41 protein-coding genes and 2 pseudogenes are annotated in these 49,837 nt (G+C 58.2%); 20 read left to right on the top strand and 23 right to left on the bottom strand.

Annotated features, from left to right (window positions below):
• Positions 1-444: 444 nt before the first annotated feature.
• The 6 genes from msrQ to PMI01S_RS26645 form a co-directional block, all read right to left on the bottom strand.
• The gene (gene msrQ, locus PMI01S_RS26670) at positions 445-1,065 is read right to left on the bottom strand and encodes a protein-methionine-sulfoxide reductase heme-binding subunit MsrQ (protein ID WP_084323073.1); all 621 of its coding nucleotides are present in this window, start codon (positions 1,063-1,065) and stop codon (positions 445-447) included.
• Entirely contained in the window at positions 1,065-2,078 is a 1,014-nt protein-coding gene (gene msrP / locus PMI01S_RS26665; RefSeq protein WP_084323072.1) for a protein-methionine-sulfoxide reductase catalytic subunit MsrP, read from the bottom strand. The genes msrQ and msrP overlap by 1 nt, the downstream gene beginning before the upstream one ends.
• Before the next feature lie 58 nt (positions 2,079-2,136).
• Positions 2,137-2,991: a CDP-diacylglycerol--serine O-phosphatidyltransferase gene (gene pssA / locus PMI01S_RS26660; protein WP_084323071.1), complete on the bottom strand. Its 855-nt coding sequence runs from the start codon at positions 2,989-2,991 to the stop codon at positions 2,137-2,139.
• Positions 2,992-3,135: 144 nt separating this feature from the next.
• Positions 3,136-4,152 (bottom strand): ketol-acid reductoisomerase, encoded by a 1,017-nt coding sequence (gene ilvC, locus PMI01S_RS26655; protein WP_084323070.1) that lies wholly within the window; start codon positions 4,150-4,152, stop codon positions 3,136-3,138.
• A 48-nt stretch (positions 4,153-4,200) separates the two neighbouring features.
• The gene (gene ilvN, locus PMI01S_RS26650) at positions 4,201-4,692 is read right to left on the bottom strand and encodes an acetolactate synthase small subunit (RefSeq protein WP_003205610.1); all 492 of its coding nucleotides are present in this window, start codon (positions 4,690-4,692) and stop codon (positions 4,201-4,203) included.
• A 2-nt stretch (positions 4,693-4,694) separates the two neighbouring features.
• On the bottom strand, positions 4,695-6,419 hold the full coding sequence (locus PMI01S_RS26645; protein WP_084323076.1) for an acetolactate synthase 3 large subunit: 1,725 nt from the start codon (positions 6,417-6,419) through the stop codon (positions 4,695-4,697).
• A 401-nt stretch (positions 6,420-6,820) separates the two neighbouring features.
• Here PMI01S_RS26645 and PMI01S_RS26640 point away from each other — a divergent pair, with 401 nt between their 5' ends.
• On the top strand, positions 6,821-7,243 hold the full coding sequence (locus tag PMI01S_RS26640) for a DUF4124 domain-containing protein (protein ID WP_084323069.1): 423 nt from the start codon (positions 6,821-6,823) through the stop codon (positions 7,241-7,243).
• A gap of 45 nt (positions 7,244-7,288) precedes the next feature.
• Here the strand turns inward: PMI01S_RS26640 and PMI01S_RS26635 are convergent, their stop codons facing one another.
• From PMI01S_RS26635 to mrcB, 3 genes are read right to left on the bottom strand one after another with little or no spacing between them, the layout of a single operon-like run.
• Positions 7,289-7,624: a YqcC family protein gene (locus PMI01S_RS26635; protein ID WP_084323068.1), complete on the bottom strand. Its 336-nt coding sequence runs from the start codon at positions 7,622-7,624 to the stop codon at positions 7,289-7,291.
• The gene (locus tag PMI01S_RS26630) at positions 7,624-8,358 is read right to left on the bottom strand and encodes a tetratricopeptide repeat protein (protein ID WP_084323067.1); all 735 of its coding nucleotides are present in this window, start codon (positions 8,356-8,358) and stop codon (positions 7,624-7,626) included. The genes PMI01S_RS26635 and PMI01S_RS26630 overlap by 1 nt, the downstream gene beginning before the upstream one ends.
• Positions 8,359-8,374: 16 nt before the next feature.
• Positions 8,375-10,699 (bottom strand): penicillin-binding protein 1B, encoded by a 2,325-nt coding sequence (gene mrcB, locus PMI01S_RS26625; RefSeq protein WP_084323066.1) that lies wholly within the window; start codon positions 10,697-10,699, stop codon positions 8,375-8,377.
• 117 nt (positions 10,700-10,816) lie between these two features.
• Between mrcB and PMI01S_RS26620 the strand changes: the two genes are divergently transcribed.
• The 3 genes from PMI01S_RS26620 to PMI01S_RS26610 all read left to right on the top strand — a co-directional run bounded on the left by PMI01S_RS26620 (position 10,817) and on the right by PMI01S_RS26610 (position 13,326).
• A complete protein-coding gene (locus PMI01S_RS26620) occupies positions 10,817-12,373 on the top strand; it encodes a bifunctional aminoglycoside phosphotransferase/ATP-binding protein (RefSeq protein WP_084323065.1) in 1,557 nt (518 codons plus the stop codon).
• A 91-nt stretch (positions 12,374-12,464) separates the two neighbouring features.
• Positions 12,465-12,809 (top strand): pentapeptide repeat-containing protein, encoded by a 345-nt coding sequence (locus PMI01S_RS26615; protein WP_084323064.1) that lies wholly within the window; start codon positions 12,465-12,467, stop codon positions 12,807-12,809.
• Positions 12,810-13,053: 244 nt separating this feature from the next.
• On the top strand, positions 13,054-13,326 hold the full coding sequence (locus PMI01S_RS26610) for a TfoX/Sxy family protein (RefSeq protein ID WP_007971093.1): 273 nt from the start codon (positions 13,054-13,056) through the stop codon (positions 13,324-13,326).
• 406 nt (positions 13,327-13,732) lie between these two features.
• Here PMI01S_RS26610 and PMI01S_RS26605 read toward each other — a convergent pair whose 3' ends face one another.
• The 12 genes and pseudogenes from PMI01S_RS26605 to PMI01S_RS26545 all read right to left on the bottom strand — a co-directional run.
• Positions 13,733-14,593, bottom strand: a complete 861-nt coding sequence (locus tag PMI01S_RS26605; RefSeq protein WP_084323063.1) for a ChaN family lipoprotein — start codon at positions 14,591-14,593, stop codon at positions 13,733-13,735.
• Positions 14,594-14,614: 21 nt separating this feature from the next.
• Complete coding sequence (locus PMI01S_RS26600; protein WP_084323062.1) at positions 14,615-15,382, bottom strand: heme ABC transporter ATP-binding protein; 768 nt, start codon at positions 15,380-15,382, stop codon at positions 14,615-14,617.
• Positions 15,382-16,419 (bottom strand): FecCD family ABC transporter permease, encoded by a 1,038-nt coding sequence (locus PMI01S_RS26595; protein ID WP_084323061.1) that lies wholly within the window; start codon positions 16,417-16,419, stop codon positions 15,382-15,384. The genes PMI01S_RS26600 and PMI01S_RS26595 overlap by 1 nt, the downstream gene beginning before the upstream one ends.
• A pseudogene (locus PMI01S_RS26590) lies at positions 16,416-16,574 on the bottom strand (hemin ABC transporter substrate-binding protein); the annotation flags it as partial. The pseudogene PMI01S_RS26590 and the gene PMI01S_RS26595, both read right to left, overlap by 4 nt.
• Positions 16,575-16,814: 240 nt before the next feature.
• Entirely contained in the window at positions 16,815-17,348 is a 534-nt protein-coding gene (locus PMI01S_RS26585; protein WP_077750520.1) for an NUDIX domain-containing protein, read from the bottom strand.
• A gap of 92 nt (positions 17,349-17,440) precedes the next feature.
• A complete protein-coding gene (locus tag PMI01S_RS26580; RefSeq protein ID WP_077750519.1) occupies positions 17,441-18,292 on the bottom strand; it encodes a universal stress protein in 852 nt (283 codons plus the stop codon).
• An 11-nt stretch (positions 18,293-18,303) separates the two neighbouring features.
• Positions 18,304-19,791, bottom strand: coding sequence for a SulP family inorganic anion transporter (locus PMI01S_RS26575; RefSeq protein ID WP_077750518.1), 1,488 nt, complete (start codon positions 19,789-19,791; stop codon positions 18,304-18,306).
• Between the two features lie 437 nt (positions 19,792-20,228).
• Positions 20,229-20,684: a hypothetical protein gene (locus PMI01S_RS26565; RefSeq protein WP_077750517.1), complete on the bottom strand. Its 456-nt coding sequence runs from the start codon at positions 20,682-20,684 to the stop codon at positions 20,229-20,231.
• A gap of 1 nt (position 20,685) precedes the next feature.
• Positions 20,686-22,767 (bottom strand): site-specific integrase, encoded by a 2,082-nt coding sequence (locus PMI01S_RS26560; RefSeq protein ID WP_138739113.1) that lies wholly within the window; start codon positions 22,765-22,767, stop codon positions 20,686-20,688.
• Positions 22,764-24,455 carry a hypothetical protein gene (locus tag PMI01S_RS26555; RefSeq protein ID WP_077750515.1) on the bottom strand — a complete coding sequence of 564 codons (1,692 nt, stop codon included), beginning with the start codon at positions 24,453-24,455 and terminating at the stop codon, positions 22,764-22,766. The genes PMI01S_RS26560 and PMI01S_RS26555 overlap by 4 nt, the downstream gene beginning before the upstream one ends.
• A complete protein-coding gene (locus tag PMI01S_RS26550) occupies positions 24,448-25,641 on the bottom strand; it encodes a tyrosine-type recombinase/integrase (RefSeq protein WP_077750514.1) in 1,194 nt (397 codons plus the stop codon). The genes PMI01S_RS26555 and PMI01S_RS26550 overlap by 8 nt, the downstream gene beginning before the upstream one ends.
• Before the next feature lie 60 nt (positions 25,642-25,701).
• Positions 25,702-26,454: pseudogene (locus PMI01S_RS26545) on the bottom strand (heme/hemin ABC transporter substrate-binding protein); the annotation flags it as partial.
• 166 nt (positions 26,455-26,620) lie between these two features.
• On the opposite strand from PMI01S_RS26545, the gene PMI01S_RS26540 reads away from it, so the two are divergent.
• The gene (locus PMI01S_RS26540; protein WP_084323060.1) at positions 26,621-26,938 is read left to right on the top strand and encodes a Rieske (2Fe-2S) protein; all 318 of its coding nucleotides are present in this window, start codon (positions 26,621-26,623) and stop codon (positions 26,936-26,938) included.
• Here PMI01S_RS26540 and sfsA read toward each other — a convergent pair.
• Together sfsA and PMI01S_RS26530 are read right to left on the bottom strand one after the other, a co-directional pair.
• On the bottom strand, positions 26,935-27,648 hold the full coding sequence (sfsA, locus tag PMI01S_RS26535) for a DNA/RNA nuclease SfsA (RefSeq protein ID WP_084323059.1): 714 nt from the start codon (positions 27,646-27,648) through the stop codon (positions 26,935-26,937). The genes PMI01S_RS26540 and sfsA overlap by 4 nt on opposite strands.
• Positions 27,648-28,820 carry a pyridoxal phosphate-dependent aminotransferase gene (locus PMI01S_RS26530; RefSeq protein ID WP_084323058.1) on the bottom strand — a complete coding sequence of 391 codons (1,173 nt, stop codon included), beginning with the start codon at positions 28,818-28,820 and terminating at the stop codon, positions 27,648-27,650. Before PMI01S_RS26530 ends, sfsA begins: the two co-directional genes overlap by 1 nt.
• 334 nt (positions 28,821-29,154) lie before the next feature.
• On the opposite strand from PMI01S_RS26530, the gene dksA reads away from it, so the two are divergent.
• The 15 genes from dksA to PMI01S_RS26460 all read left to right on the top strand — a co-directional run.
• Positions 29,155-29,595, top strand: a complete 441-nt coding sequence (dksA, locus tag PMI01S_RS26525) for an RNA polymerase-binding protein DksA (RefSeq protein ID WP_007902025.1) — start codon at positions 29,155-29,157, stop codon at positions 29,593-29,595.
• A gap of 193 nt (positions 29,596-29,788) precedes the next feature.
• Positions 29,789-30,676: a tRNA glutamyl-Q(34) synthetase GluQRS gene (gene gluQRS, locus PMI01S_RS26520; RefSeq protein ID WP_084323057.1), complete on the top strand. Its 888-nt coding sequence runs from the start codon at positions 29,789-29,791 to the stop codon at positions 30,674-30,676.
• A gap of 77 nt (positions 30,677-30,753) precedes the next feature.
• A complete protein-coding gene (locus PMI01S_RS31475) occupies positions 30,754-30,930 on the top strand; it encodes a hypothetical protein (protein ID WP_003176118.1) in 177 nt (58 codons plus the stop codon).
• Complete coding sequence (locus tag PMI01S_RS26515; RefSeq protein ID WP_167362942.1) at positions 30,914-33,868, top strand: sensor histidine kinase; 2,955 nt, start codon at positions 30,914-30,916, stop codon at positions 33,866-33,868. Before PMI01S_RS31475 ends, PMI01S_RS26515 begins: the two co-directional genes overlap by 17 nt.
• A gap of 22 nt (positions 33,869-33,890) precedes the next feature.
• Positions 33,891-35,327 (top strand): sigma-54-dependent transcriptional regulator, encoded by a 1,437-nt coding sequence (locus tag PMI01S_RS26510; RefSeq protein WP_084323055.1) that lies wholly within the window; start codon positions 33,891-33,893, stop codon positions 35,325-35,327.
• 804 nt (positions 35,328-36,131) lie between these two features.
• Positions 36,132-37,532: a polynucleotide adenylyltransferase PcnB gene (locus PMI01S_RS26505; RefSeq protein WP_084323054.1), complete on the top strand. Its 1,401-nt coding sequence runs from the start codon at positions 36,132-36,134 to the stop codon at positions 37,530-37,532.
• Between the two features lie 2 nt (positions 37,533-37,534).
• The gene (gene folK / locus PMI01S_RS26500) at positions 37,535-38,020 is read left to right on the top strand and encodes a 2-amino-4-hydroxy-6-hydroxymethyldihydropteridine diphosphokinase (protein WP_084323053.1); all 486 of its coding nucleotides are present in this window, start codon (positions 37,535-37,537) and stop codon (positions 38,018-38,020) included.
• Positions 38,021-38,387: 367 nt separating this feature from the next.
• Positions 38,388-39,188 (top strand): 3-methyl-2-oxobutanoate hydroxymethyltransferase, encoded by an 801-nt coding sequence (gene panB / locus PMI01S_RS26495; RefSeq protein ID WP_084323052.1) that lies wholly within the window; start codon positions 38,388-38,390, stop codon positions 39,186-39,188.
• Positions 39,185-40,045, top strand: a complete 861-nt coding sequence (panC, locus tag PMI01S_RS26490; protein ID WP_084323051.1) for a pantoate--beta-alanine ligase — start codon at positions 39,185-39,187, stop codon at positions 40,043-40,045. Before panB ends, panC begins: the two co-directional genes overlap by 4 nt.
• Positions 40,046-40,233: 188 nt before the next feature.
• Positions 40,234-40,614 carry an aspartate 1-decarboxylase gene (gene panD / locus PMI01S_RS26485; protein WP_084323050.1) on the top strand — a complete coding sequence of 127 codons (381 nt, stop codon included), beginning with the start codon at positions 40,234-40,236 and terminating at the stop codon, positions 40,612-40,614.
• 221 nt (positions 40,615-40,835) lie between these two features.
• Positions 40,836-42,500 carry a glucose-6-phosphate isomerase gene (gene pgi / locus PMI01S_RS26480; protein ID WP_084323049.1) on the top strand — a complete coding sequence of 555 codons (1,665 nt, stop codon included), beginning with the start codon at positions 40,836-40,838 and terminating at the stop codon, positions 42,498-42,500.
• A gap of 168 nt (positions 42,501-42,668) precedes the next feature.
• Positions 42,669-44,606, top strand: a complete 1,938-nt coding sequence (gene acs, locus PMI01S_RS26475; protein ID WP_084323048.1) for an acetate--CoA ligase — start codon at positions 42,669-42,671, stop codon at positions 44,604-44,606.
• 163 nt (positions 44,607-44,769) lie between these two features.
• Positions 44,770-45,642 carry an oxygenase MpaB family protein gene (locus PMI01S_RS26470; RefSeq protein ID WP_084323075.1) on the top strand — a complete coding sequence of 291 codons (873 nt, stop codon included), beginning with the start codon at positions 44,770-44,772 and terminating at the stop codon, positions 45,640-45,642.
• Between the two features lie 158 nt (positions 45,643-45,800).
• Positions 45,801-46,817: a class I SAM-dependent rRNA methyltransferase gene (locus PMI01S_RS26465; protein ID WP_084323047.1), complete on the top strand. Its 1,017-nt coding sequence runs from the start codon at positions 45,801-45,803 to the stop codon at positions 46,815-46,817.
• Positions 46,818-46,910: 93 nt separating this feature from the next.
• A partial coding sequence (locus PMI01S_RS26460) for a DUF748 domain-containing protein (protein WP_084323074.1) occupies positions 46,911-49,837 on the top strand: 2,927 nt, incomplete at its 3' end.

The following is a 49,837-nucleotide window of genomic DNA, read 5'->3' as shown; positions in this document are numbered from 1 at the left end:
CTGACTATCAGTCTGACTCCACAAGCACCCACACGAATTGCTTGATTCAGTTGTTAAAGAGCGGTTGGTTGAGCCTTTCGTCTCAACCGAGGCGCGCATTCTACAGCGCCCTCTGTATCTGTCAAGCGGTTATTTTCAGAAGTTTTCAAAGTTTCCTTTGCAACTTCAACCACTTGCGCTTCCGATCTCTCGTTAGCGGGAGGCGAATTCTACAGCGTTGTTCGCTGCTGTCAACACCTCTTTTTCTCCGCTTTCGACCGAGAAGATCGAACCGTCAATCAAGCGAAAACACACTGCCTGACCAACTCCTTCTGGGCTTCGATGAACTGAAGCAACTCGCTGCCGAAAACTGCGTAACTCTTTGTTTACCAAGGAGTTTTCCGTTTAGACTGCGCCGGAAGTGGGGCGAATTATAGACTTCCAGAATCTGCCGTCAACCCTTAATTACGCTTTTCTTGCAGAAGATGACTTTTTAGCGGTTAACCGTGGAATACGGCGGTTAACCGGGGGTAAGCGCAGCACTGATAGCAACACCCCTATAGAGGCATAAACCGCCCACTCCTTCAGATCGGCACGCACAATCCACAACATATGCAGCAGTCCGAGCCCGAGAACTACAAAGACCAGTCGATGCAACTTCTTCCAGCGAGATCCCAAACGCCGCTGACTGTAACGATTGGAGGTCAACGCCAACGCCAGCAAACAAAGGAAGCCAAGCATCCCGACAATAATGTACGGCCGTTTGCGTAACTCGACACCCAGCTGGGACCAATCGAAACCAAGAATGAACGCCGTGTAACCACTCAAATGCAGAACCACGTACGCGAAGCACCACAAACCCAGTTGCCGACGGACAGCAATCCACCCCGCCCAGCCGGTGAGCTTCTGCAAAGGCGTCATACTCAGCGTAACCAGCAGCAGTACAAGCGTCCCCAACCCCAACCGATCAACCAGCACCTTCCCCGGATCTGGCCCAAGCACATCCGCCCAAGCCTGATAGAGCCAAAGCAGCGGCCATAGCGCCGCCGCGATAAAGACGGTCACTCGCCACAGCGGATATCGCATCAGTAATTCTTCCGCAGATCGAGCCCTGCATATAAAGAAGCGACTTCATCCGAGTAGCCGTTGAACATTTGCGTGTCGCGCACATTTGGCTTGAACAGACCGCTAGGTAAACGCCGCTCCCGGGCCTGGGTCCAGCGTGGATGATCGACAGTCGGGTTCACGTTGGCATAAAAACCGTACTCGTCCGCAGCGATGCTTTGCCAGGTGGTTTTCGGCTGCTCGCTGACCAGGCTGATCCGCACGATGGATTTGATGCTCTTGAAGCCATACTTCCACGGCACCACCAAACGCAGAGGCGCGCCATTCTGGTTAGGTAATTCGCGCCCATACATGCCCACCGCAAGAATCGCCAACGGGTTCATCGCCTCATCCAGTCTTAGTCCCTCCACATAAGGCCAGTCGATCAAGGCAAAACCAGAGCGTTGACCCGGCATGCTCTTCGGATCCTGCAGGGTTTCGAAGCGAATGAACCTGGCCTTGGAAGTCGGCTCGACTTCCTTGAGCAAGGCCGAAATGGGAAAACCGATCCACGGGATGACCATCGACCAGGCCTCCACGCAGCGAAGACGATAAATGCGCTCCTCCAACTGGTATGGCTTCATGAAGTCTTCCAGCGCATATCGACCCGGCTTGCCCACCTCCCCATCCACCACCACGCTCCAGGGTTCAGTTTTCAGCGCGCCAGCGTTGGCCGCCGGATCACCTTTATCGGTGCCGAACTCATAGAAGTTGTTGTAGTGGGTCGCATCCTTGAATGGCGTGATCGCCTCATCCTTGACGTTGACCGCTCCCCACTTGGTAGAAGGCAGTTTCTCGGCGAACCAGGAAGGCGCCTTACCAGGCTCGACCTCCGGATAGCGCACGGCATCATCCGCGCGAGCCCAGCTCGGCAAGCTGCTCACCGCCAAACCGGCAACGGCAGCACCCAGCACATTTCGACGAGACAGATAGAGGGATTCGGGCGTGACATCCGACTCATGGCAGTCGGATGTCTTGGGGACTTTGATCAGCATGGCAACTCCGCAGCATTGGAGAACAGATGCACCAATAGACTGCAGAGTATGAGGGAAATTACGTGTTTTTGTGCCGACGAAGACGTAACAGATATTGAATCGGACCCGATGCTGCGTAGGCGAGGAAAACCAGCAGCAGGATGCGCGGCGGATCACTGAATACGACAGCGAACACCAGCACGACAGCAAGGATTGCCACAAAAGGTACGCGCCCTTTCAGGTCCAGCTCCTTGAAGCTGTTGTACTTGATGTTACTGACCATCAGCATGCCCGCGGCCGCGACCATCAGCGCTACCAGGAAAGACATCTTGGAACCCTGGATGCCGTAATCACTGAACGCCCAGACAATGCCTGCAACCACACCCGCTGCAGCCGGACTGGCCAAGCCGATGAAGTAACGCTTGTCAGCGGTGCCCACTTGGGTGTTGAAACGGGCCAGACGCAATGCAGCCCCAGCGACATAAATGAAGGCGACCATCCAGCCAACCTTGCCCATATCGCCCAAGGCCCAGCCAAATGCCAGCAGTGCCGGCGCGACACCGAAGGCGACCATATCGGACAGCGAGTCGTACTCGGCACCGAAGGCACTCTGGGTGTTGGTCATGCGGGCAACGCGACCGTCGAGGCCGTCGAGCACCATGGCGACAAAAATGGCAATCGCGGCAAACGCAAAATACTTGCTCGCACCAATCGCGTCACCGGCACTCAACGCGCTCTGGGCGCTCATCGAGTTGATGATGGAATAGAACCCTGCGAACAGGTTCGCAGTGGTAAACAGATTCGGCAGAAGATAGATACCACGATGCCGGACTTTACGACCTTCAGCGTCATGCCCTTCTTCGATGTGTTCATCGATGGGCAGCAGGCTTTCGGCGTCAGAAGCCTGGTTTGGCTCTTCGGGACGTTCGCTCATGGACAATACCTTGCAACGGGGTGGAAAGTTTCGACAGGTGTCTGGGACGAGGGTTCGGCCGCAAACGATGCAGCTTTATACCAGAACCGGACTCCCAAACGAAAAAACGCGGCTCAGGCCGCGTTTTCCGTACAAGTGCGCGACTTAGTTTTTGGCTTTGTCGACGATCTGGTTGGCACCGATCCACGGCATCATGGAGCGCAGTTGCTCGCCGATGATTTCGATACCGTGAGCGGCGTTGTTACGACGCTTGGCGGTCATGGAAGGATAGCCGGTGGCGCCTTCGCTGATGAACATCTTGGCGTATTCGCCGTCCTGAATACGTTTCAGAGCGTTGCGCATAGCCTGACGGGATTCGGCGTTGATCACTTCCGGACCGGTCACGTACTCGCCGTATTCAGCGTTGTTGGAGATCGAGTAGTTCATGTTGGCGATGCCGCCTTCGTACATGAGGTCAACGATCAGTTTCAGTTCGTGCAGGCATTCAAAGTAGGCCATTTCCGGCGCGTAGCCAGCTTCAACCAGGGTTTCGAAACCGGCTTTCACCAGCTCAACGGTACCGCCGCACAGAACGGCTTGTTCGCCGAACAGGTCGGTTTCGGTCTCGTCCTTGAAAGTGGTTTCGATGATGCCGGTGCGACCGCCACCCACGCCAGCAGCGTAGGACAGTGCAACGTTTTTGGCGTTGCCGGAAGCGTCCTGGTAGATAGCGATCAGGTCAGGGATACCGCCGCCCTTGACGAACTCGGAACGTACGGTGTGGCCCGGTGCTTTCGGCGCGATCATGATCACGTCGAGGTCAGCGCGCGGAACAACCTGGTTGTAGTGGATCGCGAAGCCGTGGGAGAAGGCCAGGGTGGCGCCTTTCTTGATGTTCGGCTCGATTTCGTTCTTGTACAGGGCAGACTGGAACTCGTCCGGGGTCAGGATCATGACCAGGTCGGCAGCTGCTACAGCGGAAGCAACGTCGGTCACTTTCAGGCCGTGAGCTTCTGCCTTGGCAACAGTTGCCGAACCTTTACGCAGGCCGACAGTGACATCAACGCCGGAATCTTTCAGGTTGCACGCTTGAGCGTGGCCTTGGGAACCGTAACCGATGATGGCAACTTTCTTGCCCTGGATGATCGACAGGTCGCAGTCTTTATCGTAGAAAACTTTCATGAATTTCCCCTATATATCCAGGCCGTTCAGGCCATTCGCTAATTTGGTTTAGATGCTGAGTACTTTGTCGCCGCGAGCGATACCGGTTACGCCGCTACGGACGGTTTCCAGAATCGACGCGGTGCCGATGGACTGAATGAAGCTGTCGAGCTTGTCGCTGGTACCGGTCAATTGAACGGTATACACGCTAGCGCTGACATCGACGATCTGCCCACGGTAAATATCGGTGGTGCGCTTGATCTCGGCGCGCTGGGCGCCGGTAGCCTTGACCTTGACCAGCATCAGTTCGCGCTCGATGTGAGCACTTTCCGACAGGTCGACCAGTTTGACCACTTCAATCAGCTTGTTCAGGTTCTTGGTGATCTGCTCGATGATCTCATCGTGGCCCACCGTGGTCAGCGTCAGACGCGACAGGGTCGGGTCTTCGGTTGGCGCCACAGTCAGGCTTTCGATGTTGTAGTTGCGCTGCGAGAACAGGCCGACTACACGAGACAAAGCGCCGGGTTCGTTTTCCAGAAGCAAGGAAATAATATGCCGCATGATTAAGTACGCTCCGTCTTGCTCAGCCACATATCGCGCATGGAGCCGTCTTTGATCTGCATCGGGTAGACGTGCTCGCTGGTATCGACCGAAATATCGAGCACCACCAGGCGATCCTTCATGGCGAACGCTTCTTCCATCTTCGACTTCAAATCTTTCGATTCGGTGATGCGCACGCCGACGTGACCATAGGCCTCGGCCAGCTTGACGAAGTCAGGCAGCGATTCCATATAGGAGTGCGAGTGGCGGCTGCCATAACTCATGTCTTGCCACTGGCGAACCATACCCAGAACACCGTTGTTCAGGATGACGATCTTGACCGGCAAACCATATTGCAGGCAGGTCGACAACTCCTGAATGTTCATCTGGATACTGCCCTCGCCTGTCACGCAGACGACGTCGGCATCCGGAAAGCTCAACTTGATGCCCATGGCCGCCGGAAAACCGAAGCCCATGGTGCCCAGGCCACCGGAGTTGATCCAGCGGTTCGGCTTGTTGAACTTGTAATACTGCGCCGCGAACATTTGGTGCTGCCCCACGTCGGAGGCCACAAAGGCATCGCCCTTGGTCACTTCGCACAGGGTTTCGATCACGGTCTGCGGCTTGATGACGCTACCGTCGCCCTTGTCATAAGGGAACAGGCCGCGATCACCGCGCCATTCATCAACCTGCTTCCACCAGCTGGCAACGGACTCCTTGTTCGGGGTCTCGCCGATTTCCTTGAGGATCGCGACCATTTCGGTCAGGACGCTCTCGACCGGACCGACGATAGGTACGTCAGCCTTGATGGTCTTGGAGATCGAAGCCGGGTCGATGTCGATGTGAATGATCTTGGCATTCGGGCAGAACTTCGACGCGCCGTTGATCACGCGATCGTCGAAACGTGCGCCGACCGCGAGGATCACGTCAGCATGGTGCATCGCCAGGTTAGCGGTGTAGCTGCCGTGCATGCCGAGCATGCCGATGAACTGACGGTCGGTGCCAGGGTAGGCACCCAGCCCCATCAGGGTATTGGTCACTGGCAGGTTGAGCATCTTCGCCAATTCGGTCAGCGGCGCGGAGCCACCACCGAGAATCACGCCACCGCCTGCGTACATCACAGGACGCTTGGCCGCCAGGAGCATTTCGGCTGCCTTGCGGATTTGCCCGGAGTGGCCGCGAACGGCCGGGCTGTAGGAACGCAGCTTGGCTTTTTTCGGGAAGATGTATTCGTACTTCTCGGCCGGGTTGGTCATGTCTTTCGGGATATCGACAACGACCGGACCAGGACGACCGGATTGCGCCAGGTAAAACGCTTTCTTCATGACCTCCGGGATTTCCGAGGCGTGCTTGATCATGAAGCTGTGCTTCACGATCGGCCGGGAGATACCGATCATGTCGGTTTCCTGGAACGCATCGGTGCCTACCATGGTGCTAGGCACCTGGCCGGAAATGACCACCATCGGAATGGAGTCCATGTAGGCCGTGGCAATACCGGTGATAGCGTTGGTTGCGCCCGGGCCGGAAGTCACCAGTACCACGCCGGCTTTACCGGTGGCACGGGCATAGCCGTCAGCCATATGGGTCGCAGCCTGCTCGTGGCGAACCAGAATGTGGGTCACTTCCGGTTCTTTGAACAGGGCATCGTAGACATGAAGAAGAGCACCACCCGGGTACCCGTAAATATATTTGACGCCTTCGTCACGCAAAAAGCGGACGAGCATCTCACCGCCAGATAAAAGCTCCACGTTGTTCACCTCTAAAACGCCAGAATACCGTCCACATAAAAGGGGGACGGGTCTTAATAGGTTTACTTCTCGGCAGAGCATGAGCGACGGTGGTCGCCGACTACGTCAGCACTGACTGAGCAAGTATTGGGATCGTCCCAAGTGTTGCGGGCCTTTCCCACCCAGCGCGAGGTAACGCGTTGCGGGTGTAACAGGTCGGCGCGGATGTGCGCCTCATGATCTGCCGAGTGGGTCTGCTTCTGGCAGTCCCTCTACAGCGGACTTTGGATTCTTCTGTTTCGTCCCCTGCAAGTCAAGTCGTCAATGTGCTTTATTGAAGTAAGCACATGAGAAAGCAAGAAAAAACCGCGAAACAGCAACTGTGTTAGCTTCAATTGCGCAACCCAATACAAGGAAATGGCATGCGAACGTTTTTCCTGACCGCCAGCCTGCTGATCGGCATCAGCCCTGTGACCATGGCCGCCCAGATCTACAAATGGGTCGATGAGCAGGGCGTTACCCATTTCGATGCGCAACCGCCCCAGGGCCGGGAAGCCACCACCGTGGTCACGCCCTCCCCCTCTGCGGGCAAGCCGGCTACGCTACCACGCAGTAACGCCATCGGCGATCAACAGGCCATCGACAAGACAGTGAAAAAACAGGTCGCCGAGCAGCAAGCCCAGCTGAAGGTGTTCTGCGAGCAGGCGCGGACGAACCTGGCTCAACTGCAGAACAATCCGCGATTGCGGGAGGATGTCGACGGTGAAATGCGTCGCCTGACTGAAGAGCAACGCCAGGAACGCACCGCCGAAGCACAGCGACAGATCGCCGATAACTGCCAGTAACTCCTGCAGGAGCAGAGCTCGCTCGGCTCCTGCAGAATGGCGGGGTTAGCGGGAGGCGGTGATCAGCAGGTCGAACTCTTTGAGCAGAACCTGCAACTGCCGATCCCTGCCCTGAACATTGCGGGCGGCGAAGACCATTTCGGCCATCTCTTGAATGCCCGAGGCATTGGGCAGCGGCAAATCCTGCTCGAGGATTGTTTTCATGCGTGGCAGGAAGATCCATTGCAGCCACTGCTCGAAATCCAGCGTATCGACCGAGAAAGGCTCGACACTGGACAGCGCTTCAGCAGATGGCGAGACATCGTCCCACCATCCCTGAACACGCAGCTCGCGCTCGATCAACAGCAACTGCTCGGCAATCTTTGGAAAGCGTGCGTCCATCACGACGAAACCTTGGCCTTCTGACGAGCCAGGGACGCACCTGCGGAATCACCCTGCTTCTCACGAGCTTGCGCAATCAATTCCCACAGACTGGCCTGAAGCGCCGGACGACCATTGGCGAACGTCAGACCGCGACGCGCGAACTGTTCGGCTTGTGCAGCATCGCCTTGAGCCATGCGGACCTGAGCCAGACGATAAAGCACTTGCGGCTCACGCGGCGCGACACGTTGAGCGCGCTCGAGACTGGAAGAGGCACCATTAAGGTCGCCACCGGCCTGTTGCTGCTGAGCGGTGGTCAGCAATGCCAACACCGGGCCATCCAACTGTTCGTCGGCAGACAGGCCGCCGGCGCTCGACGAAGGAATCCCGCTTGGAGTCGACGGCATGCTGTAGCTGCCCTGATTGATCGGGGCAGACTGAACCGACGAGGTGTCGATCGGGCCTGAGGTAATCGGGCCAGGTGTAATCGGCGAGGTGCTGATCGGTGCCGAGGCAACGGCGCCACCACCTGGCACCATCACTACGACGCCGGTGTCACCCTGCGGAATCGCTTGCGCCTGGGCTTGCACAGGACGCTTGGTCGTCGTCTGACGATAACCGCCATTCGCCGAAATCCGCTCACTGTTGGAAACGGCGCTGCCGGAATCCACAACAGGGATCGAACCGCGCTGTACGCTGGAGCAACCGCTGAGCAAAGCCACGGCGGTTACCGCTGGAATCAACCACTTGTTCACTTGAAACCCTCTTTGCTTAATTCATCCAGCCCTTGACCCAATCCATCACCGTTTCACCGTTAACAGGGCTTTCGCCACCGCACGCGGCGCCGGGAGGCGGTTCGCTGCCGCGAATATACGGCATCTGCACGGCACCTGGGCAGTTGGCATCAGAGCCTTGTCCGGTATGCGAGTCGACCCAGGCCTGCACCACATTATCCGGCTGCGGCATGTCCAGCGGCAACGGATCGGCCTTGCGCATGAAACTGGTCCAGACCTGCAATGCGCCCGTGGCACCGGTAAACGGTGTCTTGCCGTTGTCGTCGCGACCCAGCCACACCACCGCCAGCAAGTCCTGACTAAAACCGGCGAACCAGCTGTCTCGCGAATCGTTACTGGTACCGGTCTTGCCCGCCAGCGTCAGGGTTTTCGGTAACACGTTGTAAACCGAACTGCCGGTGCCTTCACGCATGACCCGCTGCATGGCGCTCTGGATCAGGTAAATGGAAGCCGGATCGAAACGCTGCTGAATCTGGAACGGGTACCGTTTGAGCGGCTCGCCTTCGGCGGTCAGAACGCTGCGAATCCCGCGCATCGGCGTATTGAAGCCACCGTTGGCGAGGGTCTGGTACATGGTCGCCACTTCGATCGGGGTCATGCCGCCCGCGCCGAGCAACATCGACGGGAACGCCGGAAACTCGCGACTAACACCCAGGCGAGCCAGCGTCTTCAGGACATTCGGCACGCCCACCGCCAACCCGAGACGCGCAGTCGACAGGTTGTAGGAATGTGCCAGGCCTTGATACAGGAAAACCGTGCCATGGGAGCGGCGATCATAGTTCTGCGGTTTCCAGACCTGACCATCCGCCCCTTTCACCGAAAAGGACTCGTCCGACAGCCAACTGGTCAACGTGTACTGGCTCGGCTTCTCAAGGGCTGTCAGATAAACCGCTGGCTTGATCAACGAGCCGATCGGTCGGACAGCATCCAGCGCCCGGTTGAAACCGGCGAAGCTCGCCTGACGACTGCCGATCATGGCCTGGACTTCGCCGGTTTCCGGGTTGGTCACGACCATCGCCGCTTCAACATCATCGGAGCCTTTGCGTCCGGACAAACGCTTGAACGTATCGTTGACCGACGCTTCCGCCTTCATCTGCAGAATCGGGTCGAAACTGGTGAAGATCCGCAGGCCTTCTTCGGTCAAGTCTTCGTCGCGATAGTCTTCGCGCAGCTGACGTTTAACCAGATCGATAAAACCAGGGAACGAGCTGTCGGCCAACTTGCCGCGCGTCGTCACACCCAGCGGCATTTTCTTCGCGGCAGCAATCTGCTCGGCGCTGGCGACGCCTTGTTGCTCAAGTACATCGAGCACCAGGTTGCGTCGCTCGAGCGCCCGCTCCGGGTTGCGACGCGGGTTGTAATAGGACGGCCCCTTGACCATGCCCACCAGCATCGCGACTTGATGCAGTTTCAACTCGGACAACGGCTGCGCAAAGAAGAACTGGCTGGCCAGACCGAAACCGTGCACCGCACGCTGGCCGTCCTGACCAACGAACACTTCATTGAGGTAAGCCTCAAGAATTTCTCGTTTGTCGTAATGCAGCTCCAGCAACATCGCCATCATGGCTTCGGTGAGCTTACGGGTCAGGCTGCGTTCGCTGGTCAGGTAGAAATTCTTGACCAGCTGTTGTGTCAGCGTACTACCGCCTTGGGTCATCTTGCCGCCAGAGGTGTTGACCCAGATGGCGCGGGCGATCGACTTGGGCGACACACCCCAATGGCTATAGAAGTCCCGGTCTTCCACGGCAACCAGGGTTTCCAGCAGATACGGCGGGACCTGATCAATCTTGATCAGAATGCGGTCTTCGAGGTTCTTCGGGTAAATCCCACCGATCAGCAGCGGTTCCAGCCGTACTACAGAAAGCTTCGAACCGTTGGTCGACGAAAGCTCGGCGACATAATCACCAGAGAAGCGCACACGCACGGGCTGGGCGTTCTCCAGGCCCTCATAGAATTGAAAACCACGGGTATTCAAGTCGACGGTGTTGCCGTTGACCGACGCCGCGCCGGGACCGTTGCTCACGCTTTCGCGGCGATAGCCCAAGGCGTCGAGCTCGGTGAGGAAGTCTTCCTTGCTCAGCTTCTGCCCGGTGAACAGCTCGAGCGGGCGCGCATACACCTTCGCCGGGATGGTCCAGCGCTTGCCGGAGAACTTCTCCTGCACGATGGCATCGAGGTAAACCGCGAATCCGGCGAGCACCACGAGGCCGACCAGACTGAGTTTAATGGCCCAGCCCAGCCAGGGGCTCAGGCCTCTGGAAGGTGGTTTTTTGGGGGTGCGGGGGGATCGAGTACGAGTCATGGCGCCGGATTATACGCACTTTATTCATACTCAACAGGAGCCCGCCGAGGTTTGCGTCGGGCGGACTTGCGGCCATAATGGCGGCCGTGAATTTTCCCAGACTCTGAAGGAATGCCTGTGAGCCAGTCCCTGATCGCCGCCCTGCAAAACCCGGCCCTTTACCCACATCCGGTAGACGGGTTCCAGGTCATCGAAACCCACATCTCCTGGGTGATTCTCACAGGCCCGTTTGCCTATAAAGTGAAGAAACCGGTCAATTTCGGCTTCCTCGACTTCACCAGCCTCGATGCTCGCGAGCATTTCTGCGGTGAAGAGCTGCGCTTGAACCAGCGTCTGACCAATGATTTGTATCTCGAAGTGTTGCCGATCACTGGCAGCGCTGAAGCACCACAATTCGGTGGCGACGGCCCGGTCATCGATTACGCCCTGAAAATGCGTCAGTTCCCACAAAGCCAGTTGCTCAGCACGTTGCAGGCCAACGGCGAATTGACCACCGCGCACATCGACGAGATGGCCGCACAGATTGCTCAATTCCACCTCACCGCGCCCAAGGTACCTGCCGAACATGAAGCCGGTACCCCGGACAGCGTCATGGCACCGGTGCGGCAGAACTTCGAACAGATTCGCCCATTCCTGAGCGACAAGGCCGACCTGCTGCAACTCGACGCCCTGCAAGCCTGGGCCGAAAGCAGCTTCGAACGCCTCAAGCCGCTGTTCGCCCAACGCAAGGCTGAAGGTTTCATCCGCGAGTGCCACGGCGACATCCACCTGGGCAACGCTACCGTGATCGATGGCAAGGTCGTGATCTTCGACTGCATCGAATTCAACGAACCGTTCCGCTTCACCGACGTCTACGCCGACACCGGTTTCCTGGCGATGGACCTTGAAGACCGCGGCCTGAAAAGCCTGGCCCGTCGCTTCATCAGCCAATACCTGGAGTTGACCGGCGATTACCAGGGCCTGGAACTGCTGAACTTCTATAAAGCCTACCGCGCACTGGTTCGCGCCAAGGTCAGCCTGTTCAGCATGCCGGCCGAAGCCGATCCGGTGCAGCGCGCCACCACCCTGCGCCAGTATCGCAACTACGCCAACCTGGCGGAAAGCTACAGCACCATTCCTTCGCGCTTCATGGCAATCACTCACGGCGTCTCCGCTGTCGGCAAAAGTCATGTGGCCATGCGTCTGGTGGAAGCGCTGGGCGCGATTCGCCTGCGCTCCGATGTAGAACGCAAACGCCTGTTCGGCGAGCAAACCGTCGCGAACGATCCGCAAGCCGGCATTTATAGTGCCGACGCCAGCGTCGCGACCTACACCCGCCTGCATGAAATCGCCGCCGTTATCCTGCGTGCCGGTTTCCCCGTGGTGGTCGATGCCACCTACCTCAAGCGCGATCAGCGTGATGGCGCAGCGAAAATCGCCGAAGCCACCGGCGCGCCGTTCCTGATCCTTGATTGCAACGCGCCACAAGCGGTGATCGAAAGCTGGCTGGCCCTGCGTCAGGCAGACAAAAAGGATCCGTCCGACGCCAACCTGGCCGTTATCGCTGCTCAGCAAGCCAGTCGTGAAGCCCTGACGCCTGAGGAGATTCTGTGCAGCAAGCGCGTTCAGACCAATGAAAGCGGAACCCTCGACACCGTCGTTGCGCAAATTCGCCAACGCTTGCCGGGGCTGTAAGGAAGTATTTCAGCCGTGGAGCCCTCGCCGGCTTCACGGCTGTCAAATAGTGGCACTATACTGGCGCCATAAAACCAACAGGTGATGTGACATGAGCCAGCCCAAACTTCTCGATACCCCGCTTTATGCCTTGCTGCACAAAGACGACATCACAGGTTTCAACAACGAACGTCCAAAAGACGGACCTATCGACATGGTCGGTGGTGATTTCCGAGGTCTGGACCTGCGTGAGCTGAACGCCGACGGCGTCGACTTTACCGATGCCTATTTCCGTTCCGCCGACTTGCGCGGCATCGACTTCACTCATTCCAATCTTGAAGGGGCCAGCCTGGCCCACGCACAGATTTCTGGCGCCTACTTCCCCCCGGAACTGAGTGCCGACGAAATCCTGATGTCGATGAATTTCGGCACACGCCTGCGTTATCGCACCCGTTAAAAACGACCGATAACTGACATGTCCAGCGCCCCCGCGTTGCGCTGGACCGTGGGCATTTTCAGCTTGGGAACCTGACGTCCTCCTGCCTGTTCCCATCGTTTTCGCGCACTTTTACGCCGCCTACCGGACTTGCCTCTTAGAAGCATTTGCTCCGAAACCGACCAAACAATCACGCTTTTCCTACTGATGGCTACACTCCTCAGAAGCTTGCCCACGCACCGTTCGGCCGTCGCAAGGAGGCTTGATGAATGATGAACTGCAGCACCTGAAGAATCTTGGCAAGACGTCAGCGCAATGGCTGCATGCCGTGGGCATCCACAGCGCCTCGGACTTGCGTCGCCTGGGGGCGGTGGATGCTTATCGGGCTGTGCGCACACGCGGGTTTCGGGCATCCAAGGTGTTGTTGTATGCGATCGAAGGCGCATTGATGGACGTGCACTGGAACGACATTCCCGCCGAGCGCAAGGAAGCCCTGAATAAACAGCTGGAAGCGATCTCGTCACGCCACAAGAATTGAACGGGTACGACCGCCATGGACTTGCTGAGCCAGCAAGTTATACAGAGCGCGCTCAGGAGCACACCTTGAAACCCAGCGCTCACGGGGCTTTCCGGCGATCTGTAGATGAATTTCAAACAAATGAAAAATCAGCGGTTGACTTGGTAATGAGAATCGCTATGATTATCACAACTGGTCGCGAGACTGGTCGATATTTGAAAAGCCCTTGGTTCGGACTCTCAGATATCTCCTCATCAGGCTAATCACGGTTATTTGACCCGGCTCTTGCCGGGTCTTTTTTTGCCTGTCTGTAGGAGCCGGCTTGCTGGCGAAAGCACTCGCGCAGCCAAAGCATTAATAAACTGACTCGCCGCCTTCGCCAGCAAGCCGGCTCCTACAGGAGAGCGGCATGATGCCGGTTACATGCTCACTCATTGTCTTTGCTTAGGGTTTTGCGCATCTCTGCACAGTAATCCGGCGCCGGCGTGGCAGGTGTATACCAGACGTAATCGGCCATCGCCGCCGTGACCTCACTGCCCTGCTGCACCAGCATCAATACCGTTGGCGCTTCGGACGCCCCCAGATCAAGCGCGTGTATCGGCACACCCACATCCTTGCGCGCATGATAAGCGCCGGCAAACAGCAATGCAGGCGTGGGTGCCGCCAGCAGCCGCTCAACCATGCGTCGATCACGTTGTTGCTGCACCGCGAGCATCGCCGGCATTTGCGAGGCGGGCAGCAGGCCGCAGTGGGACTCGCTGATCTGGGTCAGCAACTCAGCCTTCACCGATGCGGTATTGGAGCGAGCCCCGCTCAATATCGGCGGTTGGGCGTAGAAAGCACGCACATCGACGGTGTTCAGATTGGCGGCCAGCAGTGGATACGGTTGGGTCAGGGCGAAACGGACGACCGGGCCGTAGAGATTCCAGTCCCAGCCAGGCTCCCAGGCCAAAGCATCGGGCAAGTCGGCAGGCAGCGTCGAGGCATGACGAACGTCATCGACGCGCTGCTGTTGATCCGGCGTGATCATTTCCAGCAGCAGGCTGCCTTGCGGGCGCTGCTCTCCCAGCGCCTGCAATAACCAGCGTTGCAGCGCATGGTGATCACGATTGTCATGCTGCTCCCCCACGATCAATCGCGAAGGCTTGGCCAACCGCATTACCAGTTCCTGCGCCGTCAGCGTCTGGCCGGTGCGCAGGTCGCGGATCTCGCCTACGATCGGCGGCGGTACTGAAACATGCTGGCAGGCACTGAGCATCAGCACCGCCAGAATCATCATTAAACGCATGAACTCCCCCCTATCAAAAACCTAGCGGGCGATGATCAGCGGATGCCCGCGCTCCGGGTGCTGTTGGACCAGCACTTCCAGCCCGAATACTGCCTTGAGCGGCTCAGGACGCAACACCTGCTCGGGAGTGTCGAGCGCCACCGGGCGCCCGCCTTCGAGCAGTAACAGGCGATCACAATAGCGCGCCGCCAGGTTCAGATCATGCAGGATCACCAACACGGACGCACCGCGATTGGCGAACTCACGCACCGCTTGCAATGTGGTGTGTTGATGCAGCGGATCAAGCATCGAAGTCGGCTCATCGAGCAACAGCGTTTGCCCCGCTTCGCCCGGCCAGAGTTGCGCCAGCACCCGCGCCAGATGCACCCGCTGACGTTCGCCGCCGGACAACGCCAGATAACTGCGGCCGCTCAGATGCCCGGCATCGGCGGCCTGCAACGCGGCGGCGACGATTTCGTCGTCCCGGACCCGGCCGCTCTGATGCGGCAAACGGCCCATGCCGACGACTTCCTCGACGCGAAAGGCGAAGTCCAGTGTCGAAACTTGCGGCAATACCGCCAGACGCTGGGCTCGCTGTGCACCGCTCCAGTCACGCAACTCGCGGTCATCGAGCCACACGCTGCCATGGTTCGCCGGCAACTCACCGCACAAGGCACCCAGCAACGTACTTTTGCCGGCACCGTTAGGCCCCAGTACGCCGAGGACTTCCCCCGGTTTGAGCTCAAGCGTGATATCCGTCAGGACGATCTTGCGGCCACGGAGGATTTGCAGATTTTGCGTTCGCAACATCAGGCACGCCCTCGGAGCAATAAATAGAGGAAGAACGGTGCGCCGATGAATGCGGTGACGATCCCGATCGGCAGTTCGGCAGGTGCCAGCGCCAGGCGCGCCACCAGATCGGCGAACAACAGGAGACTGGCGCCCGCCAGCACCGAGGCCGGCAACAACACCCGATGATCGGGACCGGCCAGCAGACGCACCAGATGCGGCACCACCAACCCGACAAATCCGATCATTCCCGCCGCTGCCACCGCAGCCCCGACACCCAGCGCCGTGCAGAACACCAATTCGCGCTTGAGCCTTTCGACGTCGATGCCCAGGTGACCGGCCTCCGACTCTCCCAGCAACAACGCATTCAAGGCCTTGGCCCTTCGCGGCAACCACAGCGCCACGCCGACACTGATCAGCAGCAATGGCCAGAGTCGCGAATAGCTGGCGCCATTGAGACTGCCCAGGTTCCAGAAGGTCAGCGTGCGCAGGGTCGCGTCGTCCGCCAGATAGGTGAACAGTCCCACTGCCGAGCCTGCCAGCGCCGTCAATGCGATACCCGCCAGGAGCATGGTCGCGACGTTGGTTTGTCCGTTACGCCGACCCAGTCGATACACCAGCGCGGTCACGCCGAGACCACCCAGAAACGCGCACAGCGATAGCAGATAAGGCCCGAAGGATTCCGGCAATCCGCCAAACAGGGAACCGCCGACAATCGCAATCGCCGCGCCTAGTGCCGCACCGCTGGAAACACCCACCAGGCCCGGATCGGCCAGCGGGTTGCGAAACAAGCCCTGCATCGCCACGCCCGACAGCGCCAGCACACCGCCCACCGCCAACCCCAACAAGGTACGCGGCAGGCGAATTTGCCCGAGGATCAGTTCGGCCTGCTCCAGCCCGTCAGGCGCAATGGGCAAGCCGATCATGCGCAACGCCGCACACAAGGTGTCGAGCAACGGCAGGCTCACCGCCCCCAACGCCAATGACAGCCAGATCGCCAATAAACACAGGAGGCTCAGGCCAATGAACAACGTTCGCGGCTTTACCAGAACGGTCATTGGGCAGCCGTGCCCGGATAGAAGCCGTCACTGATCTTTTTCAACGCCTGCGGCAATCGCGGGCCAAGCCCTCCCACCAGCAGCGTCGGATCAAGCTCCATGACGCGCCCGTCCTTGGCAGCGCGGGTCGAGGTCAGAATCGGGTTTTCCGTGAAAAAGGTAATCATATTTATTGTTACACCCCTCTATCCCCAATAAATATTGCGCGAAACGGCAGGTAACTGTTTTTCTGTTACAGGACGTTCACGTTTCAGAATAAAAATTATTCATTCTGATACTCATAGACCGCACGGTGGTTAGGTGCCGACACAGCGGGCGAGCGCAATCACGCAATAACTCCCGCAGCATTGGATGCTTGCCTGAGACCGCTAAGTGGACTTCGCCAAATAGTCAGCTCAAAGGCTGATTGGCATCAACAATTCGGAAGCGACTTTTCTCAGCATGTAGGTTTCGCGCAGAATTGATTGCCCCATCGAAGACTCGTGACGCTGCATAACGGCCTCATTGTGCACGATGGCTTCATGCAGGTTGATCCACACAGGCCGCATACCATTCGCGATTTCGTGGCTTTCCATTCTCACGGGCGCTAGCTGGGGAGCGATTTCGCATAGATAAAAATGCGAGGTCATGTGCATCAGGTCATATTCTGGTTTCCAGTAGGGCCGGTACTCCTCGATGTAACCGTAGTGCTGGAGCACCTGTATTTGACGAGCACCAGTCTCTTCCTCAAGCTCACGCTTCAGGCCTGCGACAATGTCTTCGTCACCATCAAGGCCGCCTCCAGGAAAGCTGAAATCGTTATAGCGCTCCGTGAACAGCAACAGGATCTGTTCATCCCGCATCACGATGCCGCGTGCTGCGTGTCGACGGAATACTCTGCCCTGTTTGGATTTCAGCTCGGGGTGAACAATTTCAGTTATGAGTTGCATGTGGTCTCGTTACGGCAAGATCAGTTAGTCATCGTCCAGGGTGGCCACGGTATTTCCGCAGCTCTGGAAATACTGTGGCCAGTGGAACTGGTTCAGCGAAGCAGCAATACGGGTAAAGTGGATGTTCGCAGCATCGTCGTGGTCGTGCTGCCCACCAGAAACTGCCTGATGCGTGAGTGCCCGTACGCCCCCATGACCAAGAGGTCAATGCAGTGCTCTGCCTGATACGCATGAAGTACCGACTCTACTTCGCCTGGGCGGATCTCGGCATGCACTAGCGGGCCAGAACTGGCGAGTGTGGTTCGTGCTTTCTCTAGCTCATTCTGATTTTCTTCAGAGTCCGTACCAACCATGACGATATGAATTGGCAGGCCTTCGCACAGCGGGCTTGAAGCAAGCATCTGTACGGTCTTGTGGCCTGTAGCGCTGCCGTCAAATGCCACCATGACCGTTTCAGGTTTCCTGAAATGGCTGGTTGTAATCAGGATGGGGCGGTGGATAGTTCGGACTACCGCTTCAATCTGGCTGCCAAGACTTTGGGCACTGCGCGTGCTGTCCTCTCCGACTCTTCCGATCACCAGTAATCGAATATCGTTTTGGAGATCGCTCAGGCTCTCGACTAGATGTCCATGGCGCTGCTTCAGATCAGGTGACATGGCGCCAGAGATGACTGTTCGCTCGCGAGCTTTTTCAAGCATGTGCTGTCCATGTTCCAAGGCCAGTTTTGCACGCTGCGCATCCAGCGTGGCCAACTCTTCCAGTAGATGTTCTCTGCTACCGAGGCCGATATTGCCGCTGAGGTCAGCGGATGCAGGATATTTTTCCTTATCCAGCACATGAAGCAAGGTCAGGGGAGCGCTGAGTCGTTGCGAGGCCCATGCTGCGTAATCGCAGACCGCCAATGAGGATTGTGAGTTATCAATGCATGCCATTACGTGGGTCATTGTCGTTCTCCTTAGTGGCTCATGAGCTTGTCGATGGCACCGGGTTTGTCATGCACACCGAAGCGGTCAACGATTGTTGCGCTGGCTTCATTGAGACCGAGCACTTCAACCTCAGCGCCTTCGCGGCGGAACTTGATCACGACCTTATCCAGGGCTGCGACGGCGGTGATATCCCAGAAATGCGCCTGTGTGAGATCGATGGTGACCTTGTTGAGCGCTTCCTTGAAGTCAAAAACTTCAGTGAACTTGTCCGCAGAGCTAAAGAACACCTGGCCCACGACGTGGTAAGTCCGATGCGATTCCGTCTCTTCCAGAGTGCTCTTGATATCTAGGTAGTGCCCGACCTTGTTTGCGAAGAACAGGGAGGCCAGCAGCACACCTACCAGTACGCCGTAGGCCAGGTTGTGAGTGGCCACGACGACAACGACGGTCGCCACCATGACGAGGTTGGTCGACAGCGGATGCTCTTTCAGATTACGCAAAGAATCCCAGCTAAAGGTGCCGATGGATACCATGATCATCACAGCCACGAGTGCCGCCATAGGGATTTTGGAGAGCCATTCGCCAAGAAATACCACCATCAGCAGCAGGAAAACGCCGGCACACAATGTCGAGAGACGGGTGCGGCCACCAGATTTCACGTTGATGATCGACTGGCCGATCATGGCGCAACCTGCCATGCCGCCAAGCATGCCGGCAGCGATGTTGGCCACACCCTGGCCTTTGCACTCGCGGTTCTTGTTGCTGGTGGTATCGGTAAGGTCGTCGACGATGGTCGCGGTCATCATTGATTCGAGTAGACCCACTACTGCCAACGCAGCCGAGTACGGGAAAATGATGCGCAGGGTTTCAAAATTCAGCGGAACTTCAGGCCAGAGGAAGATCGGGAGCGTATCAGGCAGTTGGCCCATGTCACCGACGGTGCGGATATCCAAACCGAGGTAAATGGCGATGGCCGTCAGCGTCAGAATGCACACCAATGGAGAGGGAATCAGCTTGCCGATTTTCGGCACATACGGAAACAGGTAGATGATTCCCAAGCCCGCAGCGGTCATGGCATAGACATGCCAGGTGACATTGGTCAGCTCAGGCAATTGCGCCATAAAAATCAGAATCGCCAATGCGTTTACGAAGCCGGTGACTACCGAGCGTGAAACAAAGCGCATCAACGAGCCAAGCTTCAGGTAGCCGGCAAGGATTTGAAGTACGCCACATAGTAGAGTCGCGGCCAGCAGGTACTGGAGTCCATGCTCTTTTACCAGCGTAACCATCAGCAGTGCCATGGCGCCTGTCGCCGCCGAGATCATTCCGGGGCGTCCGCCGACAAAGGCGATGACAGCACAGATACAGAAGGAGGCGTAGAGACCGACTTTGGGATCTACCCCGGCGATGATGGAAAAGGCGATGGCTTCCGGGATCAGCGCGAGTGCGACCACCAGCCCCGCGAGCACGTCGCCACGGACGTTGGAAAACCACGTTTGTCTAAGTTTTTGCAGCATAGAAAATATCCAAGGCAAAGCATCGCGCACGCCAAAGGAAGGCGAGCGAATCGATACAAATTCAAATTTTGAGGATTTTTTGCTGTGTGCTTAAGGTATAAAACCAGGCGTACAGCAGTACGCACCCGCGAGCGAGGCTAGCGGAAGCAGAGTGTTGCGGGGGGGCGTAGCGCTAAGGCGGCGTAGGCTGCCAGTAGATCGTTTGGAGTACAGTCATGCTGATGTTCCTGTATCTCAAGGGGTATGCGGAGCAGAAGTATACAATGAAGCCATCGTCGATTGCGACCCGCTGCCAAGCTCCACATGAGTTACGTCAGATACTGGCTTATTCAATGGGTATACCTGCGGGCAAGGCTTTGCCCTCCATTCGTTCTTGTTCGAGCTGACCTGTGCGCTGAGAAGTGAGTTGGCCAGACGGTTACGATCCGTCTAGGCATTCATCGAATCGACTTCACCTGACTTCTAGGACTGTTGATCTTAAATAGCAGATCACGGTTTACACCTTCCAATTGCTTGTTCTCCTTGGCCAGCAGAGCGTTTTGCTCCTGAAGTGCTTTCTTCTCTGTACAAAGCCGCAGATTCACGATGGCTATCCTCTTCAGATCTGCATCTCGCTCAGCCAGTATGTCACGCAACTCCTTAATCAGCAGATCTGCCCCCTGAAGGGCTTTCTCCTTCTTGACGAGCTTTTCTCGCGACTCCTTGTTGGTCTTTTGACGAATTAACTCTGCAAGGTCTGGATACCGGTTGTGTATCGTCGCATTGCTTATGCCTGCCTCTTCGGCGACGGAGGCGATACTTAGCTTACGACTCAGCTGAACCTGCTTGGGACGCCCCTTGGTAATCCTTGAGATAGCCAACTCGATTGCACGCCTTGTCTGGTCATTTCCCATGCTACACCGCCTCTACTGCTGGTATGAGACGCGATGGACGTTCTGGTAAGGAATACGGCTCAACTGGGTCTCCAAGTTCGCCTAGCACCCGCTCTGCCTCTCGCAAGTGCCTTGTGGCTCGCTCCCAGGCCGGATCGCCAAGATCTGGCCATGAGAGCACCTCAACCTGCTGATCTCTAATGCGCCGCCATATGAGCAAGTGTCCCTGGTCGATGACACCCTCACCGCAGCCAACGCAACGAATCGCATCGTAAAGCCCCTCCCCGCCGCATCCCTTAGTCGTTGCCAAACACCAAGAGTGGCCGGTGCCACGGATAAAAACACCTTCGCCAACAGCCCTGACCAGAGCTTTAGGGTCTTTTGCTGTCTTCACCTCGGGTCTCCCTCTGAAGCGCACGATATGGTCAGCCCTACCGCCAGAAAGCTTCTGGCTCGGAGCCAGCCATCCAGAAACGATACTTACCTGCAATTCGTCCCTTTTTGACAATACAGATTCAAGAAGCGTGTCATCAAATAGCGGGTCTTTTGCATAGTGCAGAGTCATATCCATTGACCAATGTTTGAAATGGTGTCGCAGATACCGAACATCGCCAAGTACGTTCCTGGCGACAAAAACAGCAAATGTTCTCCGAAACTGGTGTGTTGCGAGCGGCCACAGTTTCTCCGGAGTTATCGTAGTACGATCAAGAACTTCACCCAAGTCATCATTCAACACCACTAGCTCAAAACGCTCTGCAACCTTTTTGAGGAGCGTATTTGTTAGTACGTTCTGTAGAAATTCAGGCCGCGTGCCAAGCGCTTTCCAGCCAAGAAAAAGGCTGCTACCCAAGAGAGTGGCATCATTGACGACTTTTGATTTTAGTCCCTCATCTTTGGCTAGTTCGTACAGATACAATCTTCTTTTACCGATGTAGGGCAGAAGAGATCTCCGCAACCCCGCTGCCACATTCACAGCCTTTTCGACGACAGGTGGAACCATCCATTTTGCAGGTTTTGGCTGCTCCTCCAGCTTGTATGTGAGCCCATGTATCCAGCAAAATTCTTCGCCATCCATATCGAATGAGCGCTCAAAGCAATTATGTTTTAACGAAATAATTTCGGAGTCCCGCATACCGCTAAACATGGCAACGACGATGTAGCAGCACGTACGCAGAATCCTGACCTCATCATCAAGATCCGTTAAAAATCGCAGTCCGTTCGCGTCAAGCAAAGACTGCATTTTAGAAAGTGCCCTTGCCCTCGCGATATCATAAGACACTGACTCTAGCGTCTGATAGGAGCTCTTCGCACCTTTTTCCAGTCTCACCCTTGCATGATACTCAGCAAGCTCCATCTCTTGTGAATAACAGGAGTGGAATGTATCCCAGATATGCAGAATTCGATCCGACTCATGCTCTATGAACTCTAAGGATTTTCGCCCGAGATCGGCATATAAGCGCTTTGGAATAATCTCAGTCCGGACATCATACATACCACCTGTACGTCGAGCCCCTGCAAGACTGAACGCAGTTTCCTCTGGCCACGGATGCTCACTCATTGGTTTTGGCAAATGAGTTCTAAAAGCGTATATCAATTCCAAAACTTCTAATAGAGCAACTTTTTGTCTCTGCTTAACAGACTTATCCGCGCCTACATATAAAGCATACGCAGCACACCGCACAGGAGTCAGCTCATCAAAGCCCGTGATGGATTGCCCGCACATCCAACGAAGAAGCGGCTTCACGTTCGTCCAGCACGAAATTAGTGTTGCTGCTTTTATGTGCTTGGTTGATCGCGGTGACTTGGCGAGCCAACGAGTATATATAAAAGACTTAGCGGCTATTAGCAAACTAGTCTCTGATTTGTCGATGGATCTCACTTCATCGGAAAGTGGATGGTCAAAATTCACATAGAGGTTTGACGTATTTTTGTTGAGAACATACGGGGAAAAGTCCCATATGTTGTCCTCATACCTAGAAAGCGGCATTGATTTACCGTTTTCGCCGGTTATGTATGTAACTGCAAGATCATTTCGATCATCAACAGCGATCTTTCTCAGGACTGCACAGGGCGGCCTGGCTACAGTTGCATTAGCACCGTTCACTCATCACCTCCAAGCAAAGTCCTATCTCGCCACATTGGATGAGGGGTAGCGAGGGCTCGGTGTTTCTCGCGCTCAACTACAACCGGATCAAAAAGGGGAGTTATATCGTTGTCGATGACACGGATCACCCACGCATAGACGGAATTCCAGCGCGATTTGCCGAGTAGCCCGCGTTCTTTGATCAGGAGCCAATAAAAACTGAACAGACGATACAGGTCTGATTCGATCACGACCTGATTTGGGCAACGAAAGCAATGGAGAAAGCGCTGACAGTTGGTGGTGCCATTTCTTGGAGCAAAACGGCCATTGATAGGATCTGAACAACGCGCAACGCCTGTATTAAGTGCTCCACTCAGTAGCAGATCAACTTTTTCGGGCTCTATGGATAGTTGAGCTGACAAGTCATCGCGAAAGCTCTGCTCATTCACCTGACCGGTCATGACGCCTTCGAGAATACGACCAACGAATTTGTGATTCCGCTCCATCTCGGGCGTGACAGCGAGGTAGTGGCTATCAGTCATCCGCGTACTATTACCCAAGAGCTGAGCCGTCTTGAACAAGTTTCCGTTGCTCAGTTGCCACATTCGCGTGGCAAAGGTTTTTCGTAGCCTCGATACGTTGACCTTCAGTAATTCTGGCAGGCCGTTCGATGCCCTTCTATCGCCAAAAATTTGATGCCGGGCCACCAGTGCAGTGGCTTGTTGGTCAATATTGGAGGCGTTGAGAGTCTTCACGCCTCTATTCCCCTTGGCGCGGTAAAGCCAGACACGATCGTGCATCGTCTTCGGTGCTAGATCTAGCAAAGGAAACGATCGGACTAGCGCTTCCCGGTACAGGGTGACCACATCGCTCGGTACCGACGCGGACTCATCATCAGTGGTGTGGTAACGAAAGGCTTGGCGGTGAATCTTGAAACCTCGACGCTTATACAACTGGAGCACGCCCATATCCGGCTTGAGAGGGTGATCGGTGATCGCATCTCTGCTCATCTCTAGTAGTGGCGTGAGATTGCGACCACTCCTGGCAGCGATCAGCAAGAGGTAAACAGTCATAGCTGCGGCCTCGCTCCCACTAGGCAAATTACCGGAGCGGATCATGTCTAAGTCCTTCAGGAGCGCTATCAGCAAGCGCTCTATCTCGCCCTGCGTGAATGCCTGATGACCAACATACGCTCTGTCGGCGTTCGGAAATGGAATTTGAGGAAACACACCGATCCCGAGTTGCCCGGCGCGAACACGGTTCATCAAGACTGTTTTTGTTGTGTTGTAGATGGCCCGCGCCGATGTGATTGAGATTGTCCCCTTACCCCTTGCTGGCTGTTGCTTCAGCCATTCCGTATAGCGTTCAACTGTGCGGGGGACTATGTCGGCGAGGCACCCTATGACGCGGCCCTTACCCGATTCAGCGTCGAGGTACTTGAACCAATAACGCATACCGGAGGCACAAAGGTTCATTACGGTCGCTTGGCTGACCCCCGACGATTGAATTTCTTGGACGGCCTCGTGTAGCTGACGTGAGAGCAATAGTCTCGTAGCTGGCTCAATCGCTTCCGGTACCGATGCCCACTGCGCGAAGTCGAACACCCTCGTTCCAACGCAAATCGACATGTCACCAGGAGTTTTTTTTGCTGTTTCAATTGAGATGATGTTTTCTGGCTGCATGCCATAGCTTTTTCTGGGTCTAGGCATGTGCATTCCCTAGCAAGTCCAACTCTTCCTGATATGTATTCAGTTCCGAGTTTTCCATGAGATCAAGACAATGAAGATAGATGCTAGTCGTTTGGACGCTGCTGTGGCCCAAGCGATCTCGAACCCATGCAAGTGCTTGCCCCATGGCCGCACGCTTCGACTGGTGGAGTAGTTCAAAAGTAGCAAAGGTATGCCTCAGCATGTGCGGAGTAACCCTGAACATAATCCGAGGTTGCTTCCCAGACCAAAGTCGTCTGTACGCATTGTTCAAGCCTTTTTCACTGAAAGGGTGACCATCTCTGTTTAAGAAGATGGGTTGAATCCCAGAGCGGCTTGCACTGCGACCAAAGTTGGCCCTGAATGCTCCCTCAGCAAAGCTCAGATAATCGAAAAGCTCCCGCATGACGTGCCAACCAATGAAGACTGTCCTAGGTTTTGAATTCTTCAGCAGCATGTCCGATGGGCTGAGATCAACACGAATGCGCTTCCGTACATCGAGCCCTGTCGGGTCAAAAACATACTTAATAGGGAATGTCCTGCATTCTTCATTGCGAAGGCCAGTTTGAAGCATCAGCACCGTCATCAATCGAAGCGTTTTGGTTGTGCATGCCTGAACCAGAAGCTTGGCTTGCTCAAGCGATAGAAGTTTAGGCGGCTCTCGGAAGACCTTGAGCCGAAGGTCGTCGCCATCTGTCATCTTGGCGGCGTGTGCATGCCTCAAAAAGCCCTGATTGTTTCCGGCAACAAATTTCGGTGAGGCATCCCAAGGAACTGAGCTAATGCGGCCTTGTTTATGCGCCCATTGATAGAACCCCATGAGGCATGTCAGCCGCTGGTTCAAAGTGCTCGGTTTTATGGCCCTTAGGCCCGTTGATGGTCTTGTCAGGGAAATTGACCAGTTCCTATACGCGGCAAGATTACTTACGGCGGATCGAGCGTGCCCCGCGACAGGGACATGAGCCCAATCGAGGGCGTTTGCCTCCAGCCATGAGAAATAGTCATACAGTGCTTCGCCGTGATTTCTCCATGTCTTGGGGCTACGCGTCTTGCCTCGTTCCAGCGCCAGATACATGAGGTAATCGTTTGCCGGCTCAACCAACTCCATTTGCCCGTTCAGCAGGAAAGGAATTCCAATATAAGCCTGGGTTAGCAGGACGAAACTGTCATCGGTGAACAGTAGCCTCATGGTTCATACCACTCATTGAGCACTGAGAGATCCTTTCTCTCTAAGCTAATGAATCATGGGCGCTCTGTCTGTAACAGAAATAGGGTTACCCTCCTTGAACAACGCTGCACGCGCCGCTTCGCCGGTCAATGCACGATCGGCGAACACCAGTACTTCAGGATCAAGACTGATCAAGGACTCGTTGGAAAAAGGTTTGTAACCGGTGTGCGTCGCCAGATTATGTCCGCCAGCCTTCTGGATCAACCAGTCGGCTGCGGTGTCCTTCCCGGCGATCAGCGGTTTGCCGCCCGCGTGACCGAGCAGCACCAGTACGCCTGGTGATTTTTGCGTCAATTGTGCCTTGGTGACACGAATCTTTTGCTGATCGAGTTGCTGTTGATAAGCCGTGAACAATTGCGCCGCCTTGTCTTCTGCGCCGAGTAACTTGCCCAACTGCTGCAAGTTACCCTGCAACGTCGGCAGATCTGGTCGGGCCGAAAACAGTTCGACTTGCACGCCCGCCGTACGAATCTGCGACAGCACCGGCGGTGGGCCCATTTCTTCGGTGCCGACCAGAATTTGCGGGCGTAAGCTCAGGATGCCTTCTGCGGACAACTGTCGCTGATAGCCGATGCCGGGCAACGCCTTGAGGGATTCCGGATGCTGGCTGGTGGTATCGACACCCACCAGTTTCGATTCGCCGCCCAGCGCACTGACCCACTCCGACAAGGCCCCGCCGGCGCTGACCCAGCGTTGTGGCAACTCGGCCGCCGCGGCGTGGTGGCTGACGAGGAGTCCGACACACAGCGCGGCAACGCGGGTACTCAGACGCATAAACAGCTTCCTTTAATGGTTTTCCCAGGCATTGAAGTGACAGGCCAAGTATCCTCGGCGTCCGGCACCTGCACCCGACGGGCAAGGCAGCCATTTGATAATTGTTTGCATTTGAACGTCAAGCTCGGACATATCCAGTCACGAGCCGACGGGGTTGAGGATAGACATGAAGTTTCTTTGCGCAGGCTCTGAACTGGCCGAATCCGGCAGCCGCGGTTTCGACCTCGACGGCCAGAAGCTCTTTGCCGTGCGCCGGGCCGGCCAGGTCTATGTGTACATCAACCGCTGCCCGCACCGTGGCGTCGGGCTGGAATGGACGCCCGACCAGTTTCTTGACCCCAGCAACAGCCTGATCCAGTGCGCGACCCACGGCGCACTGTTCTTGATCGAAGATGGCGAGTGCGTCGCCGGCCCGTGCGCCGGGCAATCCCTGACCACCGTTGAAAGCCGCGAAGACGATCAGGGCATCTGGATCAATCTTTAACCGCCGAGCACCACCTCCAGACGCCGCTCGACCACCATTTCCTCATGGGTCAAGCGCACGCCGTAAGCCAGCACCTCGACCCCGCACGCCACCGCTTCTCGCAAAGCGGCGGCGTAGATCGAATCGATTTCGTCTGCAGGACGCACGGCATCGATGCCGGTGAGGTTCACGCAATACAACTGCACCGCGCGAATTCCATCCCGGGCCAAATGCGCCAGCTCACGCAAATGCTTGGCGCCACGCTGGGTGACCGCATCGGGAAACGCCGCGACCGATGAGCCATCGAACCCCAGCGTGACGCTTTTGACTTCCACATACGCCGGCCCGCTCGGGTAATCGAGACGAAAGTCGATGCGACTGCTTTCCTGACCGTAGGCCACTTCACGCTTCAGCTCGGTGAAACCGTTGAGTTCGCTGATGACGCCGGCCCTGAGCGCCTCTTCGATCAAACCGTTGGCTCGGCCGGTGTTCACGCAAAACAGCCGACCCTGAGGGGTTTCGCCGACTTCCCAAGTGCCCGGCAACTTACGCTTGGGGTCGTTGGAACGACTGAACCACACCTGCCCGCCCTCGACCTGGCAATTGAGCATCGAGCCGGTGTTCGGGCAGTGAATGGTCAACAACTCGCCGTGAACGGTTTCGATATCGGCGAGAAAACGCTTGTAACGCCGAATCAGACGACCTTCTTCGAGTGGCGGATGAAAGCGCATCAGCCTTGCCAGCTCTTCAAGCCGCGAGCAATGCGTTCGACCGCTTCCTGGAGGCGCGGCAGACTTTGGGTATAGGCAAACCGAACGTGATGGCCGGCCTGATAACGCCCGAAGTCGAGCCCCGGCGTGATCGCCACGTGCTCGGTTTCGAGAAAATGTCGACAGAATGCGAAGGCATCGCCACCGAACTTGCTGATATCGGCGTACAAATAGAACGCCCCTTCCGGCTCGACGGCGATACCGAAACCCAACTCACGCAGGGCGGGCAAGAGGAAATCACGGCGACGGCCGAATTCGGCGCGGCGCTCTTCCAGAATGGCGATGGTCGCGGGCTCGAAACAGGCCAGCGCTGCGTGCTGGGCCATGCTTGGGGCGCTGATGTAAAGGTTCTGCGCAAGTTTTTCCAGCTCACCGACCGCCGCTTCGGGCGCCACCAGCCAGCCAAGCCGCCAGCCAGTCATGCCGAAATATTTCGAAAAACTATTGAGCACGAAGGCGTTGTCGTCGACTTCCAGCACACTGGCCGCGTCGGTGCCGTAAGTCAGGCCGTGATAGATCTCGTCCACCACCAGATGGCCGTGGTGCGCCTTGATCGCGGTCGACAGCCCCGCCAGTTCGTCGCGGGTCAGAATTGTCCCGGTCGGGTTGGCCGGCGATGCCACCAGCGCGCCGACGCTGTCCTGATCCCAATGACGGTCGATCAAGTCCGGTGTCAGTTGATAACGCACGTCCGGCCCCACAGGAACAAGCTGCGCAGCGCCCTCCACCAACCGCAGGAAATGCCGGTTGCACGGGTAACCCGGGTCTGCCAGCAGCCAGTGTTTGCCCGGATCCACCAGCAAGGCGCTGGCCAGCAGCAACGCGCCGGAACCGCCGGGCGTGATGAGGATTCGCCGAGGGTCGATGTTCAAACCGTAACGCTGTTGATAGAAGCCTGAAATCGCTTCACGCAGCTCGGGGATGCCGCGGGCGGCGGTGTAACGGGTCTTTCCGGCAGTCAGTGCAGCCTGGCCAGCCTGGATGATCGGCTCGGCGGTGGTGAAGTCCGGTTCGCCGATTTCCAGGTGAATCACGTCGTGGCCGGCGGCTTGCAGTTCATTGGCCCGCGCCAGCAGCGCCATGACGTGGAACGGTTCGATCGCGCGACTGCGGGCACTGTAGGACTGAGCCATTAGCCTTCCTTCAACGGGAAAAAAAACCGATTCTACCCAAGCGCAGGAACGAGCGAGAACCTAAAGCGGTCAGACGCGTTAAGACCCTGGCCACAAACGACCCATGCGAGTGCGCAAGGTTTGACTAAAATCATTAATTGATCAGGTCTCCAGCACCACCAGTCAAGGCTTTGCAATCATTTGCAAGCCCTTCGAGCCACTACCTCGACATCCGGGAGTAGCGCGGCCCGATTTGATCTGGTAAGTTCGCCCGCTTGCAGCCGCAGGGCCGGCAGGTGTCGGTGATGGAGCAATCCTGCGCAGATGGATTACAAGAGTAGAGGCGGTCCATTTCATGCCCACCCAAGCAAAGCAGCAAAATCAGTCGATCAGCGGCTTCGAACCCTACAAAGAAGTAAAGGGCGAGGAGTACATGGGCAAACCCATGCGCGCTCACTTCACCAAGATCCTGAATAAGTGGAAACAGGACTTGATGCAGGAAGTCGACCGCACGGTTGATCACATGAAAGACGAAGCGGCCAACTTTCCTGACCCGGCAGACCGTGCCAGCCAGGAAGAAGAATTCAGCCTTGAATTGCGCGCCCGCGACCGTGAGCGCAAGTTGATCAAGAAGATCGACAAGACGCTGCAATTGATCGAAGACGAAGAATATGGCTGGTGCGAGTCCTGCGGCGTCGAGATCGGCGTCAAGCGACTGGAAGCCCGCCCTACCGCCGACATGTGCGTTGACTGCAAGACCCTGGCGGAAATCAAGGAAAAACAAGTCGGCAAGTAATCTCGACTTGAACGAAGAACGGAGCGTGCGAACGCTCCGTTTTTGTTTCCGAAATTCATGATTTGCAGGAGCCGGCTTGCTGGCGATGGCGGCGTATCAATCGACAAAAATGTTGACTGACAAACCGCTATCGCCAGCAAGCCGGCTCCTACAATGTGATTTGCGCAATCCCTGACAAAGTACCATCGCCCTTATGACCTCCCCCGCCTACATCGGACGCTTCGCCCCCACGCCAAGCGGCCACCTGCATTTCGGTTCGCTGGTCGCAGCACTGGCTTCGTACCTCGACGCGCGTGCGGTGGGCGGTCGCTGGCTGATGCGTATGGAAGACCTCGATCCGCCACGGGAAGAGCCCGGCGCGCAAGCCGCCATTCTCAAGGCGCTGGAAAGCTACGGTTTCGAATGGGATGGCGAGATGGTCCGACAGAGCGACCGACACGACGCCTACGCCGAAGTGCTCAATCGCCTGTTCAATCATGGCCTGGCCTACGCCTGCACCTGCTCACGAAAACAGCTTGAGCCCTATCACGGCATTTATCCGGGCCTGTGCCGCAATGCCGGCCATGGCTCTGAAGACGCCGCGATTCGCCTGCGGGTGCCCGAACTGGAATACCACTTCATCGACCGCGTGCAAGGCGAATACCGCCAGCATCTGGGTCGGGATGTCGGCGATTTCGTGATCCGCCGGCGCGACGGGCTCTACGCCTATCAACTGGCCGTGGTCCTCGATGACGCCTGGCAAGGCATCACCGATATCGTCCGCGGTGCGGACCTGCTCGACTCCACGCCACGTCAGCTCTATCTGCAGGAACTGCTGGGTTTCTCGCAACCGCGCTATCTGCACATTCCTTTGATTACCCAGCCTGACGGCAACAAGCTCGGCAAGTCCTACCGTTCGCCGCCGCTGACCGAAGATCAGGCCACGCCTTTATTACTGCGTGCACTGCGCGCGCTCGGGCAGAATCCGGGCGCCGAACTGGCGTATGCCACCCCACGTGAAGTGCTGAACTGGGGAATCGCCCACTGGGATGCATTGAAGATCCCGCGCACACTCACCTTGCCCGAAGCGCAACTACAGTGATCACACTTGCAGTGGCGCGCCCATCCGTTACCATCGCCGCACGTTTTCGGGCACGCGCATAAAAAAGAGAGGCCGGGATGTACATCTATCGCTTGGTCCTGCTCCTGGTAGTGGGGATTTATCTGTTCTCCCCGGCCATCATGGATTGGTGGATCGACGCCACTGGCGCCTGGTATCGCCCTTATCTGCTCTGGCTGATTCTGATCGTCGTGACCTTCATCCTGCAGAGCCAAAAAGATGCCGATGAGCTTTAGCCTGACCCAGATGATCCTGATCAGTGCCGCGTACCTGGCGGTGCTGTTCGGCGTCGCCTGGATCAGCGAACGGGGCATGATCCCCCGGGCGATCATTCGCCACCCGCTGACGTACACCCTGTCGCTGGGTGTTTATGCCAGTGCCTGGGCGTTTTACGGCACCGTGGGCCTGGCCTATCAGTACGGCTACGGTTTTCTCTCCAGCTATTTAGGCGTTTCCGGCGCATTTCTGCTGGCGCCGGTGTTGCTGTATCCGATCCTCAAAATTACTCGCACGTACCAGCTGTCATCGCTGGCCGACCTGTTCGCGTTCCGCTTCCGCAGCACCTGGGCCGGCGCACTGACCACGATCTTCATGTTGATCGGCGTGCTGCCGTTGCTGGCGTTGCAGATTCAGGCAGTGGCGGACTCCATCGGCATCCTCACCCGCGAACCGGTGCAGCATCGTGTCGCCCTGAGCTTCTGTGCGCTGATTACGCTGTTCACGATTTTCTTCGGTTCGCGCCACATCGCCACCCGCGAGAAACACGAGGGGCTGGTGTTCGCGATTGCGTTTGAGTCGGTGATCAAGCTGATCGCCATTGGCGGCGTTGGCCTGTATGCGTTGTATGGCGTGTTCGACGGCCCGCAACAGCTGGAACTGTGGCTGCTGCAAAACCAGACCGCCCTCGCAGCTTTGCACACGCCGCTGCAGGAAGGCCCGTGGCGCACGCTGCTGCTGGTGTTCTTCGCCTCGGCAATCGTGATGCCGCACATGTACCACATGACGTTTACCGAAAACCTCAACCCGCGCTCACTGGTCAGTGCGAGCTGGGGTCTGCCGTTGTTCCTGTTACTGATGAGCCTGGCCGTGCCGCTCATTCTCTGGGCTGGCCTGAAACTCGGCGCCACCACCAATCCTGAGTATTTCACGCTGGGCATCGGTATCGCCGCCAACAGCAAGGCCTTGGCGCTGCTGGCTTATATCGGCGGGCTATCGGCAGCGAGCGGGCTGATCATCGTCACCACCCTGGCGCTGTCCGGTATGGCGTTGAACCATCTGGTGCTGCCGCTTTACCAGCCACCGGCCGAAGGCAACATCTATCGCTGGCTGAAATGGACTCGCCGCGCACTGATCGTCGCGATCATTATGGCGGGTTACGGTTTCTACCTGTTGCTGGGCGCTGAACAGGATCTGGCCAACCTTGGCATCGTCGCGTTTGTGGCAACACTGCAGTTCCTGCCGGGCGTGCTGTCTGTCCTTTATTGGCCGACCGCCAACCGTCGCGGCTTCATCGCCGGTTTGCTGGCGGGGATTATGGTGTGGCTGGTGACTATGCTGTTGCCACTGGTCGGCAACCTGCAAGGGTTCTACATTCCGCTGCTGAACATGATCTACGTGCTGGACGACACCAGTTGGCACATGGCCGCGATCGCTTCGCTGGCCGCCAACGTGCTGATGTTCACCCTGATTTCGCTGTTCACCAACGCCAGTCCCGAAGAGGCCAGCGCCGCCGAAGCCTGCGCCGTGGACAACGTGCGTCGCCCGCAACGCCGTGAACTGCACGCCGCCTCGCCCCAGGAATTCGCCACGCAACTGGCCAAACCCTTGGGCGCCAAGGCTGCACAAAAGGAAGTCGAGCAAGCGCTGCGCGATCTCTATCTGCCGTTTGACGAACGCCGGCCTTACGCCTTGCGCCGCTTGCGTGACCGGATCGAAGCCAACCTCTCGGGCCTGATGGGGCCGAGCGTCGCGCAGGACATGGTCGAGACTTTCCTGCCTTATAAGGCCGGCGGCGAAAACTACGTCACCGAGGACATCCATTTCATCGAAAGCCGCCTCGAGGACTACCACTCGCGCCTCACCGGTCTGGCTGCCGAACTCGATGCCCTGCGCCGCTATCACCGCCAGACCCTGCAGGAATTGCCGATGGGCGTTTGCTCCCTGGCCAAGGATCAGGAAATCCTCATGTGGAACAAAGCCATGGAGGAACTGACCGGAATTGCCGCGCAGCGCGTGGTCGGTTCGCGCCTGAGCACCATCGCCGATCCGTGGAAAGAACTGCTGCAAGGCTTCATCAACTTGCCGGACGAACACTTGCACAAGCAACATCTGGCGCTCGATGGCCAGACTCGCTGGCTGAACCTGCACAAAGCCGCGATCGATGAACCGCTCGCACCGGGCAACAGTGGCCTGGTACTGCTGGTGGAAGACCTGACCGAAACCCAGATGCTCGAAGACAAGCTGGTGCACTCCGAGCGTCTGGCCAGCATTGGCCGCCTCGCTGCGGGCGTGGCCCATGAAATCGGCAACCCGATCACCGGCATCGCCTGTCTGGCGCAGAACCTGCGCGAAGAACGTGAAGACGATGGCGAGCTGAAGGAAATCAGCGGGCAGATTCTGGAGCAGACCAAACGCGTGTCGCGCATCGTTCAGTCGCTGATGAGTTTTGCCCATGCCGGCAGTCATCAGCACAATGACGAGCCCGTCTGTCTGGCCGAAGTGGCCCAGGATGCCATCGGTTTGCTGGCCCTGAACCGACGCAATTTCGAAGTGCAGTTCTACAACCTGTGCGACCCCGATCATTGGGTCGAAGGCGATCCGCAGCGCCTCGCCCAGGTACTGATCAATCTGCTCTCAAACGCCCGTGACGCCTCGCCTCCCGGCAGCGCGGTGCGGGTCAAAAGCGAAGCCGGCGAACACACGGTCGATCTGATCGTGGAGGACGAAGGCAGCGGTATTCCTTCGAGCATCATGGACAGATTGTTCGAACCATTCTTCACCACCAAGGATCCTGGCGAAGGCACCGGTCTGGGCCTTGCACTGGTCTATTCCATCGTTGAAGAGCATTATGGACAAATCACCATCGACAGCCCGGCTGATGTTCAAAGCCAACGCGGCACCCGTATCCGGGTGACCTTGCCGCGTCATGTCGAAGCGACGTCCGCTGTGAACTGAGACCGTCGAGAGTATCGAATCAATGCCGCACATTTTGATCGTCGAAGACGAAACAATTATCCGCTCCGCCTTGCGCCGCCTGCTGGAACGTAACCAGTACCAGGTCAGCGAAGCCGGTTCAGTGCAGGAAGCACAAGAACGCTTCACCATTCCCACGTTCGACCTGATCGTCAGTGACCTGCGCCTGCCTGGCGCGCCGGGCACCGAGTTGATCAAACTCGGCCAGGGCACGCCGGTGCTGATCATGACCAGCTACGCCAGCCTGCGTTCGGCAGTCGACTCGATGAAAATGGGCGCGGTGGATTACATCGCCAAGCCTTTCGACCACGATGAAATGCTCCAGGCCGTCGCGCGCATCCTGCGTGACCGGCAATCGGTGCAGGCCAGCGGTGAACCTGCCGTCGGCAAAGCCGCCAATGGCGCGGCGAAACCGGGTATCGACAACAGCAACGGCGAAATCGGCATCATCGGCTCGTGCCCACCAATGCAGGATCTGTACAGCAAGATCCGCAAAGTCGCGCCGACCGATTCCAATGTCCTGATCCAGGGCGAGTCCGGCACCGGTAAAGAACTGGTGGCGCGCGCCCTGCACAACCTGTCCAAACGCGCCAAGGCACCGATGATTTCGGTGAACTGCGCAGCCATTCCGGAAAGCCTGATCGAGTCCGAACTGTTCGGCCACGAAAAAGGCGCGTTCACTGGCGCCAGCGCCGGACGTGCCGGTCTGGTGGAAGCGGCGGACGGCGGCACCTTGTTCCTTGATGAAATCGGCGAACTGCCACTGGAAGCACAGGCTCGTCTGTTGCGAGTGTTGCAGGAAGGCGAAATTCGCCGGGTGGGCTCGGTGCAGTCGCAGAAGGTCGATGTGCGTTTGATCGCCGCGACTCACCGCGACCTCAAGAGCCTGGCCAAGATCGGCCAATTCCGTGAAGACTTGTATTACCGCCTCCACGTGATCGCCCTGAAACTGCCGGCCCTGCGCGAGCGTGGCGCCGACGTGAACGAAATCGCCAATGCCTTCCTGGCGCGGCAGAGCGCGCGGGTCAACCGTACCGACCTGAAGTTCGCCCCGGACGCCGAGCAGGCGATTCGTCATTACTCCTGGCCGGGTAACGTGCGCGAATTGGAAAACGCGGTCGAACGCGCAGTCATCCTGTGCGAAAGCCCGGAGATTTCCGCCGAGCTGCTGGGCATCGACATCGAGCTGAGCGGCCTGGAAGACGACGAGTTCATCGGCCTGCCGCCGCAACAGGGCAATGGCGCCGGCAACAACAATCATGAACCGACCGAGGACCTGTCACTGGAAGACTACTTCCAGCATTTTGTTCTCGAGCATCAGGACCACATGACCGAAACCGAGCTGGCACGCAAACTCGGGGTCAGCCGTAAATGCCTGTGGGAACGCCGCCAGCGCTTGGGCATCCCGCGGCGCAAGACCGGGGTGGCCAGCGAGAGCTGAGCGGGTAACACATGACTTTGTGAAAAAACTGTTACCTCAGCTTTTTCACGTAACAGAAGCCGGGGCTTACGGTAACGAAGCCCCGGTTTTTTTTGGCCTCGGAAAACCTGATCAGGTGACGTAACCCCTTGTTTTGCTGGGCCTCGCAAAAGTTGGCACGCACCCTGCTATATGTTTGGTACAACAACAATAACAAGCAATGCACAAGACAATAAAAATAAGACGAATCGACTCACGCACAATAAAAACAAGACGGCGAGAGGCGCAGCTAACTGATTCTTTTGGAGAGGCGTTGTATTTGGGGCTTGCCCCACGACCAGGCCGAGAACAACAAAAACTGTCTTGAGACAGAGCCTGAACTGGTTGGATCGCAAGATCACTGCAGCACAGCGACCAAAGCAATCCGTTTGCTCTTGGCTCCCGATTGGGAGGGTCATGAAGGAAAACTTCATGACGCGGGCACTCAACAAAAACAAGAAGCCCGAAACCAATAACAAAAATAGAACATGCAACTACTTCTTGGGGAGCTTCGGCTCCCCTTGTAGTTTCTGCGATTTGGAAATCCCGCTTCCTGCAGGAGCTCGCTCGCGGAAACGCAGGGACGCCGCTGTGTATCGGGGTTGTCGCGTTATCGTTAACGACCTTCGTCGGAACGCCGCCCGGAGCAAGCTCGCTCCTACAGTTCCCTGCCTACAGCTCATATCTGCTGTGTCCTACACCATCCCCCGACTAAATGCTAGAATCCCCGCCCATCATGCGGTCATTCTTCGTTATGGCCGAACATTCCTTCAAACAGTGCATCCCATGCTGAAGAAGCTGTTCCAGTCATTCCGTTCTCCCAAGCGTCATACGCAACACATCCGCAGCACGCCTGAAGTGCTTAACAGCGGCCAACATTCGCTGCAAAAGGCGCAATTCAGCCGTTACGCGGTGAATATCGTCGAACGCCTGCAGAACGCCGGTTACCAGGCTTACCTGGTCGGCGGCTGTGTGCGCGACATGATGCTCGGCATCACGCCAAAAGATTTCGACGTTGCCACCAGCGCCACGCCTGAACAGGTTCGCGCCGAATTCCGCAATGCGCGGATCATCGGTCGACGCTTCAAACTGGTGCATATCCACTTTGGTCGCGAAATCATCGAAGTCGCGACGTTCCGCGCCAATCACCCGCAAAACGACGAAGAGGAAGACAGCAACCAGTCTTCCCGCAACGAGAGCGGGCGCATCCTGCGCGATAACGTCTACGGCACGCTGGAAGAAGACGCGCAACGCCGCGACTTCACCATCAACGCTTTGTACTACGATCCGGTCAGCGAACGTATTCTCGACTACGCCAACGGCGTACACGACATCCGCAATCACCTGATCCGCCTGATCGGCGATCCGAAGCAACGCTACCAGGAAGACCCGGTGCGGATGCTGCGGGCCGTGCGTTTCGCCGCCAAGCTGAATTTCGGCATCGAAAAACACAGCGCCCTGCCGATCCGCGATCTGGCGCCGATGCTGCGCGAGATCCCGTCGGCCCGCCTGTTCGAAGAAGTGCTCAAGCTGTTCCTCTCCGGCCATGCCGCGGACACCTTCGAGATGCTGGTCGACTTGCAGTTGTTCGATCCGCTGTTCCCGGCCAGTGCCGAGGCGCTGGAATACAACCCGACGTACACCCACACCCTGATCAGCGAAGCGTTGGTCAACACCGACCTGCGGATCAAGCAGAACAAACCGGTGACCCCGGCGTTCCTGTTTGCCGCCCTGCTCTGGCCTGCCTTGCCGGCTCGCGTGTTGCGTCTGCAGGAACGTGGCATGCCACCGATCCCGGCGATGCAGGAAGCGGCGCACGAGCTGATTGCCGAACAGTGCCAGCGGATCGCGATTCCAAAACGCTTCACCATGCCGATCCGCGAAATCTGGGACATGCAGGAACGCCTGCCACGCCGCAGCGGCAAACGTGCCGACCTGTTGCTGGACAACCCGCGGTTCCGCGCCGGTTACGACTTCCTGCTGCTGCGTGAAAGCGCCGGTGAGCAGACCGATGGCCTGGGCGAATGGTGGACGGATTATCAGGACGCCAACGACAGCGAGCGCCGCGACATGATCCGCGACCTCAGCGGCAAGGAAGATGGCACTGGCGCGCCACGCAAACGTCGTCGCAGCGGCGGTGCCAAGCGCAAACGCGCCGCCGGCGCACCGAGCGCTACGGGCGAGTAAGCATGGAACGCATCTACATCGGCATGGGCAGCAACCTGGCTGACCCCGCCGAACAATTGCGCAGCGCCGTCGAGGCGCTGGAGCAGTTGCCGCAGACCGAACTGGTCGGGGTTTCGGCGTTTTATCAAAGCGACTCGCTGCTGCCTGGCCAACCGCGTTATACCAACGCGGTCGCCGCCCTCGACAGCACACTTGCCCCGCTGGCGCTGCTCGATGCGCTGCAAGCCATCGAGAACGGTCAGGGCCGCAAACGCCTGGAACGCTGGGGGCCGCGCACGCTGGATCTCGATATTCTGCTGTTCGGCAATCGACTGATCGATGAACCTCGCCTCAAGGTGCCTCACTACCATATGCAGGAACGCGCGTTCGTTCTGTATCCACTGGCCGAATTGGCGCCGGCGGATTTGCGTTTGGCGGATGGGCGCAGCCTCAAGGAATTACTCGCGGAATGCCCGTTCGTCGGGCTGGAACGCCTCCCTCAAAGTTGACACAAAACCACTGTGGGAGCGGGCTTGCTCGCGAAGGCGATGTGTCATTCAGCATTGATGCCGACTGATCCACCGCCTTCGCGAGCAAGCCCGCTCCCACATTAATTTTGTGTCGTGCATAAGATCTGCGGCTGCTGAATCGCATCAGTTACTCCGGTAACACCCCACGCGTAACAACGCGGTAACACACGCAATTGACTTCCCGAGTTCTCCTCACGACTATAGGCGTCCCGCTGCCGCCAACGCGGCGTTGAAGGGCGCAATCCAGGCCTTAAAAGCACGACAACAGACCGTGCGCCTGTATTTAACGAAGAATCACGCGCGTTACTCGCAGTAGTTTCCACAGCGCCTGAATGAGGAACTTTTCATGCCAGCCATCACCCTGACCACTCTGCAAGGTCTCAAGCAAAAAGGTGAAAAAATCACCATGCTGACCTGCTATGACGCGACCTTCGCCCACGCCTGCAATGAGGCTGGCGTCGAAGTGCTGCTGGTGGGCGATTCCCTCGGCATGGTGTTGCAAGGTCACGACAGCACCCTGCCGGTGACCACCGCCGAGATGGCTTACCACGTCGCCGCCGTCAAACGCGGTAACACCGACGCGTTGATCCTGGCCGACTTGCCCTTCATGGCCTACGCCACCACTGAACAAGCCATGAGCAACAGTGCCCTGTTGATGCAGGCCGGTGCGCACATGGTCAAGGTCGAAGGCGCGCTGTGGCTGGCGGACTCGATCCGTCTGCTGACCGAGCGCGGCATCCCGGTGTGCGCGCACATGGGCCTGACGCCGCAATCGGTGAACATTCTGGGCGGTTACAAAGTCCAGGGCCGGAGCGAGAACCAGGCGCGACAGATGCGCGCCGACGCCATCGCCCTGGAACAGGCCGGTGCCGCCATGCTGCTGCTCGAGTGCGTACCGAGTGAACTGGCTCAGGAAATTACCCAAGCCGTGGGGATTCCGGTGATCGGCATCGGCGCCGGCAGCGATACCGACGGCCAGGTCCTGGTGCTGCACGACATGCTCGGTCTGTCGATCACAGGCCGGGTGCCGAAATTCGTGAAGAACTTCATGAACGGCCAGACCAGCATTCAAGCGGCACTTGGCGCTTATGTCTGCGAAGTCAAAGCAGCCACTTTCCCTGGTATCGAACACGGATTCTCTGCATGAACACCGTAAAAACCGTACGCGAACTGCGAGCCGCCGTGGCCCGCGCCCGTAGCGAAGGCAAGCGCATTGCCTTCGTACCCACCATGGGCAACCTTCACAGCGGTCACATCGCACTGATTATCAAAGCCAGCCAACGGGCAGATTTCGTGGTCGCGAGCATTTTCGTCAACCCGTTGCAATTTGGTGCCGGCGAAGACCTCGACAAGTACCCGCGCACCCTCGCGGCAGACCAGGAAAAACTGCTCCAGGCCGGTTGTCACTTGCTGTTCGCGCCGACCGTTGAAGAAATGTACCCCGACGGCATGGCCGGCCAGACCCGCGTCAGCGTCCCGCAACTGTCCGAAGGTCTGTGCGGTGCCAGCCGTCCGGGGCATTTCGAAGGTGTGGCGACGGTGGTCAGCAAGCTGTTCAACATGGTTCAGCCCGACCTGGCGATCTTTGGCCAGAAAGACTTCCAGCAACTGGCCGTGATTCGCGCGCTGGTGCATGACCTGAACATGCCGATCCAGATCATCGGCGAGCCGACGGTCCGCGCGGCCGATGGCCTGGCTTTGTCATCGCGAAACGGGTTTCTCAGTGAAGAACAGCGCGCGGTGGCGCCGGTGGTGTATCGCACGCTGTCCGCGATTGCCGATGCCATTAAACAGGGTGAGCGCGATTATCCGGCGCTGATTGCGGCGCAACAACAGCAACTTGAAGCTGCTGGCCTGCGTACCGATTACCTGGAAATTCGGCATGCGCTGACGTTGCGTCCGGCAACGGCGGAAGATCGTGACCTGGTGATTCTGGTGGCGGCGTTTCTCGGTACCACGCGGTTGATCGACAACCTGCACCTGAACCTCGACGCGCCCGCCTGAACATCACGACCCCTGTAGGAGCCGGCTTGCTGGCGATGGCATCACTGCGGTGCATCTGCCACACCGAAGTAAGGCCATCGCCAGCAAGCCGGCTCCTACAGAGGGCAGCTCCCTCACGCCCTGTATTGCTGCCCACAATGCCTTCGGGCAAACTGCCCGCCGTTCGATTCCGACCTGGGGAAACACTCATGCACGCCATCATGCTCAAGGCCAAGCTGCATCGCGCCGAAGTCACCCACGCAGTTCTCGATTACGAAGGTTCCTGCGCCATCGACGGCGAATGGCTGGACTTGTCCGGCATCCGTGAGTACGAACAGATCCAGATCTATAACGTCGACAACGGCGAACGCTTCACCACCTATGCGATTCGTGGCGAAGCCGGCTCGCGGATGATTTCGGTCAACGGCGCCGCGGCGCACAAGGCCAAGGTCGGCGACCGTGTGATCATTTGCGCTTACGCTCACTACAGCGAAGCCGAGCTGCTCAACTTCAAGCCGCGCATGCTCTACATGGCGCCGGGTAACGAGTTGAGCCACACCAGCAATGCCATTCCAGTTCAGGTTGCCTGACCGAAACTTCTCTTCCGTTTGTCGGACCGTTCCCTGCTTGATGTACAAAAAAGTACCGGGAACGGGTCAGACAAAGTCAAGACAGATCGCAGCGCGAGGTTTACTGTATTCGCCCTGTGCCATGAAATCGTGTCGACGCAGTTGACCGGACGCCCACCCACAGCGCTCCGGGATTTTTTAGTGTTCAAAAGGCCGTTCAAGTAAAAAGGAAACCCGCAGCGATGGCGTACTACCGCACTCCTCACGACGTGACCGCTCTGCCCGCCTGGCAAGCGCTGAATGACCACCGCCAAGCCATGCAGGATTTCAGCATGCGCGAAGCTTTCAATGCCGATCCGCAGCGCTTTACTCAATTCACCCTCAGCAGCTGCGGCCTGTTTCTCGACTATTCGAAGAACCTGATCAACGCCGAGACCCGCGATCTGCTGGTAGGCCTGGCCAACGAAGTCGATCTGCAAGGCGCGATCAAGGCGCTGTTCGATGGCGAAATCGTTAACTCGTCCGAAGGTCGTCCGGCCCTGCACACCGCGCTGCGTCGCCCGGTCGGCGACAAGTTGTCGGTCAACGGCGTCAACGTGATGCCGGAAGTCCACAAGGTGTTGAACCAGATCACCGACCTCGTGGGCCGCATCCACGACGGTCTGTGGCGCGGTTACACCGAGAAGCCGATCACCGACGTGGTGAACATCGGCATCGGTGGCTCGTTCCTCGGCCCCGAGCTGGTCTCCGAAGCGCTGCTGTCCTACGCCCAGAAAGGCGTGCGCTGTCATTACCTGGCGAACATCGACGGCAGTGAGTTCCACGAACTGACCATGAAGCTGCGCGCCGAGACCACGCTGTTCATCGTTTCGTCGAAGTCCTTCAACACCCTAGAAACCCTGAAGAATGCCCAGGCCGCTCGCGCCTGGTACCTGGCGCAGGGCGGTTCGGAAGCCGAGTTGTACCGTCACTTCATCGCCGTATCCAGCAACAACGCGGCGGCTGTGGCGTTCGGTATCCGCGAAGAAAACATCTTCCCGATGTGGGACTGGGTCGGCGGTCGTTACTCGCTGTGGTCGGCTATCGGCTTGCCGATTGCCCTGGCTATCGGCATGTCCAACTTCAAGGAACTGCTGTCCGGTGCCTACACCATGGACCAGCATTTCCAGAGCGCGCCATTCGAACAGAACATGCCGGTACTGCTGGCCTTGCTCGGTGTCTGGTACGGCAACTTCTGGGGCGCGCAGAGTCACGCGATCCTGCCGTACGACCACTACCTGCGTAACATCACCAAGCACTTGCAACAGCTGGACATGGAATCCAACGGCAAGAGCGTACGCCAGGACGGCACGCCGGTGTCCACCGACACTGGCCCGGTGATCTGGGGCGGCGTGGGTTGCAACGGTCAGCACGCGTATCACCAGTTGCTGCACCAGGGCACCCAACTGATTCCGGCCGACTTCATCGTGCCGATCGTCAGCTTCAACCCGGTGTCCGATCACCACCAGTGGCTGTACGCCAACTGCCTGTCGCAAAGCCAGGCACTGATGCTCGGCAAGACCCGCGCCGAGGCCGAAGCCGAGTTGCGTGACAAGGGCATGGCCGAAGCGGACGTGCAGAAACTCGCGCCGCACAAGGTGATCCCGGGCAACCGTCCGAGCAACACGCTGGTGGTCGAACGCATCAGCCCGCGTCGTCTTGGCGCACTGGTGGCGATGTACGAACACAAAGTCTTCGTGCAAAGCGTGGTCTGGGGCATCAACGCTTTCGACCAGTGGGGCGTGGAGCTGGGCAAAGAGCTGGGCAAAGGCGTCTATAACCGCCTGGTCGGCAGCGAAGAGTCCCCGGCTGACGATGCGTCCACCCAAGGGTTGATCAACTACTTCCGCGGGCGTCACCGCGGGTAACCTGACGCCGTTCCTGCGGGGTACTAACCTTGTAGGAGCCGGCTTGCTGGCGATGGCGGTGTGTCATTGACGTTTTAGTCGATTGATACGCCGCTATCGCCAGCAAGCCGGCTCCTACGAGGGTCGCGCAGCTCCCCTCTTGTCGCAAAACAAGAATAAGGAACCGTCATGTTCGATATCAGCACGTTCCCCAAAGCCGATGCCGTCCGCCGGGCTGCACAACTCAGTCAAGACGACTACAAGCGCCTGTACCGCCAGTCCATCGAGCATCCTTCTGAATTCTGGGCCGAGCAGGCTTCACGCTTTCTCGACTGGAGCAAACCGTGGGATACCGTCCAGCGCTATAACCTGAAAACCGGTGAAGCCAGCTGGTTTGCCGGCGGCAAGCTGAACGTCAGTTATAACTGCATCGACCGGCACCTGGAAAAGCGCGGCGATCAGATCGCAATCATCTGGGAAGGCGACGACCCCGCCGAGTCCGCCCAGATCACCTACAAAAAACTGCATCACAACGTCTGTCGCCTGGCCAACGTGCTCAAAAGTCGTGGCGTGAAGAAAGGCGACCGCGTGTGCATCTACATGCCGATGATCCCCGAAGCCGCCTACGCCATGCTCGCCTGCACGCGTATCGGCGCGGTGCATTCGGTGGTGTTTGGCGGTTTCTCCCCCGATTCTGTGCGTGACCGGATACTCGACGCCGACTGCCGTACCGTGATCACCGCCGATGAAGGCGTGCGCGGCGGCAAATTCGTGCCACTCAAAGAGAAGGTCGACAAGGCGCTGCAAGGTTGTCCGGACGTCAGCACCGTGATCGTGGTCGAGCGCACTCAGGGTGAAGTGAACTGGGTCGAAGGCCGTGACCTCTGGTATCACCAGGCCCTGCGCGACGTCAGCGACGATTGCCCGCCAGAGCCCATGGGCGCCGAAGACCCGCTGTTCATCCTCTACACCTCCGGCAGCACCGGCAAACCCAAAGGCGTGCTGCACACCACCGGCGGTTACCTGCTGCAAGCGGCGATGACCTTCAAGTACGTGCTCGATTACCGCGACAACGAAGTCTTCTGGTGCACCGCCGATGTCGGCTGGGTCACCGGCCACAGTTACATCGTCTATGGGCCGCTGGCCAACGGCGCGACCACGCTGATCTTCGAAGGCGTGCCCAGTTACCCGAGCAGCTCACGCTTCTGGCAGGTCATCGACAAGCACCACGTGAACATCTTCTACACCGCCCCTACCGCCCTGCGCTCGCTGATGCGCGAAGGCCCCGAACCGTTGAAGGAAACGTCCCGGGCGAGCCTCAGATTACTCGGCAGCGTCGGTGAGCCGATCAACCCGGAAGCGTGGGACTGGTACTTCAATACCGTCGGCGAACAGCGCTGCCCGATTGTCGATACCTGGTGGCAGACCGAAACCGGCGGCATCATGCTCAGCCCGCTGGTCAGCGCGCAGCGGATCAAACCCGGCTGCGCCACGCAACCGATGTTCGGTGTGCAACCGGTGCTGCTAGACGAAGTGGGCAAGGAAATCAAAGGCGCCGGCAGCGGCGTGCTGGCGATCAAGTCCAGCTGGCCGGCGCAGATCCGTAGCGTCTACGGCGACCCACAACGGATGGTCGATACCTATTTCAAACCCTATCCCGGTTACTACTTCACCGGCGATGGCGCCCGCCGCGACGAGGACGGCGACTACTGGATCACCGGGCGCATCGACGATGTGATCAACGTTTCCGGCCACCGCATCGGCACCGCCGAAGTCGAAAGCGCCCTGGTGCTGCACGACAGCATCGCCGAGGCCGCCGTGGTCGGTTACCCTCACGACGTCAAAGGCCAGGGCATCTATGCCTTTGTCACGCCCATGAACGGCACCGAGCCCACCGACGAACTGAAGAAAGAACTGCTGGCCCACGTCAGCAAGGAGATCGGCAGCTTCGCCAAACCCGACCTGATCCAGTGGGCACCGGCCTTGCCGAAAACCCGTTCGGGCAAGATCATGCGACGGATTCTGCGCAAGATCGCCTGCAATGAGCTGGACAGTCTGGGCGACACGTCGACCCTGGCCGATCCGAGCGTGGTTCAGGATCTGATCGATAAACGCTTGAATCAATAACGTACGCGCAGCTTTGGAATATCCCTTGTAGGAGCCGGCTTGCTGGCGATTGCGTTGTGTCAGTCGACATTGATGGCGACTGACATTTTGCTATCGCCAGCAAGCCGGCTCCTACAAGGGGACAATGCGCGATGACAACCCTTTTTTCGCCAATCGAGTCGCCATGGAATTCATCCGCAGCCGCATCGAAACCCAGGTCATGAGCCTCTCTGGCCTGTCTCTCGGCAAGCTCGACCTGGAAAACCCCAAGGGTGACCCCGGTCTGTTCGGTCCCGATTCGGTGAGTTGGCAGGTTCACGGCGACTTCAGCAGCATGCTCATCGGCGGTATCAGCGCGCTGATGCTGCAAGCCCTGCATCCATTGGCGCTGTCCGGGGTCTGGGACCATTCGAATTTTCGCGAGGACATGCTCGGTCGCTTGCGCCGCACCGGGCAGTTCATTTCCGGCACCACGTTCGGCTCGCGCAAAGATGCCGACTGGCTGATCGAGAAAGTGCGCACCATCCACCTGCAAGTGACCGGCACCGCGCCCGACGGTCGGCCTTACGCCGCCAGCGATCCCGATCTGCTGACGTGGGTGCACGTCGCCGAGGTCAGCAATTTTCTCGGGGCGCATTTGCGTTACCGCAATCCGCACCTGTCTGCAGCCGATCAGGACCGTTACTACAATGAAATCGCCTTGGTCGCCGAGCGACTCGGTGCTCGTGATGTGCCCCGTTCGCGACAGGAAATAGCCGATTACCTTGAGCGCATTCGCCCGCAATTGCTGTGCGACGATCGCAGTCGCGAAGTGTTGCGACTGTTGCTGAACGCCCCGGCCCCCAGCCGTCTGGCCAAGCCGTTCGGCGGGTTGATGATGCAGGCCGGCATCGACCTGCTGCCGGATTGGGCGAGTGACATGCTGGGCATCCGCCAGAGTCCGCTGCAACGCACGCTGATCCGTGCCAGCATCAACCGCAGCGCGCCGATGCTGCGCTGGGCCGTGCGTAATGGCTCGGTGCATCGAGCGAAGCGGCGGATGGGATTATTGACCTGACTCATATTTGTAGGAGCCGGCTTGCTGGCGATGAACGATAACGCGGTTCGTCAGGATGAACCGTATTGCGCCCATCGCCAGCAAGCCGGCTCCTACAGGTTCCGCGCAAGCTGTTAAACTCCCGCGCCAAATTCCCTCCCTCCTGCAAGGCGCCCAGCATGTCTTCCTTGAATCAGGCGCTGCGCGCCGCCCTCGATCATCGCCAGGACCTGCTTGCCGAACTGCACCAGCAAGGCACCGATTGCTATCGCCTGTTCCATGGCAGCCAGGAAGGCGCGGGCGGCCTGACCATCGACCGCTACGGCCCGCAGCTGTTGGTGCAGAGCTTTCACCAGGCACTGGAGCGCGATGCCCTGCTGCAACTGCACGAGACGATCAATCAACACCTGGGCTTCGAGACCCTGCTGGTCTACAACGACCGCTCCCGGGGCAACTCGCGCATCGACCGCGAAGACACTGTTTACCGCGCCGACGAAGCCGCCCTGCAAGATCTGGTCGGCCACGAATGGGGCCTGAACTACCGGGTCCGTGGCCGCCACGCCGGTCAGGACCCGCTGCTGTTCCTCGACCTGCGCAACACCCGCGGCTGGGTCAAGGAGCACAGCAAGCATAAAAGCGTGCTGAACCTGTTTGCCTATACCTGCGGCGTCGGCCTGAGCGCTGCGGCCGGGGGCGCCAGCGAAGTGTGCAACCTGGATTTCGCCGAGGGCAATCTGGCGGTCGGCCGCGAAAACGGTCTGCTCAATCCGCAGTTGCCGACCATGCAGTTCATCCAGTCCGATTACTTCCCGGCCATTCGCCAACTCGCCGGCCTGCCCATCAGCCAGCGCCGCGGGCAGAAATTGCCGAGCTATCAACGCCTGGAACAACGCCAATACGACCTGGTGTTGCTGGACCCACCGGCCTGGGCCAAGAGCGCTTTCGGCACCGTCGACCTGCTGCGCGACTACCAAAGCCTGCTCAAACCCGCGCTGCTGACCACCGCCGACAATGGCGTGCTGATCTGCTGCAACAACCTGGCAAAAGTCAGCATGGACGACTGGCGCGAACAGGTTTTGCGTTGCGCCGAGAAAGCCGGGCGACCGGTGCGCGAGTGGACGGTGATGAAACCGGGCGGCGATTTCCCGTCCATGGATCAACAGCCACCGCTGAAAACCCTGATCCTGCAACTCTGAACCCCAAGGAAACTTTCAGATAAATCCTATATCGCGGGGTAGCTTCGGAACCGGATTCGCGTGCCATACTCCAACGCACTCCGATTCAGACAGATGAAGCCACACATGCACAAAGGATTGATCCGCGCTATCGGCGCCTTGTTGACTGCTCTGGCCCTCTACAGCCTGCTGGGGTTTCTGATTTTGCCGGGTATCGCCTTGCGGGTTGCCAATCAGCAATTGGCCAACTACGCCACGACGCCCGCGACCATTCAGCGAATCGAACTCAACCCCTTCAGCCTTGAAGTCACGCTGTGGGGCCTGATCATCGGCGAGCCGGGCAAGGAACAGGTCGGCTTCGAACGCCTGTACGCCAACCTGCAGATCGACAGCCTGTGGACCAAAGCGCTGCATCTGTCCGATATCGAACTGGACAAACCCAAGACCGAAATCCTCTTCGGCAAGGACGGCAAACTCAATTTGCTCGGCCTGTTCAAATTGCCGGCAAGCGAGCCGACGCCGGCCGATCCGAACGCCAAACCGTTTCCGCTGCGCGTGGAGCGGATCAAACTGGCCGACGGCGCCGTGCACTTCAAGGATGACCGTCCCAGCGAGGCTATCGAGTTCCTCTATGACAAACTCGATTTCGAGCTGAAAAACCTCAGCACCCTGCCCGAAGACAGCGCCGACATGACCCTTGTGGCCATCGGCCCGAACGGTGGGCAGATCGACTGGACCGGCAATTTCAGCCTGATCCCGATCACCTCCGAAGGTAAGCTGAAAATCACCGACGGCCAGATGAAAGCCTTTTGGCCCTATGTGCGTGACGCGCTGCCGCTGGTGCTGGAAAACGGCGTGCTGAACCTGAGCACCGACTACAAACTGAACCTGTCCAAGGAAACCGAACTGCTGCTGAGCAACGTCGCGGTCAGCGTCGCGCCTTTCGCCATCAAAGCCCCGGATGGTCGACCGCTGGCCAAACTCGCGCGACTGGACATCACCGACACCACGATAGACCTGGCCAAACAGCAAGTGGTCGTCGGCAAGATCCGCAGCAATAAACTGGAAACCTGGGCGGCGCTTGAAGCTGACGGCCAGCTCGACTGGCAGAAGCTGTTCGCCAGCCAGCCGTCCAAGGAAGCCGCGAAAGCCAAAGCCGAACCTGTCAACACGCCAGCAGCCGCGGACTCGCCGAAAACCCCTGCCGCGCCAAGCAAGCCTTGGCAGGTGTTGCTCAAAGACGTGCAACTGCGCGATTACCAGGTGCACCTGGCAGATCGAAAAGCGCAACCCGCCGTGACGCTGGACCTGAACCCGCTGAACCTGGACCTGCAGAATTTCGACAGCCTCAATGGCTCGCCCTTTACCCTCAAGCTCGACACCGGCGTGGGCAAGCAAGGCAGGATCACCGCGGATGGCGAGGTCAATCTGGCCCCGGTCAGCGCCAGGCTCAACGTGCAGACCAAGGACATCGACCTGCGGGTTGCCCAGTCCTATATCAACCCGTTCATTCGCCTCGAACTGCGCAGCGGCATGCTCGGCAGCGACCTGGCGGTCAACCTGAAAAGCACCGAGCCGTTGGCGCTCAGCGTGACAGGTCGCGCGCAGATCGATCAGCTGCACACCCTCGATACCCTGAAAACCCGCGACTTCCTCAAGTGGCAGCAGGTGATGGTCGAAGGCTTGAATTATCAGCACGGCGACAGCCTGTCGATCGACCGGATCAACCTGTTCCAACCCTATGTGCGCTTCATGATCAACGATGATCGCACCACCAACATCGATGACTTGCTGATCCCGCAACCGCCCGACTCCGGTGCGCAAACGGCCGCGGCCAAACCCGCCGCCAGCAAGGACAAACCGCTGGGCATCCACATTGGCGGGATTGCCATCAATGACGGCTCGGCCAACTTTGCCGACTTCAGCCTGACCCCAAACTTCGCCACTGCCGTGCAACAGCTCAACGGCCAGATCGGCACCATCGACAGCCGTCAGGCGAAACCGGCGACCGTGAACATCAAAGGCAAGGTCGATCGTTATGCACCGGTGACCATCAAGGGCTCGGTCAATCCGTTCGACCCAATGGCCAGCCTCGACATCGCCACCAGTTTCAAACGGGTCGAGCTGACCACGCTGACGCCCTACTCCGGCAAGTTCGCCGGCTACCGTATCCGCAAGGGACGGCTCAATCTCGACCTGCATTACCTGATCACCAAAGGTCAGCTCAAGGCTGAAAACAAAGTGGTGGTCGAGCAATTGCAGCTCGGTGAAAAGGTCGACAGCCCGGATGCGGTCAGCCTGCCGCTGAAACTGGCGATTGCCCTGCTCAAGGACGTCGACGGCAAGATTTCCATCGAACTGCCGGTCACCGGCGACCTCAACAATCCACAGTTCAGCGTCATGCCGATTGTCTGGCAGACGCTGCGCAACCTGATCGTCAAGGCCGCCGCCGCGCCGTTCAAAATGATCGGCGGGCTGGTCAGTGGCGGTGGCTCGGAAGACCTGGGCACCGTGTCGTTCGCGCCGGGTTCCAGCGACCTGAGCACGGAAGCCGAGGGTTCCTTGGTCAAGCTGTCCCAGGCCCTCAAGGAACGCCCGGCCCTGCGCCTGGAAATCGAAGGCACCGCTGCCGCCAGCAGCGATGGCCCGCCGCTCGCCGAGCAACGCCTGGAACGGGAATACCAGTACAACTACTACAAAATACTCCAGCGTCGCGGCGACAAGGTGCCGGCGCAGGCTTCGTTGCTGCAAGTACCGGACAGCGAGAAAGGCCCACTGCTGGAAGGCATCTATCGCATCCGCCTGAAAACCCAGCCGCCCGCCGAATGGAAGGATCTGGGCAAGGAAGAACGCACTGCGAAAATGCGCGCAGAGGTGATCAAGTTCTGGAGTACCAGCGACGTGCTGTTGCGCCAACTGGGCCAGGATCGCGCCAGCAGCATCAAGGATTATCTGGTCGACAAGGGTCAGTTGGCCGATGACCGCGTTTATTTCATCGACGCCAGCCTCGGCGAAGCGGAAAGTGACGGCAAGGTGGTGAC

The organism is Pseudomonas migulae NBRC 103157, assembly GCF_002091715.1.
GTDB lineage: Bacteria > Pseudomonadota > Gammaproteobacteria > Pseudomonadales > Pseudomonadaceae > Aquipseudomonas > Aquipseudomonas migulae_A.
The sequence above is the reverse complement of the archived record's forward strand: the minus strand, read 5'-3'. Positions and strand labels throughout refer to the sequence as shown.

Bases quoted from the DNA above. Each gene is read 5' to 3' on its own strand.
- msrQ (WP_084323073.1), bottom strand. From the start codon at position 1,065: ATGCGATATCCGCTGTGGCGAGTGACCGTCTTTATCGCGGCGGCGCTA.
- msrP (WP_084323072.1), bottom strand. From the start codon at position 2,078: ATGCTGATCAAAGTCCCCAAGACATCCGACTGCCATGAGTCGGATGTC.
- pssA (WP_084323071.1), bottom strand. From the start codon at position 2,991: ATGAGCGAACGTCCCGAAGAGCCAAACCAGGCTTCTGACGCCGAAAGC.
- ilvC (WP_084323070.1), bottom strand. From the start codon at position 4,152: ATGAAAGTTTTCTACGATAAAGACTGCGACCTGTCGATCATCCAGGGC.
- ilvN (WP_003205610.1), bottom strand. From the start codon at position 4,692: ATGCGGCATATTATTTCCTTGCTTCTGGAAAACGAACCCGGCGCTTTG.
- PMI01S_RS26640 (WP_084323069.1), top strand. From the start codon at position 6,821: ATGCGAACGTTTTTCCTGACCGCCAGCCTGCTGATCGGCATCAGCCCT.
- PMI01S_RS26635 (WP_084323068.1), bottom strand. From the start codon at position 7,624: ATGGACGCACGCTTTCCAAAGATTGCCGAGCAGTTGCTGTTGATCGAG.
- mrcB (WP_084323066.1), bottom strand. From the start codon at position 10,699: ATGACTCGTACTCGATCCCCCCGCACCCCCAAAAAACCACCTTCCAGA.
- PMI01S_RS26615 (WP_084323064.1), top strand. From the start codon at position 12,465: ATGAGCCAGCCCAAACTTCTCGATACCCCGCTTTATGCCTTGCTGCAC.
- PMI01S_RS26610 (WP_007971093.1), top strand. From the start codon at position 13,054: ATGAATGATGAACTGCAGCACCTGAAGAATCTTGGCAAGACGTCAGCG.
- PMI01S_RS26605 (WP_084323063.1), bottom strand. From the start codon at position 14,593: ATGCGTTTAATGATGATTCTGGCGGTGCTGATGCTCAGTGCCTGCCAG.
- PMI01S_RS26600 (WP_084323062.1), bottom strand. From the start codon at position 15,382: ATGTTGCGAACGCAAAATCTGCAAATCCTCCGTGGCCGCAAGATCGTC.
- PMI01S_RS26595 (WP_084323061.1), bottom strand. From the start codon at position 16,419: ATGACCGTTCTGGTAAAGCCGCGAACGTTGTTCATTGGCCTGAGCCTC.
- PMI01S_RS26585 (WP_077750520.1), bottom strand. From the start codon at position 17,348: ATGCAACTCATAACTGAAATTGTTCACCCCGAGCTGAAATCCAAACAG.
- PMI01S_RS26580 (WP_077750519.1), bottom strand. From the start codon at position 18,292: ATGACCCACGTAATGGCATGCATTGATAACTCACAATCCTCATTGGCG.
- PMI01S_RS26575 (WP_077750518.1), bottom strand. From the start codon at position 19,791: ATGCTGCAAAAACTTAGACAAACGTGGTTTTCCAACGTCCGTGGCGAC.
- PMI01S_RS26565 (WP_077750517.1), bottom strand. From the start codon at position 20,684: ATGGGAAATGACCAGACAAGGCGTGCAATCGAGTTGGCTATCTCAAGG.
- PMI01S_RS26555 (WP_077750515.1), bottom strand. From the start codon at position 24,455: ATGCCTAGACCCAGAAAAAGCTATGGCATGCAGCCAGAAAACATCATC.
- PMI01S_RS26550 (WP_077750514.1), bottom strand. From the start codon at position 25,641: ATGAGGCTACTGTTCACCGATGACAGTTTCGTCCTGCTAACCCAGGCT.
- PMI01S_RS26540 (WP_084323060.1), top strand. From the start codon at position 26,621: ATGAAGTTTCTTTGCGCAGGCTCTGAACTGGCCGAATCCGGCAGCCGC.
- sfsA (WP_084323059.1), bottom strand. From the start codon at position 27,648: ATGCGCTTTCATCCGCCACTCGAAGAAGGTCGTCTGATTCGGCGTTAC.
- PMI01S_RS26530 (WP_084323058.1), bottom strand. From the start codon at position 28,820: ATGGCTCAGTCCTACAGTGCCCGCAGTCGCGCGATCGAACCGTTCCAC.
- dksA (WP_007902025.1), top strand. From the start codon at position 29,155: ATGCCCACCCAAGCAAAGCAGCAAAATCAGTCGATCAGCGGCTTCGAA.
- gluQRS (WP_084323057.1), top strand. From the start codon at position 29,789: ATGACCTCCCCCGCCTACATCGGACGCTTCGCCCCCACGCCAAGCGGC.
- PMI01S_RS31475 (WP_003176118.1), top strand. From the start codon at position 30,754: ATGTACATCTATCGCTTGGTCCTGCTCCTGGTAGTGGGGATTTATCTG.
- PMI01S_RS26515 (WP_167362942.1), top strand. From the start codon at position 30,914: ATGCCGATGAGCTTTAGCCTGACCCAGATGATCCTGATCAGTGCCGCG.
- PMI01S_RS26510 (WP_084323055.1), top strand. From the start codon at position 33,891: ATGCCGCACATTTTGATCGTCGAAGACGAAACAATTATCCGCTCCGCC.
- PMI01S_RS26505 (WP_084323054.1), top strand. From the start codon at position 36,132: ATGCTGAAGAAGCTGTTCCAGTCATTCCGTTCTCCCAAGCGTCATACG.
- folK (WP_084323053.1), top strand. From the start codon at position 37,535: ATGGAACGCATCTACATCGGCATGGGCAGCAACCTGGCTGACCCCGCC.
- panB (WP_084323052.1), top strand. From the start codon at position 38,388: ATGCCAGCCATCACCCTGACCACTCTGCAAGGTCTCAAGCAAAAAGGT.
- panC (WP_084323051.1), top strand. From the start codon at position 39,185: ATGAACACCGTAAAAACCGTACGCGAACTGCGAGCCGCCGTGGCCCGC.
- panD (WP_084323050.1), top strand. From the start codon at position 40,234: ATGCACGCCATCATGCTCAAGGCCAAGCTGCATCGCGCCGAAGTCACC.
- pgi (WP_084323049.1), top strand. From the start codon at position 40,836: ATGGCGTACTACCGCACTCCTCACGACGTGACCGCTCTGCCCGCCTGG.
- acs (WP_084323048.1), top strand. From the start codon at position 42,669: ATGTTCGATATCAGCACGTTCCCCAAAGCCGATGCCGTCCGCCGGGCT.
- PMI01S_RS26470 (WP_084323075.1), top strand. From the start codon at position 44,770: ATGGAATTCATCCGCAGCCGCATCGAAACCCAGGTCATGAGCCTCTCT.
- PMI01S_RS26465 (WP_084323047.1), top strand. From the start codon at position 45,801: ATGTCTTCCTTGAATCAGGCGCTGCGCGCCGCCCTCGATCATCGCCAG.